This window comes from Nitritalea sp. (assembly GCF_054166705.1).
Map to the genome: position 1 here is coordinate 460,841 of NZ_JBSZCV010000015.1, position 55,855 is coordinate 516,695.

Genomic DNA, 55,855 nt, shown 5'->3' on the forward strand with positions numbered 1-55,855 from the left:
GAACTTTACTGCCCGTGCTAGCCACGCGCTGCAAGGAAGGCCTCGAAGCCGGCCAGACGCCGAAGATGATCATCCAGCAGTTCTTCGAAGAGCTTATGAAGGAGCGCAGCCAGCAGGAGCGCGAGCAGCTTTTATTTCATATGGTACAATACGTCGAGCGGCAGGTTGTCCTTTTCGATTCCATCGAGGATGCTGCCTTCGATAAAGTAAATGACCTCAAAGGAAAAGGGACCCTGTCTGCCCTAATTACCCGGGTGGATAATGACAACAAGCGCCAGGCGCTGATCGATAAATTGAACAATTTTTCCGTGCGGCTTACGCTGACCGCTCATCCGACGCAGTTTTACCCCGGTAATGTGCTCGGCATTATGACGGATATGGAGCAGGCCATCCGGACCAATGACTTGGGTGCTATCAACACACTGCTCCAGCAGCTGGGGAAGACGGGTTTTATAAACAGAGAGAAGCCGACGCCTTTTGATGAGGCGGTTAGTTTAATGTGGTACTTAGAGAACGTTTTTTATCCTTCGATAACAGATATTTTGACGCGTATGCTGCGTGCGCTGGATATTCCGCTGCATGAGTGGAAGAATACTGGCCTATTACGCATTGGGTTTTGGCCAGGAGGCGATCGGGATGGTAATCCTTACGTCACGCATGACATTACGCAGAAGGTGGCCGAACGCTTACATCGCTGGGTGCTTCGTAATTACTACCGCGATATTCGTAAGGTACGCCGGCGACTGACCTTTAAGGGGGTGGAGCACTTGTTGCTCACGATCGAGCGAAAGATTTACAGCACGCTGTTCGATGCTACGCCGGTGTATGTCCATGCGGAGGAGTTGATAGAGGAGCTTTTGGCGGTACGCCAAATCGTTATGGAGCAGCATGAGGGCCTCTTCGTGGAGCATCTGGACGAATTTATTCTGAAAGTGCGGGTATTTGGCTTTCACTTTGCGACCATGGACGTGCGGCAGGACAGTCGTAAGCATGATGGGCTCTGGCAGGAGATTATCGGTCTGCAGCTGGGGGAAGAGACATTAGCTGCCTATCAGGCGGGAACGGAAGCGGAAAAGCTGGCCATCGTACGAGAGGTGGACAGCCTGCCGGCCATCGAGCAGCTGCAAGACCCTTTTCATCAGGAAATGCTAGCATGTTTCGATGCGATCGCCTATGTGCAGGACTTTAATGGCGAATCTGGCTTGCATCGTTATATCATCTCGAATTGCCAGTCTTTGTTGCATATCATGCAGGTGTTTTATTTAGCCAAGCTGACGCTTTGTAAAGGAGGCAAGCCGCTTACCTTAGATATCGTTCCCTTATTCGAGACCATCGATGACCTACGAAATGCTCCTGGTATCATGCAGACGATTTACTCGGACTCTGTTTACGCGGCTCATTTGCGCGAGCGCAATAAAAAACAAACCATCATGCTGGGCTTTTCGGATGGTACCAAAGATGGGGGGTACATTAAGGCCAACTGGGCTATTCTTCGAGCGAAGGAAGAGTTGACGGCCATCTCGCGGCAGGAGGAAATTGCCGTTGTTTTCTTCGACGGTAGGGGAGGACCTCCCGCGCGTGGTGGGGGTAATATGCATAACTTTTATGCTTCCCTCGGCAAGCGTGTTGAAAATCGAGAGATTCAAGTGACGATTCAGGGGCAGACGATTTCGGCGAACTACGGAAAGATAGCCTCTTGTACGTATAATTTGGAGCAGCTGCTCTGCGCTGGGGTGGAGGCAGACTTATACCCAAGTGATGAGAAATGCCTGAATGAGGAACAGCGCGCGCTTATCGATGAGCTTGCTGATGTAGGGTATGCACATTATAAAGAGTTTAAAAAGCATCCCATGTTTGTGCCTTACCTCGAGCATGTGACTCCTTTAAAATATTTTGGGAAGACGAATGTGGGTTCGCGTCCGCTGAAAAGAGGGCAGGGAGGTGGCCTGAAGTTCGAAGACCTACGCGCCATTCCTTTTGTGGGGAGCTGGTCGCAGATGAAGCAAAATATTCCCGGGTTTTATGGGGTAGGAAAGGCATTGGAAGCTTGTAGGGCTTCTGGCAAGTGGGAAGAGGTGAAAAAGCTATATCGGGATAGCTTGTTTTTCCGATCCCTGATGGGGAACTCCATGCAGTCACTGGCCAAATCCTATTATCCGGCTACGGCTTACCTCAAGGAACATCCGGAGTATGGCCCTTTTTGGGAGTTAATGAAGACCGAATACGAGCGCACGGTGGAGCAGCTGACGGCTTTAGCGGATATGGAAAGCTTGCTAGAGGATGCACCCGTATCGAAGCAGTCGATTCGCATTCGCGAGCGCATCGTGCTGCCACTGATAACGATCCAACAGTATGCCATCCAGAGTATGCTGGAATCTGGAGAGGAAGACCCTGTCCTGCAGAAGTTGATCTTACGCACCATGTTTGGAATTATAAATGCAGCACGAAATGCAGCTTAGACCTAGCTGAGCTTCTTGCTTTTTGGCCCCGCTTGAGATAGGCGGGGCTTTATTTTTGCGGCGGATGCCGCAGATGCAGGAGGCAAATGTGCCCAAGAACCTGTATCTTGGGCAACATGAAAGATACGGTTAATCGGATTAAAAGCTTTTGGCTGTCGGATATCAGCTTCGTCGTTTTATTGGTGTTACTGCTCCTGTTTTGTTTCATCGTGCCCATCTTCCTCGCCAGCAACCTCCTAGGGGAAATCGGCTTTAATGTATTACTGCTCGGGCTTTTCATGCTCAGTGTACTTTCTGCTTATAACGTTCAGATGCGTATCTTTGCCATTTTGCTTTTGGTGGCTCATGTTACGCTAAAGGTCATTCGTTTTTCCGATGGTCCGCTGTCTTTCGCGCTGGTAGAGCGCATCGTCGGTGTGGCCAATTTGCTCTTGTTTATCTTTTTAAATATTCGCCTGCTCTTTCGTGATCATGAAGCGAATGCCTACCGCATCATCGGGGCAGTGAATGTGTATCTTTTGTTAGGCATGTTCGGTGCTTTTACTTTGGAGATTTTTGCTTTAACCCATGGGCAAGTCTTGCAGGGGGAGGTGAATTTTCAAGAGAGCGATCTGGATTTCGGTATTTATATCTACTACAGTATTGTTTCGCTGAGTACGGTGGGCTATGGGGATATCGTCCCCTCACATATTAGCGCTAAGATGCTTTCCAGCTTCCTGTCTACGGTGGGGATTTTATATCCGGCAGTGGTAATCGCCCAGCTGGTTTCTTTAAATGTGAGTAGAAAAGTGGACAGTTAATGGAAGCTCAGGATTTCCCTTTGGCCCCTGGGCCAAAAGCACCTGCCGGCGACCCTTTTCTTTTCAATCTGCTGCCTATTTTTCAGAAACCGCTAAACCTAAATATTCACCTCAAATAAAATTCAGGAGCGGAATGCTGGGGCTTTTCCTAATTTAGTGCAGACTAAATGTAAAGCTATGTTCAAACGATTTACGCCCCTGCTGGCGGTTGCTCTGTTTTTAGCAGGTACCGTGCTGGCGCAAGAAAAACGTGAAATTAAAGTAGAGTCTGCCGTGGAAACGAGCGGAGAGGTGACCATTAATGGCAAACGGGTACCGTATAAGGCCACGGCGGGCACCATGCCGGTATGGAATGATGCGGGAGATCCGATCGCTTCTCTTTTTTACACCTACTATGAGCGCAGCGATGTGACCGATAAGTCGGAGCGTCCCATCGTCTTTTCTTTTAACGGGGGGCCAGGCTCTGGTTCCTTGTGGATGCACCTGGCGTACACAGGCCCTTATGTGCTAAATATCGATGACGAAGGCTATCCGCTTCAGCCCTACGGCGTTAAGAAAAACCCACATTCGATTTTAGATGTCGCCGATATCATTTTTGTGGATCCTGTGAATACGGGCTACAGCCGTATCGTGGACAAAGACACCCCGCGCAGCACCTTTTTCGGTGTAAATGCAGACATTCGGTACTTAGCAGACTGGGTAAAATCTTTCGTCACGCGCCAAAACCGCTGGCAGTCGCCCAAGTACCTGATCGGCGAAAGCTACGGGACTACCCGTGTTTCGGGCTTGGCCTATGCACTCCAAAATTCGCACTGGATGTACCTAAATGGGGTGATCTTGGTTTCGCCTACTGGCTTAGGCTTGGATAGAAGTGGTGCGGTGATGCAGGCCAACTACCTGCCCTATTATGCGGCTACGGCTTGGTATCATGAAGCCTTAAGTCCTGAATTGCAGGCAAAAGACTTGGAGGCGGATATCCTTCCTGAGGTGGAGGCGTACACCTTAGATGTGGTGCTTCCGGCTATCGCCAAAGGGGGCTCCCTGCCGGCAGCGGAACGCGAGAAAATAGCTGAGAAAATGGCTTATTATTCGGGGTTGAGCAAGGAAGCTATCTTGCAGCATGCCTTAGCTGTGCCTACGAGCTTCTACTGGAAGGAACTCCTGCGTGATAGGGGCTTGACCGTGGGCCGCTTGGATAGCCGTTATCGCGGTGTGGATCGTACAGATGCCGGACAGGCCTACGATTATGATCCCGCCTTAACGGCCTGGAATCATGCCTTCAGCCCGGCCATGAACTACTATGCGAAGAATATCTTAAAATACGACACGGATCTGACCTATTATCTTTTCGGTCCGGTGAACCCTTGGGACCGTAGTGGGGATAATACCGGCATGCAGCTGGCTCAAGCGATGCTCCAAAATCCTTATTTGCACGTCATGACCCAGAGCGGGTATTATGACGGTGGCACGGATTATTTTAATGCGAAATACAACCACTGGGCGATGGACCCGGCGGGCAAGTTGCAGGATCGTCTTTCCTTTAAAGGGTACCGTAGTGGTCACATGATGTACTTGCGTGCGGAAGACCTGAAAAATGCGAATGACGATGTGCGTGATTTCATCCGCAATACCATTCCAGCGAAGGATGCACCTGCGAAATACTGGTAGAAAGTAGCTTTTTAGGCAGCGCCAGTTTGAGGGCTTTCGGCTGCTATCACCCTCTCTGTCAGAAGAACTGGCGGGGAGGGTGTTTTTTTTTGCCTTTAGGCCAAAGCCCCCGGCTTCCCCTTCCTATAAGAGTGCCTGCTGTCCATGGCGAGGCAGCTTGGCAGTGCTTTTTTTCTCCCGAGGTCTGGGGAGCATTTAATAACCTTTAACGCCTGAAATTACGTATGCAAGGATAAAAGCGTAATTTTACAGCGTGAAACACCTTTTACTCCCGCTTCTTATCTCTTTAGTTCTAGCCTGTCTTTCGACTGCGCAGCTCCATGCCCAGACCATTTCGGGGAACATCGTGGACGCTATGGATCGCAGCTACATGGAGGGGGTGACGGTGGTTAATCTCACCCGAGGGGATTCTACCCAGACGAATGCCCGCGGATATTTCCGCCTGAAAGGGGAAAAGGGCGATGTGATCGCCTGGTCGATGCCCAACTGGATTCCGCGGGAGATGGTCATAGGAGATGAAAGGCACTTGCTTTTAGAAATAGCGCTGAATGCGAGAACCCTGCCGACATTCGATGTGTATGGAGATTACTTTAAGTTCAACATGGACTACGAGTTTCAGCCCATGATGCGGGGGCTGTCCGATCGCCCGGCAGGGCCAGGGAAAATTTACTCAGGCTTGGCCGATAACCCTGGTCTGATGCCGGGGCTGACGATAGATGGGCCGATCTCTTATTTTATGAAAAGTGAGCGCTACAAGCGGCAGTACCGGCGTAAGATGGAGTTTCGTGCACGCCAGCAGCCATACCTGGATTTAATTCAGTCTGACTCCGTGCGTAATCGGCTCATCTTAGAATTTAACCTGAGTGAAAAGGAATACGATAGCCTGGTGGTGGAATTCAACTGGGAAAACCGCAGCCATCAATTTACCGATATGCCGCGTGAGGCCGTTAGCCGCATGCTATATGATTTTTTCCGCGCCTATGCTTGGCGCAGGCAGTACGATCCGCCCCGCCGCGGCAGACCCTGATCCCTTCTCTAAAAGGGGAAGAAAATAGGAGGGCTTTTTTAGGCCCATTCCTTAAGCTTTCCGTTTAAAAGACCAGGTGACATCAAACTTGGCCACTTCCTGTCCTTCGGGGTTTAAACCTCTGCTTACGGTGGTGATGGTTCCGGATTCTCCTATTTGCAGGCTGTCCACCAGTTGGGCTACCTCCTCTCCTTGCGCACAGGTAAAACGAATGCGGGCATCTGCTTTTTTGTAGTATGCGGCGCGAAAATCTACCACCAGCATGCTGAACTTGCCTTTGCCCGCCAGGGCGAGCTGACAGAGAGCTCCCGTGCTTAATTCTGCAGCTCCAGCCAGTGCGGCAAAATAAATGCTCTTAAAGGGGTTTTGTGTCCTCCAGGTGAAGGGAATGCTGACTACGCACTGCTCCCCGTCGAGTTCTTCGATCTTAAGTTTCCAAAAAAGTGCAGAGGGGAGCTTACTGAGCATGGCCACTTTAAAAATGAGAGGGGAGGTCATTTTTTTTCGGTAGGACAGTGCTGCGGGGTTTAATTCTCGGTGTGCGGGGGTGATTTTTTCTGCCATGACGTTTCGATCGTAGTTTAACTCCTTATCTTTGTATATACTAAAGATACTGAAAAATAGCATTCGAGTTTCATCGTGGCACTTTTTTTGGGTGCTACTAGTAAAAATCAACCACCATGTACAAGAAAATTTTACTCTTTTTAATGCTCGGCGTCTTCGCTTATGCCTGTGCGAAGGTGCCTTTAACCGGACGTCGGCAGCTGGCAGCCATTCCGAATTCGGAGATTTTACCCATGTCTTTCGAGCAGTATAATCAAGTTAAGCAGGGAGAGCGTCTCGTCACTAACACCGAACAGGGCCAGATGGTCGTACGTGTCGGCAATCGCATGGCGAAAGCCGTGGAGCAATACTTGATCGAGCAGGGCTTCGAAAATGAGTTAAAAGGTTTCGAGTGGGAGTTCCACTTGATCGAAAGTGATCAGATAAATGCTTGGTGTATGCCTGGAGGCAAAGTGGCCTTTTATACAGGTATCTTGCCTATCTGCCGCGATGAGGCGGGGGTAGCTGTCGTGATGGGCCATGAGATCGCTCATGCAGTCGCTAGCCACGGTCGTGAGCGCATGTCTAATGCTTTGGCCATTAATGGACTGGTAGGTGGCATTTCCGTCGCGATGGGGGAGCGCCCGAATTTGACACAGAATTTATTCTTGCAGTCTGTTGGCTATGCGGGTGAGCTAGGCATGCTGCGATTTTCACGTCGCCATGAGCTAGAGGCGGATAAGCTTGGCTTGACCTTTATGGCGCTGGCGGGATATGATCCGCGTGAGGCTCCCGTATTTTGGGAACGTATGGATCAGGCAACAGCCAGTGGAGGACGTCCACCGGAGTTTTTGTCTACCCACCCTGGGCCAGACCGTCGTATCGATCAGCTCAACAAAGAGATGAGTAAGGCTATGGAATATTACACCAGAAGCCAGCAGTAAGAGGTCGCTGGTTTAACTTGGGACTACCCAAATAAAGGGAAAGTGAAAAAAGGCGTAACTTGGATGCTACGCCTTTTTTGTTCTGTCTGCTTCGAGCTTGTCTTGTACGTTTTCCTTTTTTTATGTTCGTGTAAACAGGAAAAGCTATTTCCCCCTCACAAATAGGTTTTGGCTATTTCTGCGCGTTTAGGTGTTTGCTGTCGATGGATTTAGCGCTGATTGAAGCTGCGTAGTTTCACCTGCGTAAATTTACGCTTGGTATCCAAAGGGAAGTCACCTTTCATCATCCAGTCGTAATACGAAGGCTCCTCTTTCAGCACTTGCGTGATGGGTTTTCCTTTATGCTTGCCAAAGTTAAAGCACTCTTCCCCCTGCTCATTAAAGATAAAGCGGCCTGCCAGGTCCACCATTTTTTCGTTTATCAGCTCGTGGACTTTACGCATATCATTCACGATAACCCCCCGTGTATTTCCGAGTAAGTCCGTGACTTCTTCTCCGGCATAGCGGGCGATTTGGGCTTTAAACACTTCGTAGGTAGCGAGCGTGTCAGCCTCGGCGGAGTGCGCATTTTTCAGGTCTTGACCGCAGTAAAACTTGTAGGCAGCCGTCAAATTACGTTTTTCCATCATGTGGAAAATTTTCTGGGCATCAAGTAAGTTACGCTTTTCGATGTCAAAATCGATCCCGGCGCGCAAAAACTCTTCTACCAAGAGGGGGATGTCGTATTTCAGAACATTAAAACCCGCCAAGTCAGCACCGTGGAAAAATTGGTTCAACTCCTGGGCGAGCTCTTTAAAGGTGGGTGCATCCTTTACGTCCGCATCGGAGATGCCGTGAATAAGCGTGACTTCCGCTGGAATCGGGATGGTCGGATTCACCTTATGCGTTAAAATCTCCTCCTTTCCATTTGGGTGCACCTTGACGATAGAAATTTCCACGATTCTATCCGTAGAAATGTTCGTGCCGGTAGCTTCTAAGTCAAAAAATGCGATAGGGGTTCTTAAGTTCAAGTTCATGCTTTTGCTTGTCGAATTTTATCTACTAGTGGCGATACTTCCATGTCATCAAAGTTCCCCGAGCTCATCAGGAGTAAGTTGCTGTTAGCGTAATCGCGATTCGCAAGGTACGTAAATAAGTCGTCTTTAGTGGTAAATAAGCGAATATCTTTCCGCTTAAAACCGTTTCGCAGTGTCTCTTCTGTCATCATTTGGAGACGTTTTAGGGCCACTGCTTTCGGGTTCATGTAGACGATCGCCTCATCTGCAGCCTCCATGGTATGGGCATAATTAGGTAAAAACGCCTCATTCATACTGCTGTAGGTATGTAGCTCCTGCACGGCGATAAGTGAACGGTCTGGAAATTGCTCTTTCACAGCCTCCACGGTAGCTTTTAGTTTCGAGGGGGCGTGCGCGAAGTCTCTGATGAGCAGGGAGCTGGGGCCTTCGGCCAAAACTTCTTGCCGCTTCGCGGCGCCCTTAAAGTCTGCGATGGCGGCATAAAAATCTGTAGCCGAGACCCCTAAGGTCGCTGCCAAAGCCTGTGCCCCGGCCAAATTTTGCATGTTATGTGCTCCGAAAATGGAAATGGCAGTTTCTCCTTCTGCGTGAAGCAAATGGGTTTTACCCTCTTTAATGCGGTGGGGATGGGTGGTGTAGGTCTGCATCTTTCCGCCCCGGGCGGCAAATTGCGCAGCCAGCGCCATCACCTCCTCATCTCCTTTAAACGCAAACAGGTGAGTGCTTGCGGGAAGGCTTTCCAGTAGCAGGGCGAACTGCCGACGGTAGTCCTCGAAAGTAGGAAAAACATTAAAATGATCCCAGGCGATACCACTTAGGAGCACATGATGGGGGTGGTAGTGTAAAAATTTCGGGCGCGGATCTAAGGGGGAGGTCAGGTATTCATCTCCCTCGATCACGATCAGGGGTGCCTCGCTGAGCTGCACCATGCGCTGAAAGCCCTCCAGCTGAGCGCCGACGAGATAGTCAAAGGCAATGCCTTGGCGGCGAAGCACATGGAGCAGCATGGCGGTGATGGTGGTCTTACCATGGCTGCCGCTAATGACGACACGTATCTTGTCCCGCGACTGCTCGTAGACGAACTCGGGGAAGCTGAAGATGGGGATGTTTAGGTCTTTGGCAGCCAGCAGCTCGGGATTATCTGCGCGGGCATGCATGCCGACGATGACCCCTTTCAGATGGGCATGGATTTTATCCGGGAACCAGCCTTTGGCCTCCGGCAAAAGCCCTGCTGCGGCTAGCCTGCTGCGAGAGGGTTCGTAGATTTCATCATCAGAGCCACTCACCTGATGGCCTTTAGCATGCATTTCCAGGGCTAAGTTGTGCATCACCGCGCCCCCTACGGCGATAAAATGATAATCTGTCGTCTTGTTCATGCGCTTCTATGGATTCTCCTGCAAGTAAATAAGAAATCAGCAGGACAGGAAATGAGCTACCAACAAATACTTTGCCGCAGGCATAGGAATGACCCGCGGTAAGAAGGGTTGCGCTCACGACCTGACTCGGTGGCGCAAAGAGTTCGGGGCATAGGGCGCTCAGCCTCAGTAATGTGCATAACTCGTGCAAAAATTGTTAATAAAGTCTCTTCGAAAGCGTTTACTTTTGTAGGATGATGAATGAGGAAACCCCAAAGCGCCCGATGTCAGTGAGAAGGAAAACGCCCTTTACCAGTACCCCGGTACCGACAGGCAAAATCCCTCCGCAGGCCGTGGAGCTGGAAGAGGCTGTGCTCGGCGCGCTGATGCTGGAAAAGGATGCGCTGACAGAGGTAGTGGATATTTTAAAGCCGGAGAGTTTTTATAAGGATGCGCATAAGGCGATTTATTCGGCGATACTCGACCTGTTTACCGAGAGCTCGCCGATCGACCTGCTTACCGTAACCAATCAGCTGCGCAAAAGCGGTCAGTTGGAAATCGCGGGCGGCGCGTTCAAGGTGGCAGAATTGACCTCGAAAGTATCATCGGCGGCCAACATTGAGTACCATGCACGGATCATCACCGAGCAGGCCATGAAGCGGGAGATGATCAGCATCGCCTCCGAAATTCAGCGCGATGCCTTCGAGGAGACAACGGATGTTTTCGAGCTTTTAGATAAAATGGAGCAGAGCCTCTTCGAGATTTCGGAGAAAAATATCCGCAAGAACTATTCGGATATGCGTTCGATCATGAAAGAGGCTATTTTAGAATTAGAGGCGAAAAAAGGTCAGAAAGATGGGCTTACCGGTGTGCCCAGTGGATTTACGGCCCTGGACAGGGTGACTTCCGGCTGGCAAAAGTCAGATTTGGTCATCATCGCGGCACGTCCGGCGATGGGAAAGACGGCCTTTGTGCTTTCTACCCTGCGTAATGCCGCCGTGGATCACAATCGACCTGTGGTCATTTTTTCTTTGGAAATGAGCTCTGTGCAGCTGGTGAATCGACTCATCTCTGCGGAGGCGGAGCTAGACTCTGAGAAGATAAAGAAGGGAACGCTGGCAGATTACGAGTGGGAGCAGCTGGTGCATAAGACGTCTAAGCTGGCCAAAGCGCCCCTTTTCGTGGATGATACGCCTGCACTCTCTGTGCTGGAGTTGCGGGCTAAATGCCGCAAGTTGAAGGCGCAGCATGACATTCAGATGATTGTTATCGACTACTTGCAGCTAATGTCGGGAGATAGTAAAAACAGTGGAGGGAACCGAGAGCAGGAGATAGCATCGATTTCTCGGGCCTTGAAAAAAATTGCTAAAGAGCTAAGCGTACCGGTCATCGCGCTGTCACAGCTCTCACGGGCAGTGGAAACACGAGGAGGGGATAAACGCCCTCAGCTTTCCGATTTACGGGAGTCGGGCGCCATCGAGCAGGATGCGGACATGGTGATGTTCCTCTATCGACCTGAATATTATGGAATTACGGAAGATGAAGGCATGTCTACTGCGGGAGTGGGTGAGGTAATCATCGCCAAGCACCGAAATGGTTCCCTGGATACCGTCAAGCTGCGTTTTATCGGCAAGTACACGAAATTCGCGGACTTAGACTTGAATGTGCCCTATCAGCCTAGTGAGGCTCTCTACGGAAATAAATTCCCTGCCGGCTCAGGTGGGGGTGGGAATTTCGAATCTGGCAGCATGATCCGCCTGCAGAGTAAGGCGAACGGGGAGGATTTACCCGGAGGTGATGAACCGGCTCCTTTTTAAAGGGTCGGTTTTTTTTGGCGCCTGCCGGCGCAAAATGCCCCGCCAAGCTGTAAAAATGGAAACAAATTGGCCACGGGCAGACTTTTTATGTTTATATTTCACACAAGTAATTTGGAAACAAGCATGAACATACATGGAATCGTTTTAGATCGGAATAAAGCCGATAAAATTGTGCTTCGTGAGGTGGAGCTACCTTTGCTGGGACCTACGGAGGTGCGTGTGGCACTGAAAGCGGCAGCACTAAATCACCGCGATGAATGGTGCCGGCAGGGCCTTTATCCAGGCTTGGCAGACGGAGTCATCCTAGGCTCCGATGGTGCAGGGGTTGTGGAAGCTGTAGGCGCCACGGTGGACCCACACTGGATAGGCAAAGAGGTGATTATCAATCCTGCGCTTGACTGGGGAGCGGATGAGGGGGCCCAACAGAAGACTTTTAGTATCCTCGGTATGCCGCGCCATGGCACCTTAGCCACACATGTGCAGGTGGATCAAAACCGACTGCATGAAAAGCCAGAGCACCTCTCCTGGGAAGCTGCTGCGGCACTTCCGCTGGCAGGCCTTACGGCTTATCGGGCGCTCATGGTACAGGGAGGCTGTGCCGCGGGAGAGCAGGTGCTCGTCACCGGGTTCGGAGGCGGCGTGGCGCAGTTCGCCGCTCAGTTTGCCCTGGCGGCAGGGGCCACCGTATCCACCAGCTCCAGCAGTGCCGAAAAGTTGGCCAAAGCCCGCGAATTGGGTATCCAGCATACCTTTACCTACACGGAGGAACAGTGGGTGAAGGAAGCCTTGGCGGAGACGGAGGGCTTCCACCTGATTATCGATTCCGCCATGGGTGATACGCTGGGCCAACTGATAAAGGTGGCGCGACCGGGTGGACGCCTTGTCTTTTATGGGGCCACACGTGGCAATCCTTCCGGATTTGATGCCCGAAAAGTGTTTTGGAGCCAGTTAAAGTTGATCGGCAGCACCATGGGATCCGATGCAGACTTCGCGGCGATGCTGGATTTCGTGCGCGAGCACCGTATCCAGCCGGTCGTCGATCAGGTCTTCGGAATGGAGCAGGTGGTGGAGGCCTTCGATCGCATGAAGGCCGGTGCCCAGCTGGGCAAAATCGTTATTCGTACTCAAAGATAAAGTTTTGAAAGGCCTGCTTGAGCTCTCGCAAGGCATGGACATCGCCCTGGCTTTCCGCTAAGGTGATGCCCTGCTCATAGGTGGTGCGGGCTTCGGCTAGGGCCTCAGCCTCTGCTAAGCTTGCTGCTGCGTGAAAATAGGTAGGCAGATAGTCTGGAAAGTCACGTAAAAGCAGCCGAAAGGTGTCTAAAGCCTCTTCCTCCCGCTGTAGACTGCGGTACTCGAGGGCTAAAGCATAATAATTAAAAGGATCGGCAGGCTCTGCTGCGATAAAAGCGTGTAGTTGTTCAAGTCGGTTCATGGCGTGCGCGATTAGCAAGCAGCGGCCTGCGGAGGCAAAACCACTGTGGCACAAAGGTACCTAAATTTCAGCCTTTCCCCTGAGAAAAAAGTATCAAATGGATAGGAATCGAAAGAAGGTACCGTGAGAGAGTGCTGAAAGGAAGCGAATCCTTATAAAATTTGTTTTCTAGCGTAGAATGCTCAAAAATAATTTGTGGCAACTTTGGGTAATTCCCCTGGCATTTGTTATTTTTGAAGTACTTGTTGGAAAACGAAACATACAAATTGAGTTTCCGTTTTATCTTTAGGGCGCAAAGCCTTTAGCAGGTGAAGTTTAACAATAAACCACTATTTCATGAAAATTTTAGTTTGTATAACGCACGTTCCGGATACGACATCCAAGATTCAGTTTACGGAGAACAACACGACATTCGATAAGACCGGCGTTCAGTTTATCATCGGTCCCTATGACGACTATGCGCTAGCACGTGCGGTGGAGTTAAAGGAGCAGACGGGCGGTACTGTTACGGTACTGCACGTAGGAGAGGCAGATGCGGATCCTACACTAAGAAAAGCCCTGGCGATCGGTGCAGATGATGCTATTCGCGTAAATGCATTCCCAAAAGATTCCCTTTTCGTAGCAGAGCAGATAGCGGCCATTGCGAAGCAAAACAGCTATGATCTTATCCTGATGGGCCGTGAATCGATCGACTTTAACGGCGGTATGGTGCATGGCATGGTCGGTGAATTGCTCGGTCTTCCGTCTATTTCTCCTGTGATGAAGTTAGAGATCGATGGAAATACGGCGAAAATGGCCCGTGAAATCGAGGGAGGTAAGGAGCAGTTAGAGGCAGAGCTACCCCTTGTTCTCGGTTGCCAAGAACCGATCGCGGAGTGGAAAATCCCAAATATGCGCGGCATTATGTCTGCACGTACCAAGCCGCTACAGGTAGTGGAGCCGAGTTCCGACACGGTCGCTTCATCGGTATTGAAGTATGAGTTGCCTCCGGCAAAGGGAGCTGTAAAACTCATCGACGCCGATCAGGTGGAAGAGCTGGTAAAGCTCTTAAAAAACGAAGCAAAAGTTCTTTAAACAACCCATAATAATCCAGAAATCATGGCAATTTTAGTATATATCGAGCATGCAGATGGTGCCATAAAGAAAACTTCTTTAGAGGCTGTGTCTTATGCCAAAGCATTAACAGAAAAAACAGGAGAAGGAGATGTAATCGCCATCGCCCTAGGTAGCATTAGCGCTGATGCGCTGGCGGAGGCAGGTACTGCAGGGGCGAGCAGCGTGAAGCATGTGGCAGATGAGAAATTAAATGCCGGTGTTATTCAGGCGCACGCGGATGCAGTGGCCCAGGTGGCGAAATCCCTGGATGCCAAAACGCTGGTTTTAGCCAAGTCTTCTTTAGGGGATGCTGTAGCGGCTCGTTTAGCGATCAAGTTGGATGCAGCACTCGTCTCTAATGTGACGGAGTTACCGGATCTTTCCGATGGCTACCGTGTGAAACGCAGTATTTATACGGGTAAGGCCTTTGCGATAACTGCTGTAGAAAAAGACAATAAAATACTTGCTGTAAAGAAAAATGCCATCGATCTCGCTACGGATGGCGCTCCTGCCACAGTCGAAACGGTGGACCTAAGCTTGGATGAAGCGCTTTTCGCTGCCAAGATTACGGCTACAGATAAAGCTGAAGGGGATATTTTATTACCTGAGGCAGACATCGTCGTGTCAGGTGGTCGCGGTTTGAAGGGTCCCGAAAACTGGCATCTAATCGAAGATCTGGCCAAGTCTCTCGGTGCAGCTACCGGTTGTTCCAAGCCAGTATCCGATATCGGCTGGAGACCGCATCACGAGCACGTAGGACAGACTGGTGTAAAAGTTGCTCCAACTTTATACGTGGCTGTTGGAATTTCGGGTGCTATTCAACATCTTGCAGGCGTAAATTCGTCGAAGTATATTGTAGTTATCAATAAAGACCCTGAGGCTCCTTTCTTTAAGGCGGCAGATTATGGGATTGTGGGTGACGCGTTCGATGTTTTACCGAAACTGAAACAGGCACTCGAAGCAGCAAAATAACAAATCGTGGATAACGCAGTAGCTTTAGAAATAGTAGGGGTATCAACAAACAACAGCCAATCGGGCTCATTCACATTGGTTTTAAAGGAAGTGGGTTCACATATCCGCTTACCAATAGTGATCGGTTTAAATGAGGCGCAGGCGATTGCGATCGAGCTGGATCATATCGTGCCGAACAGGCCGATGACGCATGATTTATTTCGCTCCTTTGCGGCAGCATTTCAGTATAAAGTGGATCATGTGCTGATTACAGATCTTTCGGAGGGGGTTTTTTACAGTAAAATCGTCTGCATGAAAGACGGCAAAACCTATGAAATTGATTCCCGTCCCTCGGATGCTGTGGCTATCGCAGTGCGTTTTAATGCGCAAATTTACTGTGTGAAAAAAGTGCTTTCAGAGGCGGGTGTAGAGGTCGTGGATGAGGGTGAACCAGATTCCACTGTGCGGCCGAAGCGTTCGCGTGCGAGCAGCGCTAAACCTAAATCTGGCTTTTCTGATTTCAGCTTGGATAAGTTGAATCAGATGCTACAGGATGCACTAGAGAAAGAAGACTACGAAAAAGCGGCGAAAATTCGTGATGAACTAAATAGAAGACAGGGTTAAAGCCTGTGGCACCTAAGGTGTCCCGATATTCCCACAGTATGTTTACGACATACTGTGGGATTTTTTATTTCCCCGCAGGGGAATGCGCGAATATTTTAGGAATTTCATGTGCTAAAATCCTTAAATAATGGCTTTTATTCGCGCTTATTCTGTAATTTTAACCCTTTAATTCACATCGGGTTTTTTCCTTGGCCAGGCAGTGCCGCCCGAACCAGATAGCAAGAAATACATGGACCTAGTACGAGGACTGATTGGCATCGTGGTGCTTTTAGGCGTCGCCTTGTTGTTTTCATCGAATAAACGCGCCGTCGATTGGCGTTTGGTAGGCATAGGAGTGGTGCTCCAAGTCATTTTCGGGGTGCTGATTACGCAAGTGGGTTTTGTGGCGCAGTTGTTTGCCGGGCTATCCGGAGGCTTTGTGAAGTTCTTAAGTTTCTCTGCTGAGGGGGCACAATTTATTTTTGGGGACTTGGCGACTAACAGCTATGGTTTTATTTTTGCTTTTCAGGTACTTCCTACGATTATCTTTTTTTCCACAGTTTCTGCAGGTCTATACTATTTGGGAGTGCTCCAAAAGGTGGTTTTCGGGATCGCTTGGGTCATGTCCCGTACCATGCGCTTGTCTGGTGCCGAGAGTCTTTCTGCGGCAGGAAATATTTTTCTTGGCCAAACAGAAGCCCCTTTGCTCGTGCGGCCTTTTATCCCCACGATGAATCGCTCGGAGCTTATGTGCTTGATGACGGGAGGCATGGCCACCATCGCAGGGGGTGTACTGGCAGGTTATGTGGCCTTTTTAGGTGGGGATTCGCTCGAGGAGCAAAGCCGATTTGCGGCCTATCTGCTCGGTGCGTCCATCATGAATGCACCTGCTGCGATCGTGATGGCGAAAATCATGATCCCCTTAGAAAAAGGTAGTCTTGTGAACGATCGGCTGGAGGTCAACCAAGAAAATATGGGGGTCAATCTCATCGATGCGATGTCAATCGGTGCTTCTGAAGGACTGAAGCTTGCTTTAAATGTAGGGGGAATGTTGCTCGCTTTTATTGCAGTGATCGCGGCCATCAACTATCTCCTCTCGGGTCTTATCGGGGAGTGGACCGGGTTAAACGCTTGGGTGATGAGCTCCACAAATGGTGCCTTCCAGGGCTTTTCTCTGGAGTATCTTCTGGGGCAGATATTTCGTGTTTTCGCGTGGGTGATCGGCGTGGAATGGCAGGATACGCTCCAGGTGGGGTCCTTGCTCGGACAGAAAACGGTCATTAATGAATTTGTGGCCTACCTAAGTTTGGCAGACATGAAAGCGGCAGATAGTTTAAACCCAAAGTCTGTGGTGATCGCCACCTATGCCCTCTGTGGTTTTTCGAATTTTAGCTCGATTGCCATCCAGGTGGGAGGTATCGGTTCCATCGCACCGAGCCAGCAGGGGAATCTCTCCAAACTGGGAATGCGTGCACTTCTGGCTGCCACGCTAGCCTGCATGATGACCGCTACTGTAGCCGGTGCACTGATCGCTTAAGGGGTTAGGAGCTTGAAGCAGCTTTGTGCTGGCTGCGTTTCGCCCTTTCTTTGGCCCAGGGGCCAAAAAATACACCTGGAGACGAACAGAAAACGTTTTTCTCCAGGTGTTTTTGTTTTGGTGGCCTCCACCGGCGCGCCAGGTGCTGTATTTTACGTCTTTTCGCTCTTTTTGGACGCCGCAATCACTTTGGGGGCCGCAGCCACTTGTCAAAGGCAGTCCTTTAAGTCCCAGAAAGTAGGTGCTTACGCCTGCTCCGTGATGACGATTTTTTCGATTTTATCTCCCTGACGGATGGCGTCGATAACTTCCAGGCCTTCGAATACTTTTCCGAAGCAAGTATGATTACGGTCGAGGTGGCTGGTATTATCTCTGCTGTGACAAATGAAAAACTGGCTTCCTCCTGTGTTTCTGCCTGCATGTGCCATAGAGAGCACCCCCTTATCGTGGTACTGATTGTCGCCTGTAAGCTCACAAGGAATCGTGTAACCAGGTCCGCCTCTTCCATCGCCATTCGGGCAGCCACCTTGAATCACAAAGTTCGGGATGACGCGGTGGAAGGTAAGGCCATCATAAAAGCCCGATTCGGATAAATTGATGAAGTTCTCTACGGCTTTCGGGGCGTCTTTTTCGAAAAAGCTCACTTTCATGAGGCCTTTAGCGGTATGTATTTCTGCGATTTTCATAGAATAAAATTTTATGCAAATTTAGCCTATTTTTCAACCTTGCGAAGTGTTTTTACGAAAACTGTTGGCAGGCAGCTTCTCTCTCTCTGCAGGTAGCTAGCCGAAGGGGGGCTTTTAAAGTGCCCACCGAAGGAGCTGCCGCTTGGCTAGCTAGAGTTTTCAAGGCACTAGCGTGACCTGGCGATGGGGTAGGGGCAGCCTAAAAAAAGCGCCTACTTCTGAGGGAAGTAGGCGCATGCTTGAAGGAGCTTTCTCCTATGCTATTTTATCAGTTAGTCCCGTTAAAGTGTCGGGAAAAGAGTCTTATACCTTCGGTGCACCCGCGAGGATGTCAGCGCTGGCGCCGGCCGCGTACTTTTCGAAGTTTTGGATAAAGGCTGCGCCGAGTTCACGTGCTTTTTTATCGTAGGCTTCTTTATCCTCCCAGGTCGCTCGTGGGCTGAGCACTTCGTCAGGAACATTCGGGCAGGTTTCAGGAATACCTACGCCGAACACAGAGTGCTGACGGTAGCCTACGTTATCTAAGGCTCCTTCTAAGGCTGCTGTGATCATAGCACGTGTATATTTAAGTTTCATACGTGATCCGATGCCATAAGGACCTCCAGTCCAACCCGTGTTAATTAACCATACTTTAACGTCGTGCTGTTCCATTTTCTCGCCGAAGAGCGTCGCGTAAGCTGTCGGGTGAAGGGGGAGGAAGGCTGCGCCAAAGCAAGCGGAGAAGGTGGTTTTCGGTTCTGTAATACCTACTTCTGTACCGGCTACTTTCGCGGTGTAGCCCGAGATAAAGTGATACATGGCTTGGCTTTTATTCAAGCGTGATATGGGAGGGATCACGCCGAAAGCATCTGCGGTGAGAAAGAAGATGTTTTTCGGGATACCCGCACGAGAGGGTTCTACTGCATTCGAGATATGGTGAATGGGATAGGCGGTACGTGTATTTTCCGTGACGGAATTATTGGTATAATCCACCGTGCGTGTGCCAGGCAGGAAGCGTGTATTTTCTACGATAGCGCCGAATTTAATGGCATCCCAGATTTCTGGCTCTTTTTCACGGCTAAGATCGATCACTTTGGCGTAACAGCCACCTTCAAAGTTGAATATACCTTTATCTGTCCAACCATGTTCATCGTCTCCGATAAGTCCTCTGTTCGGGTCAGCGGAAAGGGTCGTTTTCCCTGTTCCGGATAGACCGAAGAAAATAGCGGCATCACCCTCTTTTCCAACATTAGCTGAGCAGTGCATGGAGAGCGTATTACGCTCATGAGGAAGCACGTAGTTCAATACAGAGAAGATCCCTTTCTTCATTTCACCTGCATAAGCGGTACCGCCGATAAGGATCATGCGCTTGGAGAGGTTGAGGATCGCGAAGTTTTTCTGGCGGGTGCCATCCACCTCAGGGTCCGCTTGGAATCCAGGAGCACAGAGGATAGTGAAATCCGAAGGGAAGTCTACCAGTTCCTCAGCAGACGGCCGTAAGAACATGTTATAGCAAAACAGGTTCTGCCACGCCAAGGTATTCACTACGGTCAGGTTGAGGCGATAGTTTGGATCTGCGCCTGCATAGGCTTGGCGGATATAGAGCTGCTTGTCTTCGAGGTACGCAAGCATTTTTTGATGCAGCTGCTCGAACTTTTCTTCTTCAAAGGGGATGTTGATATCTCCCCACCATACACTGTCCGCAGTTTTGCTATCTTTAACAATAAAGCGATCTTTAGGAGACCGTCCGGTAAATTCACCGGTATCGGACATTAAAGCCCCGGTGTCTGTTAACACACCTTCGTTATTCGCTAATGCGTGCTCCACCAGCTCGGCCGGTGTGAGATTCAAAAAAACTTTACCTGCCGTCTTGATGCCGAGGGCAGATAAGCTCTTGTCTGAAGAGTTGAGCTCAAGGTTCTGCGCGATCATATTTTTTTGTTTGGATTAATAACACCATTCAAAGATAGGCAACAATGCTGATATCTACGGGCAAAAAAAGAAGAAATTTGCGTTTTCAATCGATTTCGTAACTGTATTTCGCTAAATTAACATAGTTAAAAAATTCTGTTTAGTTCTGTCTTTTTCATCAATTTATGTTTTTTGTAAGGTGATTTCTTCTTGAAGTCCTCCGTTCATTAAAAAAATGTTATCATTGTATTTTATTGGTTTTTATTAAAATACAGAGTAAGTGGAAAAAATTCCGGATCGTGTCTTAAAGGACGTAGGCGCCGATTTATACGATGGCCCTACTCGTTTTGGTCATCCTAAGGGCCTTATGACGCTCTTTTTTACAGAAATGTGGGAGCGTTTCAGCTATTATGGCATGCGTGCCTTATTGATTTTATTCATGACGACAGCCATCGTAGAGGGGGGATTGGGCTTCGATGATAAAACTTCGGGTGCCATCTATGGACTTTACACTATGGGTGTTTACCTCCTCGCTCTTCCCGGCGGTTGGGTGGCAGATAAACTGCTCGGGCTCAAGCAGTCGGTCTATTATGGAGGGATTATTATCACGATAGGGCACTTTACCATGGCCATTCCGGGACTTTATGAGTGGATTGCCCCTTTAGAAGGACCGAAAACGGCATTGGTCCCTTTAGATACGCTGTCCTTCTACCTAGGATTGGTACTCATCGTCATTGGTACAGGCTTACTGAAGCCGAATATCAGCTCCATCGTGGGGCAGCTTTATCCGACGAACAGCAGCAAGCGGGACGCCGGATTTTCTATCTTTTATATGGGCATAAACATCGGCGCACTTATCGCTCCGATCGCCTGTAGCACCGCTGCTGTATATGACTGGCACCTGGGATTTGGCTTAGCAGGCCTGGGTATGCTAATCGGGCTTTTCCAGTTTAAACTTACTGGACATCATCTTGATGGTGTAGGAGAGGCCGTTACCTTCACAGGTACCCAAGGTCAAGCCGAAAAGAAGCGCATGCAGCGCTGGTTGATAGGCATGGTGCTCGTTTTAGTTATAGCTACAGGAGTGAGTCTAGGTGGTCTTATCCCTATTAATGTGTATGTCTTAGCCGAGTTTTCTAAGTATACCATCCTGACCGTAGCCATTTTGTATCTAGGGTATGTCTTTTTCCTCGGTGGCCTCACGGTAGATGAAAAGAAGAAAGTAGGTGTAATTTTCATTTTGTTCGTTTTCTCCGTCTTCTTTTGGTCTGGATTCGAACAAGCGGGTTCTACTCTAAATCTCTTCGCAGAGCGCTTCACAGATCGAACTGTCTTCGGGTGGGAAATTCCTGCCGGTTATTTTCAGTCGGTGAATAGTATGTTCATCATTCTTTTTGCACCGATTTTCGGGGCGCTTTGGGTGCATTTAGGACGCATGCAACTGGAGCCTTCTTCTCCCTTGAAGTTCGCTTTCGGGCTTCTTTTGGCTGGTGCAGGTTTCTTTGTCATGTACTTTGCAGCTAAAATAGCCGCTGCTGGTGAATTAGCAGCGCCAACTTGGTTGATCATCACCTATATGCTGCATACTTTCGGGGAGCTTAGTCTTTCTCCTGTAGGTTTAAGTTTAGTGACCAAGCTGGCGCCCAAGTCCTACGGTGGACAAATGATGGGAATCTGGTTCCTATCCGTATCACTGGGTAATCTAGTGGCTGGGCAGATTGCAGGAGAGGCTTCTGGAGGTTCTGCTGAGGCACTCGCGAATATGCCCGCGCAATACATGCTGATCGTATATACGCTAGTAGGCGCCGGAGTGGTACTGTTGCTATTCGCTAAGCCGATTCGCAAGCTGATGGGCGATGTGCATTAGCACCATTTGGATCAAATAGGTTATAAAAAAATAAAAGCCTCCTGAAAAGGAGGCTTTTTTTATTTGCAAAAAGGCTTTTAACTTACGCCTTTTGTTTCTTGTCTTCTTCTTCATCTTCCGGTTTTAATACCGTTTTTCTAAAATCGACAGCAGAAATACCTGCGCCTAAGCCGAGGAGGATACACACGATTAGAATGAAAAGCTGTGCACCTGATTCGATCGGAGAGCTGAATATTTGAAGTAACATAGTCGTAAATGCTTTGTTTAGTAAATTTTACGCAAGATAATACAGAAGGGTTACGCCGCAAAATCAGGCATGAAAAAAAGCGAAGTTATTCACCTCGCTTTGTTCCTGGTTTCGCCGCTCGCTTTCTGCTTACCTTTCTTTGGCCTAGGCCAAAGAAAACTGATTCAGAATAACTCGTCGTCCTCTTCCTCCAACTCCTCGTCATCAAATTCCAAGAAGCCATCCTCACCTAAGTCGCTGTCGTCTTCGAGGTCATAGACATCTTCATCGAAGTCCATGTCCATTTCTAAATCCAACTCCTCATCTTCATCTTCGAACAAGTCGAAATCGTCTTCGAATTCATCCATAAAATGTGCATTAAGCGTTAAATACGGCGCGAATTAAGGGAAAATATAGCGTTACACCAATACCTTGTCAGTTTCTTTTTCTACTTTTTTCGAGCTTACCTCTGAGAAGTCAGGAAGCGCTTGCGCCTGTGTCCATGCTGACTCCAGTTGGCGTAGCCACGTTTCCATGTAAAGGAGAACATCTTCTTTTCGGTTTTTTTCCAATTTCATTCTACGCTCGAAAGGAATGTCTGCAAGGACCTTCGGATCCGAGAGGCGCTCCAGGTGCCCCAGCTCATCGAGAGTCAATCCTTCCTCCAGCATTTTTTGGATCATGAGATCCATCGGATAGCCTGAGGTAGGACAGTAGTCGATAAGTTGCTCATTCCAGTCTCCATGTTTTTGCATCGCGAAGGCATGGATTTCACCCTTAGAGAGAGAACAGAGTTCCTGTGCTAGATTTCCACAGTTACAGGCTCCCATATGGCCCCACTGATAAGCAGCCCCTTGCTTTAATTTTTGAATCGTCTTTCGGAATGCGTGTATTAAGGTTAAACTTGCTCTTGCCATGATACTTAATTTTTCATGATAACAAACTAGCCTATGGGAAAGTTTGCCGTTACTTTTTTTTAAATATACAGCTAAATGGTTGGAAGAAAGAATTCGCTGCCAAATGTTTTATACCTCAGAAACGAATAGATCGATTTTGTACATGAGTTTCAGTTTACGAATAGCTTGAGGTAAACGTAGGTTCGTAGGTTTTTAGCGCTGAACGAGGTGCTGCTGATAGGTCTTCACGACTTTATCGGTGCTTTTAATCAATCGTCTCTTTTTTTCTTTGTCAGACTGAACTTCTGTCACAGCCGTGACACGTAGCAGGTACTTTTCTTGCTTCGGGTCGATGAAGTCCACGATAAGCTGCATGAGCTCATAATTCCGCATGCGGGAGTTGTTAAAATTCTGTGGCATCATCATGGGGTTGAACATAAAGGGATCCCAAGCCCACATCCGCATGCCCCACATGGGCATCATGCCAGGGTTATTGATGATTTCCTTTTGTCGTGGATCCTCATTACTACCGAAGCGAATGATAAGATCTGGCTTATCTTTATCGTAACGCAGCCCCGCATTTTCTAGGTGCCGCTGTAGCTCGACGACGATGAGTTCATCATAAAACTCATTATTAAACGCCCGAAAGCCTGTTTCCTGATTGACGATGACAAAACTTTTATACGTTCCGTAGGGAGGAATTTCGGTTTTTTCTTTAAAAATGTCGATACTAGAACAAGAGGCAGACAGCAGGCATATTCCTAACCAAAGCAGATATGTGGTTCTAAACATAAATTGGATGTGTTACAAGCTACATACGAAAAAGGACAGGGGTGATGTTTTGACTCCAGTCACATTTTTAGGATCAATTTCCTTTTACCCCCTAAATATAATGACTTATATTGCCTACTTGTTTTATTTAAGCTATTTCCTATATGAAAAAGTCACTATTGTTTACCTGTATGCTTATGCTTTTGACGGGCTTACTTGCTGCCCAAGATGACAATGCTTCCACCGAAGAGGAAATTCCAGCCGGACAAGACACGACCTACTGGACCTCTAATCTCAGCCTTGGTTTTAACTTTAATCAAGCAGCCTTCAGTGGCAACTGGGCCGCAGGAGGGGTGAACACCATCGCGCTGGGAACCATCGTTCAGGCGAACGCCAACTACGCCAAAGGAAAGTTGACCTTCGATAACCAGTTTGAGTTTATCTATGGGGTAGTTCGAAATGAGGGAGAAGAAACCCGCAAGGCGAATGATCGAATTTTCTTGGATTCCAAGCTTGGGTTACGCTTTTCAGAAAAATGGTCTTACTTCGGGGCTTTTAACCTTATTACACAAGCAGCAGATGGGTTCGATTTTAGAGGAGATGAGCCCGTCTTAATTAGCCGATTTTTTGCGCCAGCCTTCATCACGGGAGCGATCGGTGCGGAATACAAACCGAATCAAGAGTTCGCACTAAGACTTTCGCCCTTCTCTCCGCGTTTAACGGTAGTACGGGATGCCACGCTCTTTCAAACTTTCCCTGCTAACTATGGCGTGGAGCCCGGCAGAAGGTTACGGACTGAATTTGCAGCTGCACAGATTTTCTTGACCTACAACAAGAAAATTTCGGATAACTTACGTATCCAGACCCGTTACCAAATGTTTGCCAACTATGAGACGCTTTCGCTTCAGAAAATCGATCATAGACTTGATCTGACTATTATCGCGAATATCACAAAATACGTGGATGTCACCTTTACCAGTATTAATGTTTATGATTTCGATGTAGATCCGGACATTCAGTTTTCGCAGGCCTTAGCTTTAGGTTTACTCTTTAAGGTTTCGAATAAATAAGGCGAACTGACGATTTTGGAGACAAAAATATTTTGAAATTCTTTTTTTATAATTATTTTTGTTATAATTGTGGTAGTTAAATAATAGTTGGTTTAGTTTTCAGATAAAGGCAGAGGAGTTTTCTCTGCTTTTTTTTGGGGCTAAACGACAAAAAAAGGGATGCGTATCGCCTCCCTTCTCTGTGCCACTGTTTCGATTCTTTTTTTACCCTTTGATACTCAGTACGGGGAAATCTACTTGGGCGATGAGGTTTTCGGTTATACTTGGGGAGAAGTATTGTCTCAAGTCTGATTTACCTGAAGTAATGACAGCGACCGCATCATATCGTCCTTTTTCGACGAAGTAGGCTATTCCTCTTTCCTCCTTAAAGGCGTCTATAATATGCAGGGTATGCGCATACTGGCCAAAGCGTGTCGTGAAATCCGCAGCTAAGGCCTCGATATCGCGCGTTTCCATAAAGTGATTTGGGGTATTTACGAAAAGCAAGTCCATTTTTACGTGTAAGGCCTCTAAAACTTTCTCAAGGCGACTAAAGGCAGGCCCAGAAGCCTCTCGTAGATCAGTGGCGATGCAGACACGTTCTAAGTTGCTCTCTGTGCTATCTTCCTTAACGACCAAGACAGGCACTTGAAGCCTTCTGAGCACACTGTAGGTGTTCGTGCCGAGCACATGCTCCTTGAAGCCGTAACTGCCATGCGAGCCCATTACGACGAGGTCTGCCTGTTCTGCTTCGATGAAGGTGTAAATTTTATCTTTTCCAGAATTGGTCTTTAGCTGTGTTTCTACCTGCACGCCTGCTTCGGCCACCGTCTTTCGCAGGCCTTCTAACTTTTCTGCCGCTAGGTTTAAGTCTGCCTCCACCTCTGCGTAATGGCTGCGCTGGCTAGCATCTAACTTTTCCCAGTGCATCGGAACATGCATAACATGTACTAAGAGTAGAGCAGCGTCTAACTTCTTGGCTAAAGGAGTGGCAAAGCTTAGTGCTTTCAAGGAAAAAGTAGAAAAGTCTACTGGAACTACTAATTTAATCATGAGCTATTGGGTTAGTTTGTGATAGGCTGAAACCGTTCTCCTACAAAGATAGGCTAAAGAGCAGCGTAAAAATCCTGATGGAGATCAGTTAAAAATACGATAAAAATCAGTGTCTTCCTATAGCTTCCACCTATATCTTCCGAGTAACTACCCAAGGATATTTGTAAACAAAAAGAAAGCGTGCAGTACATGTACTACACGCTTTAAGTGCGCCCGGAAGGATTCGAACCCTCAACCGTCGGAGCCGAAATCCGATATTCTATCCAGTTGAACTACAGGCGCAGCAAAAGGCAATTCTTTCCGAATTGCCCTGCAAAATTACGCCTTAATTTGAATTAGGCAATAGCTGTTTTTACTTTTTCTGCTGCTTCTTTCAGTGTAATCGCAGAGAAAACTTTCAGTCCAGACTCATCGATGATGCGAGCACCTTCTTCCGCATTCGTGCCCTGAAGACGAACGATGATCGGCACGCGAATGTCACCAATTGATTTATAGGCTTCTACCACACCGTTTGCGATTCTATCGCAGCGTACAATGCCTCCGAATACATTAATCAAGATCGCTTTCACATTTGGATCCTGTAGAATAATTCTGAACCCTGCTTCTACCGTAGTCGCATTCGCACCTCCCCCCACATCGAGGAAATTAGCCGGCTCACCACCCGAAAGCTTGATCATATCCATCGTCGCCATAGCTAAGCCAGCGCCGTTTACCATACAACCTACATTTCCATCGAGTTTCACGTAGTTCAAGCCAGACTTGCCGGCTTCTACTTCTAATGGATCCTCTTCTGCTAAATCACGTAGCTCGGCTAACTTCGGTTGTCTGTATAGTGCATTGTCATCCAAGTTTACCTTGGCATCTACGGCTAAAATCTTGTCGTCAGAAGTCTTTAACACAGGGTTAATTTCGAACTGAGAAGAATCTGTCGCTTCGTATGCACGGTACAGTGCGCTGATAAACTTCACCATCTCTTTAAAAGCATTTCCGCTCAGGCCAAGCTTGAAAGCTACCTTGCGTGCCTGGAAACCTTGTAAACCTACTTTAGGATCGATCCACTCCTTAATGATTTTCTCCGGAGTCTTTTCGGCTACCTCTTCGATGTCCATACCTCCTTCAGTAGAAGCCATGATAACATTACAGCCTTTCGCACGATCAAGCAAAATAGATAAATAGTATTCCTTCGGCTCGGAGTCACCCGGGTAGTAAACATCTTCAGCGATGAGGATTTTACTTACTTTTTTACCCTCAGGTCCTGTCTGATGCGTTACCAGTGTGCCTCCTAAGATGTTTTTCGCCTTTTCTGCTACATCTTCCAGCTTCTTAGCTAATACGACACCGTTAGATCCTGTCTCCTGAATCTGACCCTTACCACGGCCTCCAGCATGAATCTGCGCCTTCAATACGTACCAGGAAGTACCCGTAGCCGCATTCAACTGTTTCGCAGCCTCTAAGGCGGCCTCCGGAGTTTCAGCCACGATGCCCTCTTGAATGCGGACGCCGTAACCCTTTAATACTTCTTTTGCTTGATATTCGTGTATGTTCATCCTAGTAAAAATTTTTGCTCGAAGATAAGTCAGTCCCCTTGAAATTTCAAGGTTTAGTTTCGTCTTTTTACTAAATATGTCCGATTTTTGACCGTTCTTTCAGTGAATTAAACGTATTTTTAAAAAAAGTTTAGAGGCATGTTGCAGGCGATCGGTGTCGAAAAATTCTATGGTGACTTACATGTGCTTAAGGGTGTGGATGTTAGCATCCAAAAAGGCGAGGTGGTCTCCATCGTAGGAGCTTCGGGAGCAGGGAAATCTACCCTGCTGCATTTGTTAGGGACGCTCGATCAGCCTGATAAGGGCAGCGTACGTCTGCTGGATCAGGAATTACACGCTTTAAAAGGGGATGCGCTGGCCGCCTTCCGTAACCGACATATTGGCTTTATTTTTCAGTTTCATAATTTACTTCCTGAGTTTACTGCCGAGGAAAACATGCTGCTACCCGGCATGATCGCTGGAAAAAAGCCAGCTGAACTGGCTAAAAAAGCGCGTGAACTAGCCAGCATCCTCGGCGTAGAAAAGCGGTTAGACCATAAGCCCGCCGCCCTCAGCGGTGGGGAGCAGCAGCGCATCGCGGTAGCACGCGCACTGATAAACGATCCTGCCATCATCTTCGCAGATGAGCCGAGTGGTAATCTGGACTCGGTCTCTGCAGATGCCTTGCATCAACTTTTCTTCACCCTTCGTGATGCCTTTCGGCAAACTTTTGTCATCGTGACCCATAACCCCGAGCTAGCCCTGATGGCAGACCGCACCCTGACCATGCAGGACGGCAGGCTGCTCAGCGATGTCTCGAATATCCCTCACCAAGGCTCTGGCCTAAGCTAAGCCCCTATACCCATGCCCGCAAAAAGTGTCCAACACATGCTTCTGGCAGGTTTTCTGTTTGCCTGTATGAATGTGTCTGTGAAACTCATCCCCCATATTCCAGCCATTGAAATTATTCTTTTTCGCTCCGTACTTAGCTTCGGCATCACCTTTTTCTGGCTTAAAAAGCAAAGAGTCCCTGTTCTTGGCACCCGACGTCGGCTGCTGCTCTTACGTGGTTTGGCCGGCTCTGTAGGCCTAATTTTCTTTTTCTACAGCTTGCAGCGTATCCCTTTGGCGTCCGCCGTAACCATTAACTACATCGCTCCGATTCTCACCAGTGTGCTCGGGATCTGGGTGGTGAAGGAGCGGCTATCCCCTAAGCAGTTTTTCTTTTTTGGCCTCTCCTTTGCCGGGGTGCTCCTCATCCAAGGTTTCGACCCCAGGATCTCTCCGCTGGATTTGGCCATCGGCCTGATCGCCACCATCGGCATGGCAGTGGCGTATAATGTTATTCGCCTGATAAAAGGAAGTGAACACCCGCTGGTCATTATGTTTTACTTCCCCCTGGTGACCATCCCGATCGCAGGCCTGCTCAGCTATTTCTTTTGGGTGCCGCCCACCGGCTGGGACTGGGCAGTCCTTTTGGCCATCGGCCTGCTGACGCAGTTCGCACAGTATTTTATGACCCTAGCCTATCAGCACGGGAACTTATCCAAGATTTCGAGTTTAACCTATATCAGTATCGTGTACGCCCTGGGCTTTGGCTTCCTGGTTTTCGGGGAGACCTATAACCTCGTCACCTATGTGGGGATGGGGATGGTGCTCCTAGGCGTGCTCCTGACGGTAAAAAAATGAAGATAACCCAAGACCTCTACCAGGGCTCACTGTCCCTGCTCACCGACTATTACCAGCTTAGCATGGCCTATGCCTACTGGCAGGCAGGAAAGGCGGAGCGTGAAGCTGTTTTTACCCTGTACTTTCGTAAAAACCCTTTCCAAGGGGGCTTTACCGTGGCAGCGGGCCTGGATTATGTCCTCGATTTCTGCGCAAACTTTCGCTTTGACGCCGGGGACCTGGCCTATCTGGCGGCGCAGCGCAAAGCAGACGGTACGCCCACATTTGAAAGCGGATTTATCCAGTACCTGGAAGCGCTTTCCTTTTCCTGTACCATCGAAGCGGTGGAGGAGGGGACGGTGGTCTTTCCTTACATGCCGCTAGTGCGGGTGCGTGGGCCACTGGTGCAGTGTCAACTTCTCGAAACGCCCTTACTGAATATCCTTAATTTCCAAACGCTCATCGCAACAAAGGCGGCGCGTATCAAGCACGCCGCGAAAGGGGATAAAGTACTGGAATTCGGCCTGCGCAGGGCACAGGGCATCGATGGAGCGCTCGCCGCCAGTCGCGCAGCCTACATCGGCGGTTGTGATGCCACTAGTAACGTGATGGCAGGCAAGCTTTTCGGTATTCCTGTGAGCGGCACGCATGCCCACAGCTGGATCATGTCCTTCGATTCGGAACTGGAGGCTTTCCGCGCGTATGCGGCTTCTTTTCCCGATACCTGCACCTTTCTGGTGGATACCTACGATACGGAGCAAGGGGTGCGCAATGCGATCACCGTGGGACGGGAGCTACGGGAAAGGGGCTATGAAATGCAAGGGGTCCGCATCGATTCAGGAGATCTAGCTTACTATAGCCAGCTAGCCCGGCGCTTGCTGGATGAAGCAGGGTTTCCAAATGCCGTGGTAGTGGCCTCTAATGACCTGGACGAACAAATTATCACCTCGCTTAAACTACAAGAAGCAGCTATTCAGGTGTGGGGAGTGGGTACCAAACTAGTGACGGCTTACGATCAGCCGGCCTTAGGTGCTGTCTACAAGCTTTCGGCGATCCGAGACATGCACGGGAACTGGGTGCCGAAGGTGAAGCTGTCCCAGCAAAGCATGAAAATCAATATCCCCGGTTTACATGGCATTCTGCGCTTCTTTCAAGAGGGGAAAGCTGTGGCGGACATGCTTATCGAAGAAAAAAACCTTCCGCTCCAAAGCGATACCTATACCATCATCGACCCGCTGGATCCTACCCGACGAAAAAAGTTAAAGCGGGAGGGGCTAAAGGTGATACAACTACTGGTACCCGTATTTGAAGCGGGGAAACTGGTCTATCAGCGCCCAACTATCCACTCCATTCGTGCACGTACGCAGCAGCAACTAGCGGCCTTCGATCGCTCGCATAAGCGCTTGATCAATCCCCACCTGTATCCGCTCGGGCTGGAACGGGATCTGTATCAGCTGCGGAATGAGTTGGTGCTTCGCGCCAAAGGGGAGGAACTTTAGTTAAGGCTTTTCCAATTGTCTATGCGCTGCTAATCGCTTTTTTAAAGAAGATTTTGCATGCAGGAACTTTCTACTTTGCCGGTAGATGGCGAAAAGCTAAGGCGAAATGAAGCTTGCTTCCTGTTTTCTTGAGGCGATAAAAGCGGTAGCTCGTGTATAGCCCATGCCGAAGATCAACAAATGGCTAGGGCTAGTGTCTAGCAATTAAAATAAGCTTCAGAACTTAAATGAAGAAAAGTTATGAATAGCCGTTGTGAACAAAAGAAAAACAGTATAAAATATGGAAGCTAAAGGAAAACATGCCCTTCTGATCATTGATGCTCAGCTGGATTTTATGCCAGGTGGAGCGTTAGCCGTACAGGAGGGAGATCAAATTGTGCCGTTTATCAACGCGCTGCAGCAGGACTTTCAGACTGTCATCGCTACACAGGACTGGCACCCTGAAAATCATGGAAGTTTCGCAGCGAATCATTCGGGCCGACAGCCTGGAGAGGTAATCACACTGAAGGGCTTGCAGCAGGTGCTTTGGCCAGTGCACTGTGTGCAGGGGAGCGTTGGCGCAGATTTTCATCCTGAGCTTGACCGTAGCCGCTGGATGCGCATCTTTCAAAAGGGGCAAAACCCCGACGTGGACAGTTACAGTGGTTTTTTTGATAATAATCAAGTCGTAGATACGGGGCTTCACAGCTATTTACAATCCATAGGCGTCACCACACTTACATGTGTTGGCCTGGCAGCGGATTACTGTGTTAAATTTACAGTGCTGGATGCGCTCCGTCTCGGGTATCAGGTGCAACTGCCCATTGCGGGCACACGTGCGGTCAATTTACATGCTGGAGATTTCCAGCAGGCGCTAGCGGAAATGAAGCAGGCTGGCGCGGATGTGCAGGGCTGAGCGCGGCTGGGCCTATGACCGACGATAGATAGGGCTGAAGGTAAAAAGGTTAGGCCTGTTCATTTCGTTCATTTCTTTGAGGCGCGAAGCAGCACCTTTTGCCCCGGGGGGCAAAAAAAGACGCCTTTTCCACGGGTGAGAAGGCGCTTTACTAACCATTAACCTTATTTATTTAACCTTTCGAAATTTCGATGTTGATCGTTTTTCCTTTAATCGTGTTTTGCTTCATGACTTTGATCACATGAGCAGCGTCCTTAGAAGGCACATCCACGAACGAGAAATTATCAAAAATATCAATGCCTCCGATGCTGCGTCCAGGAACACCTGTTTCGCCAGCGATGGCACCTACGATATCATTTGGACGGATACGGTCTTTTTTACCTAAGCTGATAAAGAGACGCGCCATGTTAGCATCACGGGCGACACCTGAGCGTGCGGGCTTATCGCCGCGACGTGCAGCGGGGCCACTTTTTCCGAAGCGATCACGGCCACGGCCACCATCACGGTCACCGCCTCTTTCGAAGCGATCACGCTTGCCACGCTCTCTTCCACCACCTAAATCTAGCTCGAAATTTTGCTCTTTGGTATCTTTCATGACATCTCCGAACTGAAGCTTCATTAGACCCAGAGCCACTTGTTCGATTGTTAAGCCTTCAGCCAACAATTTGCCGATGGTCTCTTCGAATAATTGGTTGTCTTCTTCTTTAGAGATGGCTCGATAGACATCTTTCGCAACTTGCTCCTTTTTGAGCTCCAAGAGCTCTGCCACACTCGGTGGGTTTTGTTTCTCAATGCCTGTTTTGATAAAACGCTCCAGGTCGCGAAGACGGTAGCTGTCTTTTCTGCCTGTTACGAAGCTAATCGCTGCTCCAGACTTACCTGCACGACCCGTTCTACCGATTCTGTGCACATAGTTTTCTTCGTCCAGCGGTAGGTCATAATTGAAAACAGCCTCTACATCGTCTACATCGATACCACGCGCTGCCACGTCGGTAGCTACGAGAACGCTGCAGGTTCCCTTACGGAATTTAGCCATTACCTTACTGCGCTGTCCTTGGGAAAGGTCTCCGTGCAGGGCTTCCGCCATGATTCCTTTTGCAATTAAAGCTTCCGTTACTTCATCTGCCGCACGCTTGGTGTTACAGAAAACGACGCTCAACTTATAGTTGGACAGGTCCATTAAGCGAGCCATAAGTTCTACACGTAGGGAAGGCTTTACTTCGTAATAAACCTGAGAAATATTTTCTACTGTAAGTTCTTTGCGAAGCACCTTAACGATTTGAGGATCACGCTGGTACTTTCGTGTTAGTTCTAAGATAGGTTTTGGCATAGTAGCCGAGAAGAAAACCGTCTGACGCTCTTCCGGTGTTTCACTTAGAATCGCTTCGATGTCATCGCGGAAGCCCATATCGAGCATTTCATCCGCTTCATCGAGAACGACCATCCGCACTTCTTGTAACTTTAAGGTGCCTCGGCTCATGTGGTCCATGATACGACCCGGAGTTCCCACTACGATCTGCACACCACGCTTTAAGCTGCGGATCTGCCTGTCGATAGACTCACCTCCGTAAATACAGGTCGAGTGTATGCCACGCTTAAATTTAGCTAATTTAACGATTTCACCTTCAACCTGTACCGCTAATTCCCGAGTAGGACATAAAATTAATGCCTGCGGTGCGTTTACGTTAGGGTCTACTAAGTCGATAATCGGAATAGCGAAGGAGGCCGTTTTACCCGTTCCTGTTTGCGCCTGGCCGATAACATCTTCTCCGTTTAGTAAGAAAGGGATAGATTGTGCTTGAATAGCTGAGGGATGGACATAGCCCATCGCTTCTACTGCCTTTAGTATCTCTTCAGACACACCAAGGTCAGTGAATAAAATTGTATTTTCCATGAATTTTCCTTTCTTTTCTTGCCATGTACTCCTTAACCCTAGTGTTTGACGACAGAACCGAAAGGAAATCACAGCGTGAAAAGTCTTATGATTTAATTATGATGCAAAAGTAAGGAGAAAAAATGGCTTATCCAAATCTTCTGTAAAAATATATTTTATTTGAGGCTTTTTGTTCGGTTAAATTCAAAAGGAACTTTTGAAAACAGGGATTAATCCTTTGAATCTCTTGCGACGAAGTTTTTTTCGGGGTTGCATACCAGCGCTCATACTTCCTTCAAACAATTGCCCCCCGAAGAGGTGTTTAGACTTTATGTATCGTGTGTATCTTTTTTTCTGTATCTATATGTCAGTAGCTCGTGTTTCTGCTCAGCAGCCATTGCTTTTTGATTTCGGTGCTGAAAAATCTTTTGGCGAATGGTCCATTATCAACGACGGTGTGATGGGCGGACGTTCTCAGTCCAAGGTCCAGCTATCGGCGGATGCTTTGCTGTTCGAGGGTGACGTGTCGCTGCGCAATAACGGTGGCTTCGTATCTATTCGCAGTGCTACTGCCCTTTACGACCTGTCTGGCTTTTCCATGCTAGAGATCCGCTTTCAAGCGCAGACCGACCGTACTTTTGATCTGCTTTTAGAGCCAGAAACCGCTTGGTACTTACCTAAAGTGCGTACCCAGTTTTCCGCTGAGGGAGAAGTGGGGGAGTGGCGTACCGTTCGGGTGCCCCTGCGGGATTTTGAAATTACGCGTATGGGAAATGCAGTGCGCCAAGGCATCGATCCTGCAGTGCTTGGCTCGGTACGAAGAATCGGTATTATGCTATTCGACAAGCAGGAAGGCCCTTTTGCACTGGCCGTCGACTATATTAAGTTTTATTAAACGAAAAAAAGGTAGGAAAACACTAGGCTTCCTACCTGTATCGTATCCTATAAACAGCATCAGCTGTATTTAGGCTGCAAACTTTTGACCAAGGCAATGTATTTTTCGCTCGCCTCTTCCTGGGGCATGCCTTTTAACTTTTCCCAAGCATTATGTTTGGCTGCCGCCACAAAGTTGAACCCACTCGGCGCATCTTCTGAATTGTCCCCCACAGTTGCTTGTTTGTATAAGCTGTATAGCTGAAGGAGTTCCTCATTACTGGGCTTTTCTGTGAAGGTTTTGGTAGCAGCCATCGCCTGCTCTAACGTTTCGATGCTCATAGTAAACTTGTTTTATAAATACTAGTTTCCAAATATACATGATTTTCAGAAAGGAGATGCCATTACATATCGGGAAAATAGGGAAAAAGAAAAGCCTCACACGTAATGTATAAGGCTTTTCCATACGAATGAAAGGGTAACTGCGCTACTAGAATTAACGCTTGTTCATCGTTACATAGTCACGCTCAGTAGCTCCTACATAGACCTGTCTTGGTCGGCCGATAGGCTCGCCATTTTCTCTCATTTCTTTCCACTGGGCGATCCATCCGGGTAGACGACCGAGTGCAAACATCACGGTAAACATATCTGTAGGAATGCCTAAAGCTCTGTAGATGATACCCGAGTAGAAGTCTACGTTTGGATATAACTTACGATCGACAAAATACTGATCATTAAGTGCTGCATACTCGAGCTCTTTCGCGATATCTAAGATAGGATCGTTCGTGCCTAGTTTGCTCAACACATCATCGGCAGCTTTCTTGATGATTTTCGCTCTTGGATCGAAGTTCTTGTAGACGCGATGTCCGAAGCCCATGAGGCGGAAAGGATCATCTTTGTCTTTCGCTTTGTCTAAGAATTTCTTCGTGTCACCGCCGTCTGCTTTGATTTGATCGAGCATTTCAATCACGGATTGATTCGCTCCACCATGGAGAGGACCCCAAAGGGCATTAATGCCCGCAGAAATAGACGCGTAGATACTTGCCTGAGAGGAGCCTACCACACGAACAGTAGAAGTAGAGCAGTTTTGCTCGTGATCTGCATGTAGAATAAGGAGCTGGTCTAAGGCTTTGGCCACGACTGGATCCACTTCATAGCGCTCAGCAGGTAGCGCGAACATCATTTTTAAGAAGTTGGAACAGTAGTCCAAGCTATTATCTGGATAGTTAACCGGATGTCCTACCTCATTTTTATAGGCCCAAGCTGCAAATGTAGGCATTTTCGCCAGTAAGCGGATAATGCTTAAATTGACCGATTCTTTATCTCTGTTTGGATTTAAAGATTCCGGATAGAAAGCAGACAAAGAACAGATTAAAGAAGAAAGTACGCCCATCGGGTGTGCATTGGATGGAAATCCATCTAAAATCTTCTTGATGTCTTCATGAACAAGTGTGTGATGGGTGATGTCCTTAGAAAACTTAGCATACTCCTCCTGCGTGGGAAGCTCTCCGTAAATAAGGAGATAGGCCACCTCTAGGAAGGTAGACTTCTCTGCTAAATCTTCGATGCGGTAGCCTCTGTACCGTAAAATACCCTTCTCTCCGTCCAAAAATGTGATGGCACTTTTCGTAGATCCCGTATTCTTAAACCCTGGGTCTAAGGTGATTAAGCCAGAAGCGCCACGCAGTTTCGCAATGTCGATTGCTTTTTCGTTTTCTGTTCCCTCGGTTACCGGGAGTTCAAATTCTTTACCTCCGTAAGATAACTTAGCTATTTCGGACATAAGGTTTATTTTTAATGAATTGATTAATGATTCAAAAGATATAACTGTGTTTCGCGGCTTTAAGTTACGCAAAACGAATGGATTTTATGCTATGTTTCTTGTCGCTGTTTTTAGTGTAGGTACAAGGATTCATGCCGTTCTTTCGCATACATTGACCGCTTATCTTTATAAATTCTGTGAAAAATGATAAGGAGAAACTATTCCGTCCAGTAAAGGATACGGCGACCTGCTATTTCTTTCGTCATCGATTTCGAGATACGTATAGCTATTTAGCAAAAAAAAAGACCCTCCGAGGAGGGTCCTTTTTTACTTACAGAAATGATTGAATACTTCGACTAAATGGTCGCCGATCATCTTCGCATTTCGACCTTCGATATGATGTCTCTCGATAAAATGTACTAGCTCTCCATCCTTAAATAAGGCCATGGCTGGAGAAGAAGGAGGATACGGTAAGCAAGCCTCACGAAGGGTCTTGACCGCATCGACATCATTACCTGCAAAAACCGTGGCTAACACATCCGGTTTTACATCACTCTGCTCCACCGCGTAGCGAACGCCTGGACGTGCTGCACCCGCGGCACAGCCGCAAACGGAGTTAACCACGAAAAGTGTCGTTCCCTTATGTGCTGCTAGGTGACTGCTTACTGCCTCACCTGTCTTAAATTCCTGAAAGCCCGCGTCAGCCAGTTCGGCACGCATCGGGGCGATTAAATCCTCTGGATACATCGTATTGGTTTATTTTAAAGGTTCATAGAAAGCCTAGCTCTAGCTTGGCCGCCTCAGACATCATATCTTGACTATAAGGCGGGTCAAACGTAAGCTCTAACTCCACATTATTGATTCCGGGTACTTGTTGAATTTTATCTTTAATCTCCGAAGGAATAAATTCCGCAGACGGACAGTTAGGGCTCGTCAAGGTCATCAGTACATACACATTATTCACCGGATAGACCGTAATCTCATAAATCAATCCCAGCTCGTACACATCTACCGGAATCTCCGGATCATAGACCTGCTTGATGGCTTGTACCACCTTTTCCTTCAGCTTGTCTTTCGCTATTTCCGCTACGTCACTCATCTCTTTGGTCTTTTTTATGCATTTATTTGGGTTTGGTAGGCCAGCGCATAGCGCTTCATCTGTTTGATCATAGCTGCTAAGCCATTCGATCGCTGCGAGCCGATGATGCTACCCATCCCGATTTTATCTAAGAAATAAAGCTCCTCCGCTAAGATATCCTGCGGACGCTGACCCGAATACACACGGATTAAGAGACTGATCAAGCCCTTCGTAATGTCTGTATTACTGTCAGCCAGAAAGTGCACTCGATCGTCTTGTAAATGAGCCGTCAACCATACTTTCGACTGGCAGCCTTTAATGATATGCTCTTCGGTCTTCTCCGATTCCGGCATCAGAGGTAGCTGCCCGCCCAGTTCCATAATGTAGAAAATCGTGGACTCTTTATCGTCTCCCAGAATTTCGAATTCCCCGATTATTTCGTCCTGCACACTGCTTAATTTACTCATTTGTTTTTCAATTTTGCAATTCTCCGAACTGCGGCCGTGAAGCGCTCCACTTCTTCTTCGGTATTGTAAACGGCAAAAGAGGCCCGAACAGTTCCTTCCAGCCCGTAATGTGCCATCAGTGGCTGTGTGCAGTGATGTCCCGTCCGTACAGCGATTCCACCTGCGTCAAGCATTTGTCCCACATCGAAGGGGTGCATGTGCTGAATGTTAAAAGAAAAGACACTCACCTTTTGCGCAGCAGTGCCTAGCGGCAAAATCCCTTTTACGTCTGCTAACTCGGCCACAACCTGCTGGAGTAGGGCATCTTCATGGGCCTTAATGGCGGCTTTTCCGTGCTGCTCGATAAAGCTTAAGGCTTCGCTAAAAGCGATGACATCGGCAATATTCGGTGTGCCCGCCTCAAACTTAAAGGGGATATCATTAAAGGTCGTCTGTTCGAAACTCACCTCCCGAATCATCTCACCACCTCCCTGATAAGGAGGCATCTCTTCTAAAAGCGCCGCTTTTCCATATAGAAACCCTAATCCTGTAGGACCATATAACTTGTGTGCTGAAAAGACGAAGAAGTCACAGTCCAGTGCCTGCACGTCGACCTGGAGGTGGGAGGCACTCTGCGCGCCATCTACCAAAACATAGGCGCCCTGTTTCCGGGCCAGCGCGATGAGGTATTCAGCAGGATTTATAGTGCCCAGCGCATTACTAGCGTGTACAAAAGCGAGCAGCTTGGTCTTTGGTCCGATGAGGGCCGCCGCCGCTGCCTGATCTAAGGTGCCGTCCGCCAGCACAGGAATCACACGTAAAACAGCCCCCTTTCGCTGGCACAATAGCTGCCAGGGCACGATGTTCGCATGGTGTTCCATAGCCGTGATGACGATCTCATCTCCCGGCTCCACAAAGCGCTCCCCGAAGGAAGCGGCCACCAAGTTGATGCTCTCGGTGGTGCCCTTCGTGAAGATAATTTCGCGATCCTCAGCGGCTCCGATAAACTGCGCTACACGCTTTCGGGTCTGCTCGAAATGCCCTGTGGCCCGATCTGCTAGGGCATGTGCGCCGCGGTGGATATTCGCATTATCCCGCTTGTAATACTGGTCTAAAGCCTGTAAAACAGCGAGGGGTTTCTGTGTCGTGGCGGCATTATCCAAGTACACCAAAGGCTTTCCATGCACCTCCTGGTGTAAAACCGGAAACTCCGCTCGGATAGCTGTAAGATCTAGTTTTTGCATAGTTTAGCTTTTCGCCAGAAGTCTTTCCTCGAGTAACTCGATTAAATGGTCCCTAAAAGACGCCACTGGGATGCGCTCCAGCACCTCGCCCGCGAAGGCATAGAGGAGTAACGCACGCGCGGAAACCTTATCGATACCTCTGGCTTGTAAATAAAATAAAGCCTCCTCATCTAACTGCCCAATGGTACAGCCATGCGAACACTTGACATCGTCAGCCCAGATTTCGAGCTGCGGCTTCGTGTTCACCGTGGCCTCATCAGATAGCAGAATGTTGTTGTTCTGCTGGAAGGCATTGGTCTTTTGGGCGTCCTGCCGGACAAAAATCTTTCCGTTAAAGACTGCCCGAGCTTGGTCGGCTACGATGCCCTTATACAACTCATTCGAGTCGGCATGTGCCTTCATATGGTCCACATTCGTGTGGTTATCCACGTGGCTTTTGCCCGTCAGGGCGTATAGGCCAAACATATTACCCGTGCAGCCGCTCTCTTTTAGGTTTAAGAACAGGTTATTTCGCAGCATGCCCCCTTGGAGGGAAATGCAGGAATGGGTAAAGACGGCATCTCTGTGGATGTCGGCAGCAAAATTATTTACAGCGATAGTGTCCTCATTTTCGATCTGCAGGCGGTTATAGCTTCCCTGTGCGCCAGCCTCTGCGCGTACCTCCGTTACCATGTTGACAAACGTAGCCTGCTCATCTAAATGCACGCTTTGCTCCACAAAATGGGCTTCCGCATGCTTTTCCAGCTGGATTAAAATACGGCTCGGAATGGAGGCGCCCTTATTCAGCTGGTGAAAATGAAGCAGGAGAATCGGTTTCTCCACTTGGGTATTCGCTGCCACATGGATGCGGAGTGCTTTCACAAATTGCGCTGTGTTCAGGCAAATAAAGGGATCGGCTTCCAACTTGACAATGCTCCCAAAGAGTGGATCGTCTTCTTGTACCTCACTTACCTCGATGGAAGAAGCGATGCGGGAATGTTTCGGGTCGAAGGTGCCATTATTAAAGACTAGAATGTCTCCTTCATGCTGGGGATAGCGAAATCGGTCCACAAAAGCCGCTGTTAAGTTGAGCGCTTCTGCACGCTCTGGATGCTGCAAGCCTTGCAAACGCTTGGTAATCGCCGTAAATTTATATTCTTCGTCCTTGGCCTTCGGCAGTCCCTGCTCGAGTAACCGTGCTTGGGCTGCAGTTCGTAGTGCTACGAAGCCGGCCGGAAGTGTTTCCTCCGTGAGCAGGTTCAAGGTTTTTTCCTTTGCTAATGTCGTCATGGTGTGCTTACGTCTTTATCCTCTAAATGCTTATGCAGTAGCGGCATCTGCTTCCGCTTTTATCCAATCGTATCCCTTTTCTTCCAACTCTAACGCGAGTTCTTTGGTGCCTGATTTGACGATTTTACCATTGTAGAGAACGTGCACGAAATCCGGTACGATGTAGTCCAGAAGACGCTGGTAGTGGGTCACGACGATAGTGGCATTATTCGGGCTTTTTAATTGATTCACACCGTGTGATACGATGCGGAGGGCATCGATATCCAATCCGCTATCGGTCTCATCCAAAACGGCGAGGGTAGGCTCCAGCATGGCCATTTGGAAAATTTCATTACGCTTTTTCTCACCACCTGAGAAACCCTCATTTAAAGAACGGCTGAGTAACTTCTGATCGATTTCTACCAGCTTCATTTTCTCTTTCATTAACGTAAGGAATTTCACGGCATCTAATGGCTCCTGACCCCGGTACTCGCGCACTTGGTTGACTGCTGTTCGTAAAAAATTAGTGGTACTCACACCGGGAATCTCCACGGGATATTGGAAAGCTAAAAAGACCCCTTCCCGGGCACGATCCTCTGGGGATAGCTCTAACAAGTCTTTGCCCTGAAACAGGATTTCTCCGGCGGTTACTTCATACTCCTCTCTACCTGCTAAAACAGAGGCAAGCGTAGACTTACCCGAGCCATTTGGCCCCATGATGGCATGGACTTCGCCTGCTTTTACTTCTAAATTAATTCCTTTTAGGATCGGGCTTCCCTCGATTTCAGCGTGTAAATTTTTTATAGATAATAACATGATGGTTTCAGAATATAAATTGAATATATGAACTAAATGGATAAAAGTTTGAGCAGGAGGGAAACACACAGTGGTCTCCACTCTATACAATGCGCTTTACCCGACAGAGCCTTCCAGCGTAAGTGCCAAGAGTTTCTGAGCCTCCACGGCGAACTCCATAGGAAGCTGGTTGAGCACCTCTTTAGCGTAACCATTCACGATAAGGGCTACGGCATCTTCTGTAGCGATGCCGCGCTGGTTACAGTAGAAGAGTTGATCTTCACCGATTTTAGAAGTGGTGGCCTCATGCTCTACTTGAGCGCTTTTATTTTGGATATCGATGTAGGGGAAGGTATGTGCTCCGCAAAGGCTCCCCATGAGTAAGGAGTCACATTGAGAGAAATTACGTGCATTATCTGCACGCTTCATCACCTGCACCTGTCCACGATACGAATTTTGGGAATGACCCGCAGAAATACCTTTCGACACGATGCGGGATTTGGTGTTCTTCCCGATATGGATCATCTTCGTACCCGTATCTGCCTGCTGGTAGTTGTTGGTCACCGCTACCGAATAAAATTCACCGATGCTGTGATCGCCCTTTAAGATACAAGAAGGGTATTTCCAGGTCACCGCAGAGCCTGTCTCTACCTGCGTCCAAGAAATTTTACTGTAATCGCCTGCACAAATTCCACGCTTCGTTACGAAGTTGTAAATACCGCCTTTGCCTTCTTTGTCGCCCGGGAACCAGTTCTGTACGGTCGAATATTTTACCTCTGCTTTCGCACCCGCATAGATTTCTACTACGGCGGCGTGCAACTGATTTTCATCTCGCTGTGGAGCCGTGCAGCCTTCTAAATAAGAAACATAACTTTCGTCTTCGGCTACGATAAGGGTCCGCTCGAACTGCCCCGTATTGGCTGCATTGATTCGAAAATAAGTAGAAAGCTCCATCGGACAGCGTACCCCTTTCGGAATGTAACAGAAAGAGCCATCAGAAAACACAGCTGAATTCAGCGCAGCATAGTAGTTGTCCGTCATCGGAACCACACTGCCCAAATATTTTTTCACGAGCTCAGGGTGTTCTTGGACCGCTTCAGAGAAGGAACAGAAGATGATGCCTTTTTCTTTTAGGGTTTCCTTAAAAGTAGTTCCTACCGAGACAGAATCTAGTACTGCATCTACTGCGATTCCTTGCAGTCGTTTTTGTTCATTTAAAGAGATGCCTAAGCGTTTATAAATGTCTAATAATTCAGGATCCACCTCATCGAGCGATTTTGGCTTCGTTTTCTGTTTAGGTGCAGAATAATAGATGAGCGCGTTAAAATCTACCTTCGGATAGCGCACATTCGCCCACGCTGGCTCTTCCATGGCTAGCCAGGTTTTATATGCTTTTAGGCGCCACTCTAGTAACCAAGTAGGCTCCTCTTTTTTAGCTGAAATCCAGCGAATGATATCCTCGTTAAGACCAGCAGGAGCCTCGTCTGCTTCGTAATTTACAGACCAGCCATGCTCGTAATCTTTTCCCGTGAATTCTTCTAATATTTGGTTATCCTTGCTCATGAGGTGAGTTATTTAGACTAATTACAGTTTGTGATGCAAAAGTAGAACATTAATCCAAAAAATAATGTTCACAGTAGGTTTATTTTTTGATAAAAAGGGGGTTAAAAATAAGGTAAGTAATTGTAAAACAAGAGAATAAAAAAGAAAAAGCCGCCTACTGTGCGTAAGCGGCCTACAGAAGAAATGATAGGTTTTCTTCTTAAATTTCAGTAAAAAATTTATTTAGATTTAATCTAAATAGTTACTTTATCGGTTTGTCGAAAAACTGGATGGGGCGGTTAATGCTTTCTTCCAGCACGATAAGGGTTTCGGTGCGGTCGATGCCATCTACCTTTTGGATATTATCCAGCACCGTGCGTAGGTGATTGGTGTCCTTACAAATGATTTTCGCAAAGATGCTGTAATTACCTGTCGTGTAATAGGCATTAATGACTTCGGAAATTTCTTTCAGCTTTTCGATCACTGCATCATACAGGGAGCTTTTCTCGAGGTAAATGCCTAAGAAAGCGGAGATGTCGTAGCCGAGTTTCGAGAAGTCGATGTTTAGGGTGGCGCTTTTTACGATCCCCATATCTTCTAGCTTGCGCATTCTTACGTGAACAGTACCTGAGGAGACGAACACTTTCTTGGCTATCTCGGTGTACGGGGTCTTCGCATCATCATTTAGGAGGGAGATGATCTTCAGGTCTACATTGTCAATATCTAAATTTTTCTCCATTATTTTAAGGGGTTATTAGACGACCGTTAATGAATCGGACTGTAAATTATGAAATAGATAAAATAATGCAAAACTTTTTTTTCAATTTGTAAATCTAGATTTTTATCATTTATTTTGAATTTCAGATAGAGAGAGAATTTTAATTTTGCCTCGCATTTGTAATGTTTTACTATATTCTGATTCGGGCGTATTTCTCGGCATTCTGCAAGTATTTAATTATGCGAAACTTTTAATCTCTAAAGTTATATTTGGGTTTATATTCTGAAAAGAGTCTTGTCGCTGGCAAGACTTTTTTGTTTTTCGGCCCTTTTTCTGGCAGACTATTATATTAACGGTAAAGGAGGTGCCTCCGTGACCCTTTATTTTTGATGTAAAGTGATGTTTAGCTTATGAAACTATCTATTTCCCTGCTGGCAGCAGGCATGTTGGGCCTCGGAAGTTCCGCCTGGGCACAAGAGTGGACATTGGCGCCAGCCCAAGTCTTTCCTGAGCACACCGCTGAGGATGCTTTTTATACGGTAGACGGCAAGCGCCACGGCCGTTCGTATTTTAAAAAGTTTCGCTTTCCGGAGGTGGAGTACAGCCCTGGTGAGCGCCTCACCTTCGATCGTTATCATACCCCCGATGTGATGTACCACTGGTACCGGGAGTGGGAAAAGCAGTATCCCGACCTGGTTTCGGTCTATGAGGTGGCCAAATCCTATGAGGGGCGGCCCATCCTGCAGATGACGCTAACCAATAAAAAGACGGGCAAGCATACCGATAAGCCGGCGGCTTTTTTCGAAGGTGGGCGCCACGGAGGTGAGGTCACGGCCAGCGAAACGGTGTTATGGATGACCCAGTACCTGCTTGAAAATTACGGCAAAGACCCCGAGATCACGCACCTGATCGATACCAAAGCCATTTATTTACGTCCACAGAATAATCCAGATGGCACGAACCTCTACTTGTTTACCGAGCAGCGCAATCGCAGCACGGTTCGCCCTTTCGATACGGATGGTGACGGGCTCTTCGATGAGGATCCCGAGGAGGATTTAAACGGCGATGGTATCATCCATATGATGCGTAAGAAAGCGGTGACGGAGGCCGAAAAAAAGGAGGCCAATTACATTTTAGATCCCCGTGATCCTTCTGGGCGCCTGATGCAGCGCGTGCTGGCGGGGAAGGGTGACTGGCTCATGTACACCGAAGGCATCGATAATGATGGCGATGGCAAGTATAACGAAGACGGAATCGGCGGCTTAGACTTGCACCGTAACTATCCCGAAAACTGGCGCCCCATGCCGGGGGTGGAGCAAACGGGTAGGGGCTATACGCAGTGGGGAGCCGGAGATTACCCGCTAAGTGAGATCGAAACCCGCGCTACAGTGCTTTGGCTCCTGAGCCATCCGAATATCTCGGTCGTCAACTCTCTGGATACTCGGGTCCCCATGCACCTGCGTCCGCCGAGCACCTCGAAAAGTGAGGAGAGCATGTTCGAAAAGGATCGCCTGCTCTACGAGAAGTACGATGCGCTGGGCATGGAAATCACCGGCTATCCCTGGGCGGGGGATGTATATGAGACGTATGCTACGCGCTATAAGGTGAACCGTATAACAGGAGACCCCCTGAAGCCCAATCCGCTCTTCGGGCATGGGCCGGATTTCGGCTATTTTTACTACGGTGCCATCTGGTATGGAGATGAGCTGTGGAATAATGGCGCCATGAAGGACTATGATGGCGATGGGGTGCTGGACGATTACGATGCCCTCCGCTGGGACGATGAGGAAAATGGTGGAAATGGCTTTAAGGACTGGGAGAAGTTCCTGCATCCCCAGCTTGGTGAGGTGGAGATCGGGGGATTTCATCCCAAATTTTTCGCTCAGAATGGGCCTCCTTGGCAGCTGGAGGGTTGGCTAGAACGGCAGTCTCTGTTTAATTTGGCCCTGGCCAAAGACCTGCCGCTACTCCGCCTCGAGGACGTGAGCATCCATGAGGTGGACACCGACACCTATGAGGTCGAGGTGGCCTGGATAAACGAAGGCAAGTTGCCTACCGCTCTGGAGCAGGCAAAGCTGGTCAAAATTGTGCAAGAGGATCGGGTACAGCTGCGCTTCGACTCAGAGCTGACGAAGGGCTATGAAGCGGCTCAGGTGCAGGTACTTTCTCCAGAGGTGCTAGATAAAACCATTTATGCTGGCTACACCGATGCTGGTGAGCGTAAGTCGGTCCGTTTCCGCGTACGCCTGCAGGGGATTTCCGGGGCGGAGGCTACGGTTCGCCTCCTGTCTACTCGTGGCGGCCAAATGGAACAAAAAATTAAAATCGGCCGCTAGTTGGGATATTCCTTAAAGAAAGCGCTAAAAACGGGAGGGTACTTATGTAAGTATTCTCCCGTTTGCATAAAAGCATGAAAGCTTTCTGCCCGAGGCTGGCTTATTTGTATTAAAATAGAACTGAATATGAAAAAAAATTATTACGTATGGCTGTTTTGTGCCCTGATTCTCAGCGGATCCGAGGCATGGGCACAGCAGAAGCGTTCCCTGACGCATGATGACTATGATGGCTGGGAATCAGTCGGGGGCAGTACGCTCACCAAGGATGGCCGCTGGATGGGCTACCAGATTAGCCCGCAGGAGGGTGATGGTCGCCTAGAGATCGTCGCTTCGGGCGATCTGCAAAAGCGCTACACAATACCGCGGGTGAAAAACTGGTCTTTTTCCGCGGCAGGGAGCTTTGCCGTAGGCAAAATAGAGGCCGAAAAGGATAGCATTCGTATGCTGAAGCTGCGTAAGAAAAAGGAGATGCCAAAAGATAGCTTGTTTATCCTCAACCTAGCCACGGGTAATGCGGAGAAGCTTCCGCTGGTAAAATCCTTCAGCATGCCAGAAGAAAAGGCAGAGTGGCTGGCCATTTTGTTCGAAAAAGAGCCGGCGAAAACAGATCCTGCCGATAGTACGAAAAAGCTAAAGACTCCGAAGACGGACGGTACGCGCTTGGAATTGCGCGACCTGAAATCAGGTACGAAAAAGGAATTTGAGCGGGTACTTTCCTATGGTTTTACGAAGGAGGGGGATCAGTTTTATTATGTACAGGATAAGGCGGACACCCTTAAAAACACAGGCCTCTACCTGGTAGACCTGAAGTCTGGGGCGGAAAAGGCCATCGATACGGAGAAAACGGGCTATTTCGGTGTCAATTTCTCAGAGGAAGGTAGCTTTTTAACCTATTTGACGACTCTGGATTCGGCGAAGGCCAAAAAACCGTATTACAGCCTTTACTTGTACGAGGTGAAAAAGGGGCAGCTCAACAAGGTGGCCGATGAAAAGTCGCCAGGCCTAATGGCTTCAGGGCGCCTGGATAAGGCCTCCGCACCTTATTTCAGCAAGGATGAGAAACGCCTACACTTCGGTGTGCTGGAGGATTACAAGTCTTTCGCGTATGAGGACGATACCACGATTTTGGATGAAGACCGTGTCAAATTGGATATTTGGGGCTGGCAGGATGCGGAAATCCAGCCGATGCAACTACGCAATGCCAGGAGAGAAGCGAACAAAACCTTTTTAGCGGGCTACAACATCAAGGACAAACGCCTCTATCAAATCGGGGAAGGAGAGCTCAATACGGTGATGGCTTCCCGTAATGCGTCGCATCCCTTTGGCATCGCCACAGATGATAGCCCCTACCGCAGAAGCTACAGCTGGGACATTCAGATCGGACGTGATGTGTACTTGGTCAACTTGGAGACTGGAGCGAAGACGCTGATTGGGAAAAATATGTCTGGCGTACCACAACTTTCTCCTACGGGGAACTTTGCGGCATGGTATGACAGCCGTGATAGTGCTTGGTATGGGTATGAAGTTAAGACCGGTACCATTCGTGCCTTGACGAAGAACGTAGATGTCGCTTTTTATAATGAACTACATGATTCCCCCTCGCTGCCGGGTAGTTATGGCAGCGGTGGCTGGGCAGAGAAAGATGGCGGCTTTATCGTGTACGACAAGTACGATATGTGGCTGCTAGACCCAAGTGGTCGCCAGGCTCCGGTGAATATCACGAAAGGAGAAGGACGTCAGAAGATGCTTACTTTCCGACGTTTGTCGATCGAAAAAGAGGAAGAAGGCTTCTCCATGAAGACGCCGATGTATCTGTCTGCTTTTCATGAGACCAAGAAGGATAATGGTTTCTACCGTTTAGAGGCGGCCAAACAGGCAAGTCCTCAGGAAATTATCATGAGCCCACACCGTTATGTAGGTTTTGCGAAGGCAGAGGAGGCTGAAGTATATATCGTGCGACGTTCCACCTATCAGGAATACCCGAATATTTACCTCACCGATGCGAATTTAGGGCGTATGGACCGGGTGACAGATGCCAATCCATGGCAGTCGGGTATCAAGTGGGGTTCTGTAGAGCTGGTCGATTATGTGGCTAACGATGGTTCACCACTTCAGGGGCTGCTATTTAAGCCAGAGAACTTCGATGCGAATAAAAAGTATCCGATGATGGTGTATTTTTATGAGCGAAATAGTGATGGCTTGCATAGCTACCGCTCGCCGGCGCCAAGTGCATCTACGGTGAATATCCCGTATTTTGTCAGCAACGATTATCTCGTTTTCGTGCCGGATATCAAGTATGAGTTAGGGCTGCCAGGGCCTTCTGCCTTTAATTGTATCATTCCAGGTGTGCAGACGGTGGCAGCGAAAGGATTTGTGGACACGGACAACATGGCCATTCAGGGCCAAAGTTGGGGTGGTTACCAGGTAGCTTATTTGATCACGCAGACCAATATGTTTAAGGCTGCGGGCTCGGGTGCTCCTGTGGTGAACATGACTTCTGCATATGGTGGAATTCGCTGGGGAACGGGCATGAGCCGCATGTTCCAGTATGAGCAGACGCAGTCGCGTATCGGCGGAACGCTTTGGGAAAAGCCCCTCTATTACCTGGAAAATAGTCCACTGTTCTATATGGATCGGGTAAATACACCTGTATTAATCATGCATAATGATGAAGATGGCGCAGTGCCATGGTACCAAGGCATCGAGATGTTTATGGCACTGAAGCGTTTAGATAAGCCGGCATGGCTGTTGCAGTATAACGGGGAAGATCATAATTTGCGCTTGCGCAAAAACCGTAAAGACCTTTCTATCCGTTTGTCTCAGTTCTTCGATCATTACTTGAAGGGCGCTCCTGCACCGCTTTGGATGACTGAAGGGCTGCCAGCAGTGGAGAAGGGCCGTACGCTCAAGTATGAGCTAGCGGAAGAAGATAGTTTATAAGATAGGTTGGAGAAATCCACTAGTACGGTCGGGGTGCAAGCTCCGACCGTTTTTTTGGCTCTCCAGCACCCTATAAAATCGAAAAAACCACCTATCATTTCAGAACAGGTGGTTTTTTTTATGGAAGAGAAATTTTCTTCACAGGAATAACTAGAAGTCAGGGGTTTATCGAGACGTGGACTTACGATTAGCGACGCCGATATAACGAATCACTTTGAACTGCAGTTGCACGAGCATATCTACAGGCAGGGACTTGTTGCCAAAATCATTTCCATCAAGTAGGTCGGAGGTGCTGGTTAGAAGGCCCAGTTCGATGGCATAATCCCACTCGAAATCAAAGTTCGTATTTACACCGATCCGGAAAGGAATGTAAGCTGCCGCCGTACTGGCATTTCTTTCTACGATCTCATTTTCCACTTGAAGCTGCTCGGTGCGCCATACATTTAAGAAGCCTACGCCGAGGCCCATGTAGACGTTCAAGCTACTCCCCACTTGTCCGGCCTTATTTGGATGGAAGTTATAGGTAGGCATGATATCACCTCCTAAGCCGAAGCCTTTGAAGTCAAAAGGGAGTCCCAAAGCCTCCCATTGGCGCGTGCGCCAAATACCAAGGCGGTCATGCCCTCCGGAGTTAATATGCTGGCCAAAGGCATTCACCCGAAAGTCCATGCGTTCGGAAAGTTGTCTGTTGTAGGTAACCCCTCCGACGATGCTAGGGGTAAAGGTAAAGGTGGAGAAATCACCCGTATTATTCCCGTACATGTAGGAGCCTCCGATGCTGTAGGCCATGTGGTTACGTGTTTTCTGTGCCTGAAGCTGCTGGGTGCTTTGAACACCGATGAGAAGCAAGGCGAAAAGTATTATTTTCTTCATGCAGATGCTGATTACGCTTTAGGCAGTAAAAGTACGAAAAAAAGTAAAAGGGGATTGCCTAAATGTTTTTTTCCACTGAAAAAATAGAGATCCAGCGAGTGGGCATCAGGCCATGGCGGGCGCCGAATGGGAAAACTGGAATTTATGGGAACGCGTGGGAATGGCGCCAAGAACATTTCAAATTTTTCCTTTCGTCCAGTACAAAAATCGGAAGCTCCTTTACTTTGGAATATGATGAATCAGCAAATTTCTATGCTATCTAACGGTGGTTTACTGCATATAAGTAGTCCGCGGGCTCAAAATTACTTTTGAGCCTGCTTAATTAAAATTTATCATGAAGTTTAAAAGTAATAGCGTAAAAGCATGGATGAATATGGTTGTGTTTCTACTTGTGTTTTTATTCCAATCCAGTCTATCTAGTTCTTTGGGAAATCAGGTGGTTCTCATTACTATTCCCGTAGCGTTTTCAATAGTTTTTTATCTTCTGAATTTGACAGATTCGGATTTTAAATTTAGTTCAAAACTAATATTTTTCTCTGTTTCATTTGGTCTCATTTATTATTTGTTTAATAGAAGTCAGCCTTCATTCGATCTGCACTACTATTTAATTTCTTTACTCATAGCTTTTGTTTATGTGTATGTGCAAGAAAAGCTCGTAAGCAGTTAATTCGAAGCCATTCACTCGCTGCATCGCATGTTTAAAGTCCCAATACAAGGGGTTATACAAAATCACAGGAAAGAACAGTCTCCCATGGACAAGCGCTAAAGTAGAAGGCCAGCCGAGAAAAAGTAGTCCAAAACGCATAATTACCACTAAAATGAGTTGAAAAATAGCGGAAAGGCCTATATTTGAAATTAGCTTTTTGGCAAACAACTCATCTTACTGTAAACCTATGTTACTTGAACCTATTGACCTGATCGTCTTTATCGGCTACTGCTGCCTGATTATCGGTTTGGGCATTTATGTCTCCCGAGAAAAAAAAGGACATGAAAAAAATTCCCAAGACTATTTTTTAGCCTCTAAATCGCTACCATGGTGGGCGGTAGGCGCTTCCCTCATCGCTTCGAATATTTCGGCAGAACAATTTATCGGCATGTCGGGCAGTGGTTTTGCGATGGGGCTGGCTATCGCCAGCTACGAGTGGATGGCGGCGGCTACCTTGCTCGTAGTGGCTATTTTTTTCTTGCCCGTTTACATAAAAAAGGGCATCTACACGATGCCGGGCTTTCTATTAGATCGCTATGATGCACGCGTGCGCACCACTATGGCCATCTTTTGGCTTTTGCTGTATGTCTTCGTGAACCTTACTTCTGTACTCTACCTGGGGGCGCTGACGCTCAATACCATTTTAGATGTGCCCTTGCCCTATGGGATCTTGGGTTTAGCCCTTTTCGCGATGCTCTATTCGATTTACGGAGGATTGAAGGCGGTAGCTTGGACGGACGTGGTCCAAGTGTTTTTTCTTGTGGCGGGAGGTCTGGCTACGACCTATATTTCCCTTTCGCTCGTTGGCCAGGGAGATGCTTGGGAGGGGCTCAGCCTTTTACGTCAAGAGGTGCCGGGACACTTTTCCATGATTTTCTCCACAGGGGAAATGTTGATTTCAGACGGTAAAGGAGGCATGAAGGATGCTTATATGGACTTACCGGGAATTTCCGTCCTTGTAGGGGGCATGTGGGTGGCGAATCTTAGCTATTGGGGCTTTAACCAGTACATCACACAGCGGGCCTTGGCGGCCAAAAGTCTGGATGAAGCTCAAAAGGGAATGGTATTCGCTGGATTTCTTAAACTTTTGATGCCGCTTATCGTCGTTGTCCCGGGAATCGCTGCCTGGGTCATCGTAAAAAATGGTATCGATGCTCCCTTTATAGCCTCTATGCAGGACCCCATCACCGGGCTTACGAAAGCGGATCGCGCTTATCCAACATTGCTTCAGTTGCTTCCGACGGGCTTAAAAGGTCTTTCCTTTGCGGCGCTCACCGCCGCGATCGTCTCCAGCCTTGCATCTATGGCGAACAGTACCTCCACCATCTTTACCATGGACATTTACACGAAATACATCGATCAAAAGGCCTCCCAGACCAAGCAAGTGACGGTAGGTAGGATTACGGCCGTGGTAGCCTTTCTGGTGGCCGCACTTATCGCCCCGCAGCTCGGGCAGCTGGATCAGGCCTTTCAGTTTATTCAGGAATACACCGGCTTCATCTCCCCGGGGATTTTTGCGATCTTCTTTTTAGGCGTCTTCTGGAAGAAAACGACTGCGAATGCTGCACTGGTGGGTGCTGGCCTTAGCATCCCGCTTTCAGCTTTACTTCAGTACTACGTGCCTGGACTGCCTTTTCTGGACCGTATGGGTGTGGTCTTTCTGGTTATCGTTACGCTCATGGTGCTGATCAGCTTAGTCGAAGGGAAGGGCAAGGATCATCCCAAGTCCATCGATGTGTCGGGTGACTTGTTTAGCACCAGCTACGGCTTTAAGGTAGGCGCCTTCTTGATCACAGGCATCATCGCTGCCCTGTACTTGGTGTTTTGGTAAGCATGTGGTAGCCTAGCCACCGTTTTTTCTTACCTCCTGTCAGATTCGCTTGGATCGGACAGGAGGTTTTTTTTGGCCCCTAGGCCAAAGAACCCGTCTAGTGCCAGTGGTCTCATTTAAATTTATGAATGCTTTAAAAAAATGCCGCCTGCGTAAAAAAAATAGTAATAAGTAGCTTTTGCGGTTGCTTTTATGACTAATAATAATCAGATTTACATAAAAGAAACCAAAAGAAGTTTAAAACCAAACCACTATTCCCTTTTTCTTTGTTGCATCTTCTAGTAGAGGGGTAAAAGATCAGGAGAGGGGTAGGGGACAACCACAGCACAAAGATGAAAACATCAGTAAGCAGAAGAGATTGGATGCGTTCCAGTCTACTAGTCGCGGGCGCGATGACCTTCGGGATCAATCATTTTTCTACACAGCGCGCTACGGCCAAAACGCTGGTTCGGGAGATTGTACCGAATTTCAGCATGGAGGAGCCACGGATTTTGGCCAAGTTGAACTCGAATGAAAATGCCTTTGGGCCTGCCCCGGAAGTAATTAAGGCTATCGTAGAGTCGGCTTCTATGGGCAATCGCTACGGGCATGGCGATGCGGCCACACTAATTAAAATGCTGGCAGAAAAGGAGGGAGTGGCGCCTGAGAACATCCTTTTGGGGCCGGGTTCCACTGATTTACTGGAAAAAACGGCCATCGTACAGTTTATGGGAGGGGGCAATGTCGTCTCTGCGGATGTGTCCTACATGTCGCTCATGAACACGGCCCAGCGTATGGGTGGGGTTTGGAAGCCAGTGGCGCTGACTACGGACTATGCCCATGACCTGTCTGCCATGCAGGAGGCCATCGATTCGGAGACTAAGTTGGTCTACATCTGTAATCCCAATAATCCCACAGGTTCTATTACGGACGCGACGGCACTGAAGGATTTTTGCCGGCAGGCAGCCAAGAAGACGCCGGTGTTTGTGGACGAGGCTTACCTGGAGTTTATGGCGGACCCGGAGGAGCAGACCATGGCGGGTCTAGTGAAGGAGGGGCATGATGTGATGGTGGCGCGGACGTTTAGTAAAATCCATGGCATGGCAGGGCTACGTATCGGTTATCTGGTGGCGACTCCAGAGCGTATCGAACGAATCACTTCTATGGTTCGGGGCACGATGGGACTATGCTTGACTTCGCTGAAGGGAGCTATTGCGAGTGTGCAGCAGGAAAGCTTTTTAGCCAAGTGCCGGGACTGGAATATGGAATCGCGGGCGTTTACCACTGAGGCGGTTAAAGGGTTAGGTTATTCCTTTATACCTTCTTACACCTCTTTTTTGATCTTTCCGATCGCCATGGAAAGCCAACCGTTTATGCGGGGTATGTATGAGAAAGGAGTGGCGGTGAAAACGTACAACTTATATGACAAGACATGGTGCCGCGTAAGTATGGGGACTATGGAGGAGATGAAGTTGTTCGTAGAATCTTTTAAGCAAGTAACGGCCTGATAGTGATGAGCATGGCTTTACAGAAAACCCTTTCGCTGCTCTTGCTTATCGGCTTAGGCTTTTTGCTGAAGCAAAAGTTCCTGAAGGAGGAGCAGAAAAACGGGTTGAAGATCATCATTTTAGACATCGCACTTCCGGCGATGATTTTCGTGGCGCTCTTAAAGATCGAGGTGCAGGCGGACCTGCTGGTTTTGCCGGTGGCGGCTTTGCTTTTTAATGTGTTTATGCTGCTGTTTTCATGCTATGTGCTGCCCTTTTTTGGGGTGGCGCCGCGTACGGCAGAAATGCGGACACTTATGCTTTTGTTACCCTCTTTAGCGCCGGGTCTCTCTTGTTTTCCATTTTTAGCGGAATATCTGGGGGATGAGTACCTGGCCTGGGGGGCTTTAGCCGATATCGGCAATAAGCTCTTCGTGCTGGTCATTGCCTATCTGCTGGCGATGAAATGGTTCTATGGCACGCATCAGCTGCAGGCCCAGTCAAATGGCGAGAAGGTCAAGTCGCTGCTTTTCGCGATGTTAAAGGAGCCGATCAATTTAGTGATCGTGACGGCGCTAATTTTACTGGGTTTTGGACTGAATTTAGAGCGGCTGCCTGTGTACTTAGGCGATGCGGTGCTGATGATGAAGAATATGATGACGCCATTGGTGCTGCTCTTTATCGGGGTAGCAGTCGTGTTTAAGTGGGCTCAAATTCGGATGATAGCGTCTTTGTTGACTCTTAGGGCGGGGGTGACCTTTCTACTTAGTGGTTTGATTGTACTTTTTGTCCCCCTTCCCTCTGAGGCAGCGCTACTATTTGTGGTAGTATTTCCGCAGTCAGCCTGTAGTTTTTGGCCTTTTGCGCATATGTCGGCGGTTCGGGCTTTGGAGCGCGAGCAGCATCCGGACAGCAAGCGGCAGACCTTTGATTTGACGCTGGGAATTAATGTGTTGGCGGTATCGCTTCCTTTCTCCACTCTACTCATTATGGCGGTCTTTACTTCCGGCGGTTTGTTTGTGCAGCCTTGGGTCTTGCTCGGAACGGGGGTGGCGTTTATGCTGTTGGCTGCTATGCCGCTGCTGCTCAAGTGGCTTGGTCACGTGACCTGGCGATCGGAGGAGGTGCTGGCGGAGAAGGTAAAGTAAATAGTGGTTTTGATGTGATAGGAGGGGTCTAGGCCCTACTATAAGTGTGTATAAGTGAAAAAAGGCAAGCAGGTGCTTGTCTTTTTTTTTGGTCCTCATACGGGGAGGTGGATGGTAACAAGGGAAGGAGAGCGCTGGTGGGATAGGGGTCTGTTTACAGAGATTGAAGCATGCATTTTTCGCATTTTTTTAAAAAGAAAGGAAAAGAAAGCAAACGAACACGGGTTTGGGTAAAAAAGAAAGGAAACGAAAGGAAAAGAAAGCAAACGAACATAGAAACGAAAGGAAAAGAAAGCAAACGAACATTTTGGGGGGAGATGTGCTATTTTTGAAAATAAGTAGCGATGTCCGTTTTGGGCTTCGCCCAAAGGTGAACATCGCTGTAGAATCCTTTGGGTGGAGGCTTTCTAAAAAAATGAGGTAAGCGCTATTGGAAATTTAAGGGGTTGGTTGTAAATTTTTAATAGGTGATAAATAGTGCTGTGTTGGCCCCCTAATTAATCGATAATCCCCACGCGATGCGATTGACGCGAAGATGGCTGTTTCCTATGTTTTGATTCCGCACGGTTTAGAATAGATGTACCGCGACGGATCGTTCCTGCTCGGGCTAAAGATGGGGAATCGCCTGTAATCCGCCTATTGAAGCCATGTGGCTATCTGAGACTCCGCCACCAAATAACTTGTGCTGCTTGGGTTTTGATGGGTAAAAAAGAGGCCGGGCTAAAAAATATCAAGGACTTCGATGAAAAATCACGCCAGTAGGCGTATCGGATGTAGCCACGGCCACTCTATTGCGAACGGTAACCTCCTCTGCTACCTATACCTGAGGCGATACGATGGCATAAGCATCCAAAATCGCTAAGGTTTGACCCAAAAGATCTTGGTACTCCTCAAACTGGTCGCGGAAAAACAAATACTCGTACTGATGCAAGGGAGCATAGAGCTGCAAGTAGGGGATGTCCCCATCATACCTACAGCGGCGGTCAAAGTCTAAGGTCAAAATTTCTTTGACCCAGGCACGTAAAGCCTGTGGGGTAAAGCCAAAAACATAAATGCCATCGTGGATTTGGATGTTGCCACACACCTGACACTGGGTGATGGTATAGCAGTAGGATTCTGCTAAAATTTTTTGTGCACAATTTTCCTCCATCTTTTCTTTCGTTAATTCCTAGCGCCTAGCGTTCAGCCCTTCTTTGAAAAGCATCACAAATAAACCCAATCGAGCATGTTTTTCTCTTTAGGGCCGAACCTAGGACTTTAGAATGCATAGCTGGGAAATAAATCTTCTCCTACTTCGTGGAAAATAGGGGGTAAAGCCTCCGCTCCTCCGATCTATTTCCTGTCCAACCATGCGTGCATGAAAACAATCTGTTCTGGTTATTTAGATTAATTCTATACAGTACAAAGATGCAGCACGCGGATGAAATGCGCAACATTTATTTAGATTAATTCTAAATGAATTTTTCTATCATTTTCCGAAATTAAAAGCCTAACACCGTAGGAGAATTAAAAAAGATCCAGTCTCCGGCAGGTTCTTATCCTTTCTCCTAACCTATGCACCTGACTTCGACAGTCGTCAGTCCCATTTTTAATTAAATGGTTGATATTTAATTATTTACAATTTTAGTGTTGTTAAATCGGGTGTCCCAGAGGTATTTTTTTAGTACTTTTAGTCATGTTTGTTCGCAGAAAGCCCAATA

48 protein-coding genes and 1 tRNA gene (1 of these 49 only partly in view) are annotated in these 55,855 nt (G+C 48.1%); 23 read left to right on the forward strand and 26 right to left on the reverse strand.

Going from position 1 to position 55,855, the window contains the following annotated elements:
* The 4 genes from ACXIT9_RS11935 to ACXIT9_RS11950 all read left to right on the forward strand — a co-directional run.
* Window positions 1–2,459, forward strand: the 3' portion of a protein-coding gene (locus ACXIT9_RS11935) for a phosphoenolpyruvate carboxylase (RefSeq protein WP_458056458.1). 94 nt of this gene lie to the left of the window's left edge; only the last 2,459 of its 2,553 coding nucleotides appear in the window; the start codon falls outside the window, past its left edge; its stop codon occupies window positions 2,457–2,459.
* A 116-nt stretch (window positions 2,460–2,575) separates the two neighbouring features.
* Window positions 2,576–3,259, forward strand: a complete 684-nt coding sequence (locus ACXIT9_RS11940; RefSeq protein WP_458056459.1) for a potassium channel family protein — start codon at window positions 2,576–2,578, stop codon at window positions 3,257–3,259.
* 177 nt (window positions 3,260–3,436) lie between these two features.
* Window positions 3,437–4,927 (forward strand): S10 family peptidase, encoded by a 1,491-nt coding sequence (locus tag ACXIT9_RS11945; protein ID WP_458056460.1) that lies wholly within the window; start codon window positions 3,437–3,439, stop codon window positions 4,925–4,927.
* Between the two features lie 253 nt (window positions 4,928–5,180).
* Window positions 5,181–5,954: a hypothetical protein gene (locus tag ACXIT9_RS11950; RefSeq protein ID WP_458056461.1), complete on the forward strand. Its 774-nt coding sequence runs from the start codon at window positions 5,181–5,183 to the stop codon at window positions 5,952–5,954.
* A 51-nt stretch (window positions 5,955–6,005) separates the two neighbouring features.
* Here the strand turns inward: ACXIT9_RS11950 and ACXIT9_RS11955 are convergent, their stop codons facing one another.
* Entirely contained in the window at window positions 6,006–6,518 is a 513-nt protein-coding gene (locus ACXIT9_RS11955) for a DUF4442 domain-containing protein (RefSeq protein ID WP_458056462.1), read from the reverse strand.
* A 116-nt stretch (window positions 6,519–6,634) separates the two neighbouring features.
* On the opposite strand from ACXIT9_RS11955, the gene ACXIT9_RS11960 reads away from it, so the two are divergent.
* Window positions 6,635–7,441 carry a M48 family metallopeptidase gene (locus ACXIT9_RS11960; RefSeq protein ID WP_458056463.1) on the forward strand — a complete coding sequence of 269 codons (807 nt, stop codon included), beginning with the start codon at window positions 6,635–6,637 and terminating at the stop codon, window positions 7,439–7,441.
* Window positions 7,442–7,650: 209 nt separating this feature from the next.
* Here ACXIT9_RS11960 and ACXIT9_RS11965 read toward each other — a convergent pair whose 3' ends face one another.
* Window positions 7,651–8,457, reverse strand: a complete 807-nt coding sequence (locus ACXIT9_RS11965) for an exonuclease domain-containing protein (protein ID WP_458056464.1) — start codon at window positions 8,455–8,457, stop codon at window positions 7,651–7,653.
* Entirely contained in the window at window positions 8,454–9,833 is a 1,380-nt protein-coding gene (locus tag ACXIT9_RS11970) for a UDP-N-acetylmuramate--L-alanine ligase (RefSeq protein ID WP_458056465.1), read from the reverse strand. Before ACXIT9_RS11970 ends, ACXIT9_RS11965 begins: the two co-directional genes overlap by 4 nt.
* Window positions 9,834–10,096: 263 nt before the next feature.
* Here ACXIT9_RS11970 and dnaB point away from each other — a divergent pair, with 263 nt between their 5' ends.
* Entirely contained in the window at window positions 10,097–11,629 is a 1,533-nt protein-coding gene (dnaB, locus tag ACXIT9_RS11975; RefSeq protein ID WP_458056508.1) for a replicative DNA helicase, read from the forward strand.
* Between the two features lie 129 nt (window positions 11,630–11,758).
* Window positions 11,759–12,763 carry a zinc-binding dehydrogenase gene (locus tag ACXIT9_RS11980; RefSeq protein WP_458056509.1) on the forward strand — a complete coding sequence of 335 codons (1,005 nt, stop codon included), beginning with the start codon at window positions 11,759–11,761 and terminating at the stop codon, window positions 12,761–12,763.
* Here the strand turns inward: ACXIT9_RS11980 and ACXIT9_RS11985 are convergent.
* On the reverse strand, window positions 12,744–13,064 hold the full coding sequence (locus ACXIT9_RS11985; RefSeq protein ID WP_458056466.1) for a tetratricopeptide repeat protein: 321 nt from the start codon (window positions 13,062–13,064) through the stop codon (window positions 12,744–12,746). The two genes, ACXIT9_RS11980 and ACXIT9_RS11985, sit on opposite strands and share 20 nt — an antisense overlap.
* Before the next feature lie 336 nt (window positions 13,065–13,400).
* On the opposite strand from ACXIT9_RS11985, the gene ACXIT9_RS11990 reads away from it, so the two are divergent.
* The 4 genes from ACXIT9_RS11990 (at window position 13,401) to ACXIT9_RS12005 (ending at window position 17,250) form a co-directional block, all read left to right on the forward strand.
* Window positions 13,401–14,138, forward strand: a complete 738-nt coding sequence (locus tag ACXIT9_RS11990; protein WP_458056467.1) for an electron transfer flavoprotein subunit beta/FixA family protein — start codon at window positions 13,401–13,403, stop codon at window positions 14,136–14,138.
* Between the two features lie 24 nt (window positions 14,139–14,162).
* A complete protein-coding gene (locus ACXIT9_RS11995; protein ID WP_458056468.1) occupies window positions 14,163–15,131 on the forward strand; it encodes an electron transfer flavoprotein subunit alpha/FixB family protein in 969 nt (322 codons plus the stop codon).
* A 6-nt stretch (window positions 15,132–15,137) separates the two neighbouring features.
* The gene (locus tag ACXIT9_RS12000) at window positions 15,138–15,734 is read left to right on the forward strand and encodes a bifunctional nuclease domain-containing protein (protein ID WP_458056469.1); all 597 of its coding nucleotides are present in this window, start codon (window positions 15,138–15,140) and stop codon (window positions 15,732–15,734) included.
* 229 nt (window positions 15,735–15,963) lie between these two features.
* Window positions 15,964–17,250, forward strand: a complete 1,287-nt coding sequence (locus tag ACXIT9_RS12005) for a NupC/NupG family nucleoside CNT transporter (RefSeq protein WP_458056470.1) — start codon at window positions 15,964–15,966, stop codon at window positions 17,248–17,250.
* A 245-nt stretch (window positions 17,251–17,495) separates the two neighbouring features.
* Here ACXIT9_RS12005 and ACXIT9_RS12010 read toward each other — a convergent pair whose 3' ends face one another.
* Window positions 17,496–17,936 (reverse strand): peptidylprolyl isomerase, encoded by a 441-nt coding sequence (locus tag ACXIT9_RS12010; RefSeq protein WP_458056471.1) that lies wholly within the window; start codon window positions 17,934–17,936, stop codon window positions 17,496–17,498.
* Window positions 17,937–18,239: 303 nt separating this feature from the next.
* Window positions 18,240–19,847 (reverse strand): phosphoenolpyruvate carboxykinase (ATP), encoded by a 1,608-nt coding sequence (gene pckA, locus ACXIT9_RS12015; protein ID WP_458056472.1) that lies wholly within the window; start codon window positions 19,845–19,847, stop codon window positions 18,240–18,242.
* A 346-nt stretch (window positions 19,848–20,193) separates the two neighbouring features.
* Between pckA and ACXIT9_RS12020 the strand changes: the two genes are divergently transcribed.
* Entirely contained in the window at window positions 20,194–21,693 is a 1,500-nt protein-coding gene (locus tag ACXIT9_RS12020; protein ID WP_458056510.1) for a peptide MFS transporter, read from the forward strand.
* 82 nt (window positions 21,694–21,775) lie between these two features.
* Here ACXIT9_RS12020 and ACXIT9_RS12025 read toward each other — a convergent pair whose 3' ends face one another.
* From ACXIT9_RS12025 to ACXIT9_RS12040, 4 genes are all read right to left on the reverse strand, one after another.
* Entirely contained in the window at window positions 21,776–21,940 is a 165-nt protein-coding gene (locus ACXIT9_RS12025; RefSeq protein WP_458056473.1) for a hypothetical protein, read from the reverse strand.
* 164 nt (window positions 21,941–22,104) lie between these two features.
* A complete protein-coding gene (locus ACXIT9_RS12030; RefSeq protein ID WP_458056474.1) occupies window positions 22,105–22,287 on the reverse strand; it encodes a hypothetical protein in 183 nt (60 codons plus the stop codon).
* A gap of 51 nt (window positions 22,288–22,338) precedes the next feature.
* Window positions 22,339–22,836 (reverse strand): hypothetical protein, encoded by a 498-nt coding sequence (locus ACXIT9_RS12035; protein ID WP_458056475.1) that lies wholly within the window; start codon window positions 22,834–22,836, stop codon window positions 22,339–22,341.
* A 192-nt stretch (window positions 22,837–23,028) separates the two neighbouring features.
* A complete protein-coding gene (locus tag ACXIT9_RS12040; protein WP_458056476.1) occupies window positions 23,029–23,607 on the reverse strand; it encodes a DUF4136 domain-containing protein in 579 nt (192 codons plus the stop codon).
* A gap of 143 nt (window positions 23,608–23,750) precedes the next feature.
* On the opposite strand from ACXIT9_RS12040, the gene ACXIT9_RS12045 reads away from it, so the two are divergent.
* Window positions 23,751–24,656 carry a DUF3078 domain-containing protein gene (locus ACXIT9_RS12045; RefSeq protein ID WP_458056477.1) on the forward strand — a complete coding sequence of 302 codons (906 nt, stop codon included), beginning with the start codon at window positions 23,751–23,753 and terminating at the stop codon, window positions 24,654–24,656.
* Window positions 24,657–24,860: 204 nt separating this feature from the next.
* Here ACXIT9_RS12045 and ACXIT9_RS12050 read toward each other — a convergent pair whose 3' ends face one another.
* The 3 genes from ACXIT9_RS12050 to sucC all read right to left on the reverse strand — a co-directional run bounded on the left by ACXIT9_RS12050 (window position 24,861) and on the right by sucC (window position 27,235).
* Window positions 24,861–25,688 carry a universal stress protein gene (locus ACXIT9_RS12050; protein WP_458056478.1) on the reverse strand — a complete coding sequence of 276 codons (828 nt, stop codon included), beginning with the start codon at window positions 25,686–25,688 and terminating at the stop codon, window positions 24,861–24,863.
* Between the two features lie 208 nt (window positions 25,689–25,896).
* Window positions 25,897–25,970: transfer RNA gene (locus tag ACXIT9_RS12055), tRNA-Arg, on the reverse strand.
* A 53-nt stretch (window positions 25,971–26,023) separates the two neighbouring features.
* Window positions 26,024–27,235, reverse strand: a complete 1,212-nt coding sequence (gene sucC / locus ACXIT9_RS12060; RefSeq protein ID WP_458056479.1) for an ADP-forming succinate--CoA ligase subunit beta — start codon at window positions 27,233–27,235, stop codon at window positions 26,024–26,026.
* Between the two features lie 138 nt (window positions 27,236–27,373).
* Between sucC and ACXIT9_RS12065 the strand changes: the two genes are divergently transcribed.
* The 4 genes from ACXIT9_RS12065 to pncA all read left to right on the forward strand — a co-directional run bounded on the left by ACXIT9_RS12065 (window position 27,374) and on the right by pncA (window position 31,276).
* Complete coding sequence (locus ACXIT9_RS12065) at window positions 27,374–28,066, forward strand: ABC transporter ATP-binding protein (RefSeq protein ID WP_458056480.1); 693 nt, start codon at window positions 27,374–27,376, stop codon at window positions 28,064–28,066.
* Window positions 28,067–28,102: 36 nt separating this feature from the next.
* Window positions 28,103–28,903: a DMT family transporter gene (locus ACXIT9_RS12070; protein ID WP_458056511.1), complete on the forward strand. Its 801-nt coding sequence runs from the start codon at window positions 28,103–28,105 to the stop codon at window positions 28,901–28,903.
* Complete coding sequence (locus tag ACXIT9_RS12075; RefSeq protein WP_458056481.1) at window positions 28,900–30,381, forward strand: nicotinate phosphoribosyltransferase; 1,482 nt, start codon at window positions 28,900–28,902, stop codon at window positions 30,379–30,381. Before ACXIT9_RS12070 ends, ACXIT9_RS12075 begins: the two co-directional genes overlap by 4 nt.
* Window positions 30,382–30,661: 280 nt before the next feature.
* The gene (pncA, locus tag ACXIT9_RS12080; RefSeq protein WP_458056482.1) at window positions 30,662–31,276 is read left to right on the forward strand and encodes a bifunctional nicotinamidase/pyrazinamidase; all 615 of its coding nucleotides are present in this window, start codon (window positions 30,662–30,664) and stop codon (window positions 31,274–31,276) included.
* A 172-nt stretch (window positions 31,277–31,448) separates the two neighbouring features.
* Here the strand turns inward: pncA and ACXIT9_RS12085 are convergent, their stop codons facing one another.
* Entirely contained in the window at window positions 31,449–33,170 is a 1,722-nt protein-coding gene (locus tag ACXIT9_RS12085; protein WP_458056483.1) for a DEAD/DEAH box helicase, read from the reverse strand.
* A 343-nt stretch (window positions 33,171–33,513) separates the two neighbouring features.
* On the opposite strand from ACXIT9_RS12085, the gene ACXIT9_RS12090 reads away from it, so the two are divergent.
* Entirely contained in the window at window positions 33,514–34,044 is a 531-nt protein-coding gene (locus tag ACXIT9_RS12090; RefSeq protein ID WP_458056484.1) for a CIA30 family protein, read from the forward strand.
* Between the two features lie 59 nt (window positions 34,045–34,103).
* Here the strand turns inward: ACXIT9_RS12090 and ACXIT9_RS12095 are convergent, their stop codons facing one another.
* The 10 genes from ACXIT9_RS12095 to ACXIT9_RS12140 all read right to left on the reverse strand — a co-directional run bounded on the left by ACXIT9_RS12095 (window position 34,104) and on the right by ACXIT9_RS12140 (window position 42,876).
* The gene (locus tag ACXIT9_RS12095) at window positions 34,104–34,364 is read right to left on the reverse strand and encodes an acyl-CoA-binding protein (protein ID WP_458056485.1); all 261 of its coding nucleotides are present in this window, start codon (window positions 34,362–34,364) and stop codon (window positions 34,104–34,106) included.
* 154 nt (window positions 34,365–34,518) lie between these two features.
* Complete coding sequence (locus tag ACXIT9_RS12100) at window positions 34,519–35,805, reverse strand: citrate synthase (protein WP_458056486.1); 1,287 nt, start codon at window positions 35,803–35,805, stop codon at window positions 34,519–34,521.
* Window positions 35,806–36,111: 306 nt separating this feature from the next.
* Window positions 36,112–36,531: a BrxA/BrxB family bacilliredoxin gene (locus ACXIT9_RS12105; protein WP_458056487.1), complete on the reverse strand. Its 420-nt coding sequence runs from the start codon at window positions 36,529–36,531 to the stop codon at window positions 36,112–36,114.
* A 22-nt stretch (window positions 36,532–36,553) separates the two neighbouring features.
* Window positions 36,554–36,883, reverse strand: a complete 330-nt coding sequence (locus tag ACXIT9_RS12110) for a DUF59 domain-containing protein (RefSeq protein ID WP_009054728.1) — start codon at window positions 36,881–36,883, stop codon at window positions 36,554–36,556.
* Between the two features lie 14 nt (window positions 36,884–36,897).
* Window positions 36,898–37,329, reverse strand: coding sequence for a SufE family protein (locus tag ACXIT9_RS12115; protein WP_458056488.1), 432 nt, complete (start codon window positions 37,327–37,329; stop codon window positions 36,898–36,900).
* Window positions 37,326–38,552, reverse strand: a complete 1,227-nt coding sequence (locus ACXIT9_RS12120; protein WP_458056489.1) for an aminotransferase class V-fold PLP-dependent enzyme — start codon at window positions 38,550–38,552, stop codon at window positions 37,326–37,328. Before ACXIT9_RS12120 ends, ACXIT9_RS12115 begins: the two co-directional genes overlap by 4 nt.
* A gap of 3 nt (window positions 38,553–38,555) precedes the next feature.
* Complete coding sequence (gene sufD / locus ACXIT9_RS12125; RefSeq protein WP_458056490.1) at window positions 38,556–39,821, reverse strand: Fe-S cluster assembly protein SufD; 1,266 nt, start codon at window positions 39,819–39,821, stop codon at window positions 38,556–38,558.
* Between the two features lie 30 nt (window positions 39,822–39,851).
* Window positions 39,852–40,616 (reverse strand): Fe-S cluster assembly ATPase SufC, encoded by a 765-nt coding sequence (gene sufC / locus ACXIT9_RS12130; protein WP_458056491.1) that lies wholly within the window; start codon window positions 40,614–40,616, stop codon window positions 39,852–39,854.
* 96 nt (window positions 40,617–40,712) lie between these two features.
* Complete coding sequence (sufB, locus tag ACXIT9_RS12135) at window positions 40,713–42,158, reverse strand: Fe-S cluster assembly protein SufB (RefSeq protein WP_458056492.1); 1,446 nt, start codon at window positions 42,156–42,158, stop codon at window positions 40,713–40,715.
* Between the two features lie 241 nt (window positions 42,159–42,399).
* Complete coding sequence (locus ACXIT9_RS12140) at window positions 42,400–42,876, reverse strand: Lrp/AsnC ligand binding domain-containing protein (RefSeq protein ID WP_009054717.1); 477 nt, start codon at window positions 42,874–42,876, stop codon at window positions 42,400–42,402.
* Window positions 42,877–43,265: 389 nt separating this feature from the next.
* Between ACXIT9_RS12140 and ACXIT9_RS12145 the strand changes: the two genes are divergently transcribed.
* A complete protein-coding gene (locus tag ACXIT9_RS12145; protein WP_458056493.1) occupies window positions 43,266–45,191 on the forward strand; it encodes a M14 family metallopeptidase in 1,926 nt (641 codons plus the stop codon).
* A gap of 126 nt (window positions 45,192–45,317) precedes the next feature.
* Window positions 45,318–48,131 (forward strand): prolyl oligopeptidase family serine peptidase, encoded by a 2,814-nt coding sequence (locus ACXIT9_RS12150; RefSeq protein ID WP_458056494.1) that lies wholly within the window; start codon window positions 45,318–45,320, stop codon window positions 48,129–48,131.
* A gap of 165 nt (window positions 48,132–48,296) precedes the next feature.
* Here the strand turns inward: ACXIT9_RS12150 and ACXIT9_RS12155 are convergent, their stop codons facing one another.
* Window positions 48,297–49,004, reverse strand: a complete 708-nt coding sequence (locus tag ACXIT9_RS12155; RefSeq protein ID WP_458056495.1) for a hypothetical protein — start codon at window positions 49,002–49,004, stop codon at window positions 48,297–48,299.
* Window positions 49,005–49,897: 893 nt separating this feature from the next.
* Here ACXIT9_RS12155 and ACXIT9_RS12160 point away from each other — a divergent pair.
* From ACXIT9_RS12160 to ACXIT9_RS12170, 3 genes are all read left to right on the forward strand, one after another.
* Window positions 49,898–51,541, forward strand: a complete 1,644-nt coding sequence (locus tag ACXIT9_RS12160; RefSeq protein ID WP_458056496.1) for a sodium/sugar symporter — start codon at window positions 49,898–49,900, stop codon at window positions 51,539–51,541.
* A gap of 332 nt (window positions 51,542–51,873) precedes the next feature.
* The gene (locus ACXIT9_RS12165; protein WP_458056497.1) at window positions 51,874–53,028 is read left to right on the forward strand and encodes a pyridoxal phosphate-dependent aminotransferase; all 1,155 of its coding nucleotides are present in this window, start codon (window positions 51,874–51,876) and stop codon (window positions 53,026–53,028) included.
* 11 nt (window positions 53,029–53,039) lie between these two features.
* The gene (locus ACXIT9_RS12170) at window positions 53,040–54,155 is read left to right on the forward strand and encodes an AEC family transporter (RefSeq protein WP_458056498.1); all 1,116 of its coding nucleotides are present in this window, start codon (window positions 53,040–53,042) and stop codon (window positions 54,153–54,155) included.
* Between the two features lie 817 nt (window positions 54,156–54,972).
* Here ACXIT9_RS12170 and ACXIT9_RS12175 read toward each other — a convergent pair.
* On the reverse strand, window positions 54,973–55,305 hold the full coding sequence (locus ACXIT9_RS12175) for a hypothetical protein (protein ID WP_458056499.1): 333 nt from the start codon (window positions 55,303–55,305) through the stop codon (window positions 54,973–54,975).
* Between the last annotated feature and the right edge of the window lie 550 nt (window positions 55,306–55,855).

Excerpts from the sequence above, each read along its gene's own strand:
- ACXIT9_RS12005 (WP_458056470.1), top strand. The coding sequence starts at position 15,964 with ATGGACCTAGTACGAGGACTGATTGGCATCGTGGTGCTTTTAGGCGTC.
- ACXIT9_RS11960 (WP_458056463.1), top strand. The coding sequence starts at position 6,635 with ATGTACAAGAAAATTTTACTCTTTTTAATGCTCGGCGTCTTCGCTTAT.
- ACXIT9_RS11990 (WP_458056467.1), top strand. The coding sequence starts at position 13,401 with ATGAAAATTTTAGTTTGTATAACGCACGTTCCGGATACGACATCCAAG.
- ACXIT9_RS12120 (WP_458056489.1), bottom strand. The coding sequence starts at position 38,552 with ATGCAAAAACTAGATCTTACAGCTATCCGAGCGGAGTTTCCGGTTTTA.
- ACXIT9_RS11955 (WP_458056462.1), bottom strand. The coding sequence starts at position 6,518 with ATGGCAGAAAAAATCACCCCCGCACACCGAGAATTAAACCCCGCAGCA.
- ACXIT9_RS12160 (WP_458056496.1), top strand. The coding sequence starts at position 49,898 with ATGTTACTTGAACCTATTGACCTGATCGTCTTTATCGGCTACTGCTGC.
- ACXIT9_RS12020 (WP_458056510.1), top strand. The coding sequence starts at position 20,194 with ATGACGCTCTTTTTTACAGAAATGTGGGAGCGTTTCAGCTATTATGGC.
- ACXIT9_RS12095 (WP_458056485.1), bottom strand. The coding sequence starts at position 34,364 with ATGAGCATCGAAACGTTAGAGCAGGCGATGGCTGCTACCAAAACCTTC.
- ACXIT9_RS12075 (WP_458056481.1), top strand. The coding sequence starts at position 28,900 with ATGAAGATAACCCAAGACCTCTACCAGGGCTCACTGTCCCTGCTCACC.
- ACXIT9_RS12150 (WP_458056494.1), top strand. The coding sequence starts at position 45,318 with ATGAAAAAAAATTATTACGTATGGCTGTTTTGTGCCCTGATTCTCAGC.
- ACXIT9_RS11945 (WP_458056460.1), top strand. The coding sequence starts at position 3,437 with ATGTTCAAACGATTTACGCCCCTGCTGGCGGTTGCTCTGTTTTTAGCA.
- ACXIT9_RS12145 (WP_458056493.1), top strand. The coding sequence starts at position 43,266 with ATGAAACTATCTATTTCCCTGCTGGCAGCAGGCATGTTGGGCCTCGGA.
- ACXIT9_RS12035 (WP_458056475.1), bottom strand. The coding sequence starts at position 22,836 with ATGGCAAGAGCAAGTTTAACCTTAATACACGCATTCCGAAAGACGATT.
- ACXIT9_RS12025 (WP_458056473.1), bottom strand. The coding sequence starts at position 21,940 with ATGTTACTTCAAATATTCAGCTCTCCGATCGAATCAGGTGCACAGCTT.
- ACXIT9_RS12170 (WP_458056498.1), top strand. The coding sequence starts at position 53,040 with ATGGCTTTACAGAAAACCCTTTCGCTGCTCTTGCTTATCGGCTTAGGC.
- ACXIT9_RS11940 (WP_458056459.1), top strand. The coding sequence starts at position 2,576 with ATGAAAGATACGGTTAATCGGATTAAAAGCTTTTGGCTGTCGGATATC.
- ACXIT9_RS12100 (WP_458056486.1), bottom strand. The coding sequence starts at position 35,805 with ATGTCCGAAATAGCTAAGTTATCTTACGGAGGTAAAGAATTTGAACTC.
- sucC (WP_458056479.1), bottom strand. The coding sequence starts at position 27,235 with ATGAACATACACGAATATCAAGCAAAAGAAGTATTAAAGGGTTACGGC.
- ACXIT9_RS12065 (WP_458056480.1), top strand. The coding sequence starts at position 27,374 with ATGTTGCAGGCGATCGGTGTCGAAAAATTCTATGGTGACTTACATGTG.
- ACXIT9_RS12155 (WP_458056495.1), bottom strand. The coding sequence starts at position 49,004 with ATGAAGAAAATAATACTTTTCGCCTTGCTTCTCATCGGTGTTCAAAGC.
- ACXIT9_RS12010 (WP_458056471.1), bottom strand. The coding sequence starts at position 17,936 with ATGAAAATCGCAGAAATACATACCGCTAAAGGCCTCATGAAAGTGAGC.
- ACXIT9_RS12050 (WP_458056478.1), bottom strand. The coding sequence starts at position 25,688 with ATGATTAAATTAGTAGTTCCAGTAGACTTTTCTACTTTTTCCTTGAAA.
- ACXIT9_RS11970 (WP_458056465.1), bottom strand. The coding sequence starts at position 9,833 with ATGAACAAGACGACAGATTATCATTTTATCGCCGTAGGGGGCGCGGTG.
- ACXIT9_RS12090 (WP_458056484.1), top strand. The coding sequence starts at position 33,514 with ATGTCAGTAGCTCGTGTTTCTGCTCAGCAGCCATTGCTTTTTGATTTC.
- ACXIT9_RS11995 (WP_458056468.1), top strand. The coding sequence starts at position 14,163 with ATGGCAATTTTAGTATATATCGAGCATGCAGATGGTGCCATAAAGAAA.
- ACXIT9_RS12040 (WP_458056476.1), bottom strand. The coding sequence starts at position 23,607 with ATGTTTAGAACCACATATCTGCTTTGGTTAGGAATATGCCTGCTGTCT.
- dnaB (WP_458056508.1), top strand. The coding sequence starts at position 10,097 with ATGTCAGTGAGAAGGAAAACGCCCTTTACCAGTACCCCGGTACCGACA.
- ACXIT9_RS12115 (WP_458056488.1), bottom strand. The coding sequence starts at position 37,329 with ATGAGTAAATTAAGCAGTGTGCAGGACGAAATAATCGGGGAATTCGAA.
- ACXIT9_RS12105 (WP_458056487.1), bottom strand. The coding sequence starts at position 36,531 with ATGTATCCAGAGGATTTAATCGCCCCGATGCGTGCCGAACTGGCTGAC.
- sufB (WP_458056492.1), bottom strand. The coding sequence starts at position 42,158 with ATGAGCAAGGATAACCAAATATTAGAAGAATTCACGGGAAAAGATTAC.
- ACXIT9_RS12175 (WP_458056499.1), bottom strand. The coding sequence starts at position 55,305 with ATGGAGGAAAATTGTGCACAAAAAATTTTAGCAGAATCCTACTGCTAT.
- pncA (WP_458056482.1), top strand. The coding sequence starts at position 30,662 with ATGGAAGCTAAAGGAAAACATGCCCTTCTGATCATTGATGCTCAGCTG.
- ACXIT9_RS12165 (WP_458056497.1), top strand. The coding sequence starts at position 51,874 with ATGAAAACATCAGTAAGCAGAAGAGATTGGATGCGTTCCAGTCTACTA.
- ACXIT9_RS12110 (WP_009054728.1), bottom strand. The coding sequence starts at position 36,883 with ATGAGTGACGTAGCGGAAATAGCGAAAGACAAGCTGAAGGAAAAGGTG.
- ACXIT9_RS12140 (WP_009054717.1), bottom strand. The coding sequence starts at position 42,876 with ATGGAGAAAAATTTAGATATTGACAATGTAGACCTGAAGATCATCTCC.
- ACXIT9_RS12030 (WP_458056474.1), bottom strand. The coding sequence starts at position 22,287 with ATGGATGAATTCGAAGACGATTTCGACTTGTTCGAAGATGAAGATGAG.
- ACXIT9_RS12045 (WP_458056477.1), top strand. The coding sequence starts at position 23,751 with ATGAAAAAGTCACTATTGTTTACCTGTATGCTTATGCTTTTGACGGGC.
- ACXIT9_RS12085 (WP_458056483.1), bottom strand. The coding sequence starts at position 33,170 with ATGGAAAATACAATTTTATTCACTGACCTTGGTGTGTCTGAAGAGATA.
- sufD (WP_458056490.1), bottom strand. The coding sequence starts at position 39,821 with ATGACGACATTAGCAAAGGAAAAAACCTTGAACCTGCTCACGGAGGAA.
- pckA (WP_458056472.1), bottom strand. The coding sequence starts at position 19,847 with ATGATCGCGCAGAACCTTGAGCTCAACTCTTCAGACAAGAGCTTATCT.
- ACXIT9_RS11965 (WP_458056464.1), bottom strand. The coding sequence starts at position 8,457 with ATGAACTTGAACTTAAGAACCCCTATCGCATTTTTTGACTTAGAAGCT.
- ACXIT9_RS11985 (WP_458056466.1), bottom strand. The coding sequence starts at position 13,064 with ATGAACCGACTTGAACAACTACACGCTTTTATCGCAGCAGAGCCTGCC.
- sufC (WP_458056491.1), bottom strand. The coding sequence starts at position 40,616 with ATGTTATTATCTATAAAAAATTTACACGCTGAAATCGAGGGAAGCCCG.
- ACXIT9_RS12070 (WP_458056511.1), top strand. The coding sequence starts at position 28,103 with ATGCTTCTGGCAGGTTTTCTGTTTGCCTGTATGAATGTGTCTGTGAAA.